This window comes from Falsiroseomonas sp. CW058 (assembly GCF_050563535.1).
In the GTDB taxonomy this organism is placed as follows: domain Bacteria; phylum Pseudomonadota; class Alphaproteobacteria; order Acetobacterales; family Acetobacteraceae; genus Falsiroseomonas.
On record NZ_JBNXUO010000014.1, the window covers coordinates 1 to 55,049 of the forward strand.

Genomic DNA, 55,049 nt, shown 5'->3' on the forward strand with positions numbered 1-55,049 from the left:
GCGCGCCAGCGTCGCCCAGCGGCGCCAGCGCGGCAGCTGCACCAGGTTGTCGGCGCCGATGACGAAGACGAAGCGCGCGCGCGGGAAGCGCCGGCGCAGCGCCGCCAGCGTCGCCACCGTCTGGCGGGTGCCGAGCGCGGCCTCGATGTCCGTCGCGACGATCCGGCGCCCATCCGCGATCGCCCGCGCCGAGGCGAGGCGCGCGGCCAGCGGCGCCATGCCCGCGCGCGGCTTCAGCGGGTTGCCGGGCGAGACCAGCAGCCAGACCTCGTCCAGCCGCAGCGCGCGCCGCACCGCCTCCGCGACGTGACGGTGGCCGTCATGGGCGGGGTTGAAGCTGCCGCCGAGCAGCCCGATCCGCCGCCGCCGCCGGTCGCCACGCGGGTTGATCGTCACCGGATGCGCACGCTCACGCTGACCGGGCCGGCCGCCAGCCCTTCATAGGTGGCGGTGTAGGTGCGGCCGGCCTGCACCGGCAGCGCCGGCGAGAAGCCGCCGAGGGAGACGTATTCCCCCCCGCGCAGCCGCCGCCCCTGTTCCTTCAGGTCCCGCACCAGCCAGGCCAGCGCCGCCAGCGGATGGCCGAGCAGGACGGAACCCGGGGCGCGGGCCAGTTCGCGCGTGTCATCCGCCAGCACCACCGTCATCGCGGCCAGGCGGCGGGCGAAATCCGGCGTCGCCTCGGCGGGGATCTCCTCCCCCAGCACGCCGTGGCGCGCGCCGACATTGATCGAGACCAGCAACGGCCCGGACCAGGGCGCATCCGCGCCATAGGTCAGGTCCGGCAGTTCGATGAAGGGGATCACCGCGTCGATGTGGCGCAGCAGCGCGACGGGGTCGTCGCCGGCCTCGTTCACGCCCTCGTCGCGGATGCGGACCAGCAGGTCGCTCTCCACCGCGGGGGAGATGCCGAAGCCCGCCGGCAGTTCCGCGCCGGAGCGGTCGCGCAGCGTGCCGTGGAAGATCGCGCCTGCCACCGGATGCGCCACCCCGAAGCGCTGCTGCTCGGCCGGGTTGGTCAGCCCGATCTTCCAGCCCACCTGGTCGCCATAGGGCTGCGCCAGCACCGCAACCAGCCTCTCCCGCGCGCAGAGGGCATCGGCCATGGACAGGCCCGCGGGCGGTGCCGGTGGCGGGCGGCGGTCGAGGATGGCGGCGGCGAGGCGCGCGACCTCCGGCACGGAGGGGCAGGCCGCCAGGGCGGATGCCGCCGGCAGCAGGGCCGCCCCGAAGGCGGCGCCGAGGATGGCGGTCTGGCGGCGCATGTTCCGTCTCTCCCTTCCCGGTGGCATCCTACATCCTGATCCGGTTTCGTGGATCACGCTCCAGCGTTTTCCGGGCGGGCTGCCGCCGTCAGCCGCGGCGGCCGGCCCAGGCGGCGCCGAAGGCCGCCGCGGACAGGGCAAGGCCCGCGCCGAACACCGCCGCATGGCTCTCCCCCGTCGCCGCGAACAGCCCGGCCAGGGCGAAGCCGATGCCGGCCTGCGCCACCGCATAGCCCGCGGTCGCCCGCACCCAGACCACGCCTGCCTGCGCGCCCGCCACTTCCCGCGCGGCGGCGAGCGTGACGGCGGTGGCGCCGATGCCGGCGAAGCCGCCGAGCGGCGCGGCGAGGAACAGCGCCGGCCACCAGGGCGACAACGCCAGGGTGAGCGCGGCGACCTGCGCCGCCATCCACCAGGGCAGCGCCCGCCGCCCGCCGATTCGCCCCGCGATCCGCCCGCCGAGCAGCGTGCCCGCGACGGCGCCCGCGCCGAAGCCCATCCAGGCCAGCGCCCCCGCCTCGATCGGCAGTCCGCGCCCGCGCACCGCGAGATCCGCCAGGTAGACCATCGGCGCCACCATCCCCGCGCCCGACAGGCCATAGGCCAGCAGCAGCCGGCCCGCGCGCGGCACCGCCTGCGCCGCCGTCGCGGCGGGCAGGGCGGGCGGGTCGGGCCAGGCGGGGCGGGCGAGCAGCCAGACCAGCCCGACCCCGGCCGCGAGGCCGAGCCACGCGGCCGGCAGCCCGCCGCGCAGCAGCGGCGGCACCAGCAGCCCCGCCAGGATGATCCCGCCCCCAGCGCCGGCCATCACGATCCCGCCTGCGAGCCCGCGCTGCGCCGGCGCGACGCTGGCCTGCACCGCAGGGCCGGCCAGGGCCATCAGGAACCCGCCCGCGACGCCCGCCAGCCCGCGCCACAGCGTGAACCAGGCCAGCCCCGCATCGAGCGCGCAAGCGGCGAAGGCCACCAGCGCCAGGCCCATCCCGAGGTCGAGCACCCGCGGCACGCCGAGCCGCCCTGCCAGCCCGCGGCCGGCCAGCACGCCCAGCAGGTAGCCGGTGAAGTTGGCCGCCCCCAGCAGCCCCGCCCCGCCGCCATCCACCCAGCCCGCGCCGACCATCGCGGGGAACAGCGGCACATAGGCGAAGCGCGCAAGGCCGACGCCGGCGCAGATCGCGCCCGCGCCGGCCCAGGCGGGGGTCAGGCCGTCATGCGAAGGGCGGCGCGGGGTCACGCCGCCCAGTGTCACGCCTCGGCACGGGGCTGTGTAGCCCCCGCGCCGGTCAGCCCGCGCGCGGCAGCGGTCAGCCCGCGCGCGGCAACTGCAGCGCGCGCGCCATCGCTAGGTGCTGCTCGAGCATGGGCAGCTTGCTCCGCGCGAAGGCGCGCAGCGGCGTCACCTGCGGCTCGGCGTTGGCGAAGGTGCGGAACAGCACGATCGCCTCCTCGTGCGCGTCGATCTGCTGGTCGACATAGGTGCGGTTCAGCAGGTCGCCTTCCGCCGCGCGCAGCGCGTTCAGCAGCGCGACATGCCGCGCATCGAGCGCGGGCGGGTTGCGCTCCGCCGCCTCGGGGATGCTGCGCAGCTCGTTGGTGTTCATCGTGTGGTGCTCGATCATCCGCTGCGCGAATTCGCGGATCTGCGGGTGCTGGCTGCCGATCAGCAGGATGCGGCTGGATTCGATCTCGAACAGGTCGCTGCGTGCGGCCTGGTCGATGAAATTGGCGGCGCCGCTGCCGCCGAGGATGTTCAGCAGCTCCGTCTGCGCGACGGCGGCGGAGGCGGGGACGGCGAAGGCGGTGACCAGCAGGGCACGGCGAAGCATGGCGGCATCTCCCGGGGGGTGGAGGGTTCGTCCCCGGAAACGGCCGGCTTGCGCCGGGGTTTCAGCCGCGGCCGAACAAGCGGCGCGTGCCGCGGCGGAATCCCTCGCCGAAGCCGCGCGAGCGTTCCACCATCCGCGCCTCCATGGATTCCACCCGCGTCACCGCGCCCGGCCAGCGGCTCTCCACCCAGCCCATGCCGCGATGCGCCCAGAGATACTGGTGGCGCAGCACGAACAACCCGAGCGCGAGGAACAGGAAGCCCTGCAGGAAGGGCAGGACCATGCCGACAAGGCCGAGCGTCATCAGCGACCAGCCGGCGACCTTGCGGGAAAGCGAGGGGCGGAACTCCATCATGCCGCGCAGATGGCCCGCCAACCCCCGCGCTGCAACCGCCTTCAGCGATACCAGTCTTCAGCGATACCAGTCGGCCCGCGTCGGCGGCAGGCCCGAGGGGCCGCGTGCGCGGCGCGTCGCCAGCGTCTGGAAGATGCCGACCGTGCCGCGTTCGAAAGCGAGCGCGCAGCCGGCGAGGTACAGCAGCCAGATCTCCGTCCTGGCATGGCCCACTTCCCGCACGGCGGCGTCCCGCTGCGCGTGCAGCCGTTCCGTCCAGGCCCGGCAGGTGCGGCCGTAATGCTCCCGCAGGCCTTCGCAGTCATGGATCTCGAAGCCGTTGCGCTCCATCGAGTCATGCGTGCCGCCGAGGTGGTCGAGCTCGCCGCCCGGAAAGATGTATTTCACCAGCGCCTCGAACTCCGGGCGCTTGCGGCGGAACTCGCGCTCGTTGCGCTTCATCGGGCGCGCGATGGCGTGGTGCAGGTAGGCGCCGCGCGGCCGCAGCCGGTCCCGGATGCCCCTGAAGTAGCCCTCGCGGTTGTCGAGGCCCACGGCCTCGTACATGCCGACGGAGGCGATCCTGTCGAAGGGCGGCGCGTCGAGTTCCCGGAAATCCTTCAGCAGGATCGTCACCCGGTCCTCGAGCCCGAGGCGCTTCACCTTCTCGGTCGCGTAGGCGAACTGCTCCTCGGCCAGGGTCACGCCGGTGGCGTGAACGCCGTAGTTGCGCGCGGCATGGATCACCAGCCCGCCCCAGCCGCAGCCGACATCGAGCATCCGTTCCCCGGGCTGCAGGCGGAGCTTGCGGCAGACGAGGTCGAGCTTGGCGACCTGCGCCTCCTCCAGCGTCGTCCCCGCCTCCGGCCAGTAGGCGCAGGTGTAGACCATCTCGGGGTCGAGGAAGAGCGCGTAGAAGGCGTTGGACAGGTCGTAGTGGAACTTCATCAGCGCCTTGTCGTCGCGCCCCTTGCCGTATTCCGCGGCATCCTCGGGGCCCGCGAAGGCGTGGTTCCCGGCGGCGCCGGCCGGGCCGAACAGGAAGGGCAGCAGCGTGCGCGCGGCCAGCCCCTTGTCGATCTTCCGCAGCAGCCCCCGCCGCCCGCCTTCCGCCCGCGCCGCGAGGTCGAGCAGCGTGCCGCCCTCGATGCCGATGCCGCCGGAGGCGAAGCCCTCGATCAGCGTCGCCAGCCGCGGCCGCCGCACCAGCCGCGTCAGCACGCCCGGGGAGCGGATGGCCACCGCGAGGTCGTTGCGCGCGCCCGCGCCGAGCGGCACCTCCGACCCGTCCCAGAGCCGCAGCACCAGGTCGGCGTCGAGGTGCTGCGCGACGTGCTGCGCAAGGCGCCGGACGGAAGCGGCACGGCTGTCGGTCATCGGCGGGACCCCGTGGAGGAGATGCGGTGGGGCGGCTGGGCCGGCGCGTGGACCACCGGTCATGCCGCCGCGCGCCGGCGCGCGGCGCCTAGATGTGCAGCGGCCGGCCATCCACCGCGAGCGCGGCTTCCTTCACCGCCTCGTTCAGCGAGGGATGCGCGTGGCAGGTCCGCGCCACGTCCTCGGCGCTCGCGCCGAATTCCATGGCGATCGCGATCTCGGCGATCAGCGTGCCGGCATCGGGCCCGATGATGTGCGCGCCGAGCAGGCGGTCCGTCTCCTTGTCGGCGAGGATCTTCACGAAGCCGTCCATGTCGCCCATCGCGCGGGCGCGGCCATTCGCAGTGAAGGGGAACTTGCCGACCTTGTAGGCGACGCCGCGCTGCTTCAGCTGTTCCTCGGTCTCGCCGATCGCGGCGACCTCGGGCCAGGTGTACACGACGCCCGGGACCGTGTTGTAGTCGAGATGCGCGTGCTGGCCGGCCAGGATCTCGGCCACCGCCACGCCTTCCTCCTCGGCCTTGTGGGCCAGCATCGGGCCTGCGATGGCGTCGCCGATGGCGAAGATGCCGGGGATGTTCGTGGCGAAGCGGCCATCCACCTTCACGCGCCCGCGCTCATCCGTCGCGACGCCGACGGCGTCGAGGCCGAGCCCCTCGGTGAAGGCGCGCCGGCCGATGGCGACGAGCACGACATCGGCCTTGATCTCCTCCGCCGCGCCGCCGGCCGCGGGCTCCACCGTCAGCGTCACGCCATCCGCTTCGCGGCGCGCGCCGGTCACCTTGGTCTTGAGCCTGAAGCGGAAGCCCTGCTTGCCCAGCACGCGCTCGAAGGTCCTGGCGATCTCGTTGTCCATGCCGGGGACGAGGCGGTCGAGATACTCCACCACCGTCACCTCCGCGCCGAGGCGGCGCCACACGGAGCCCAACTCCAGCCCGATCACGCCGCCGCCGATGACGACGAGGTGCCCCGGCACCCGGTCCAGCTCCAGCGCGCCGGTGGAGCTGACCACCACCTTCTCGTCCACCTCGACGCCCGGCAACGGGATGCTCTCGCTGCCCGAGGCGATGACGATGTGCTTCGCGTCATAGGCCGTGCCCGCGACCTCGACCTTGCCGGGCGCGACGATCCGGCCCTCGCCCTTCAGCCAGGTGACCTTGTTCTTCCTGAACAGGAACTCGATGCCCTTGACGTTGGCGGCCACCACCTCGGCCTTGCGGGCCTGCATCTTCGCGAGGTCGAGCGAGACCTGCCCGACATTGACGCCGTGGTCGGCCAGCTTGTGCATCGCCTCCTCGAAATGCTCCGAGGATTGCAGCAGCGCCTTCGACGGGATGCAGCCGACGTTCAGGCAGGTGCCGCCGAGCGTCGCGCGCTTCTCCACGCAGGCCACCTTCATGCCGAGCTGCGCCGCGCGGATCGCGCAGACATAGCCGCCCGGGCCTGCGCCGATGACGATGACGTCGAAGCTGTCGGACATGATCTCTTTCCTGCAACGGGCCGGGGCCGGGCGGCAAACTGCCGCGCGCGGCAGCCCCGCGCAAGCCGCCGCCCCGCCGCCCTCAGGCCTTCACGAACCTCGCCGCGAAGAAGCCGTCGAGCCCGCCGCGGTCGGCCCACATGTCGGGCCGCGTGCGCAGCGTGCCGCCTTCGGTCACCGCCTCCGGCAGGCCGGGCAGCTCCTCCGGCCGGATCGGGTCGGGCGTCAGCCCCAGCTCCGCCGCGCGGGCCAGATGGGCCTCCCCCTCCTCCGGCTGGAGCGAGCAGGTGGCCAGCACCAGCCGCCCGCCGGGACGCAGCAGGGCCGCGGCATGTGCCAGCAGCCGGGCCTGCACGGCCGCCATCTGCGCCACGTCCTGCGCGCGCTTCAGGTGGGGGATGTCGGGGTGGCGGCGGACGATGCCGGTCGCGCTGCAGGGCGCATCGAGCAGCGCGGCGTCGAACCCCGCCTCGGCCGGCTGCCAGCCGCCGGCATCGGCCTCCACCGTCTCCGCCGCGAGGCCGAGCCGCGCCAGGTTCTCGGTCAGCCGCGCCAGGCGCTTCGGGTCGCGCTCCACCGCGATGACGCGCGCGCCGGAGGCGGCGAGCTGCGCGGTCTTGCCGCCCGGCGCGGCGCAAAGGTCGACGATCCTCTCCCCCGGCCGGGCATCCAGCAGCCGCGCGGGCAGGGCGGCCGCGGCGTCCTGCACCCAGAAGCGCCCCTCCGCCAGGCCCGGCAGGTCGGCGACGCGCGTGCCGGGCGGCAGGCGCGCGCTGCCGGTCGGCAGCAGCTCCGCCCCCTCGGGCGCGGTGGCGCCGGGCAGCAGGGTGAGGTCGAGCGGCGCGGGGCGGTTGTTGGCGCGGACGATGTCGCGCACCGCCGGCCCATAGGCGGCATGCCAGGCGGCCCAGAGCCAGGCGGGCGTGTCCAGCCGCTCGGCGTCGAGGCCCTCCAGCGCCGCCGGGCCCTCGGTCGCGACCCGGCGCAGCACGGCATTGACCAGCCCCGCGAAGGGGCGCGGCACCACGCCGACCGTCGCGGCCACCGCCGCATGGGCGGGGGTGCCGAGCAGCAGCAGCTCCGCCGCGCCCATCCGCAGCGCGGCCCGCACCGCGGCCGGCGGTTCGCGCCGCAGGAAGGGCTCCAGCACGGCGTCGAGGCTGCCCGACCGGCGCAGCACCGTGGCCGCGATGCGGTGCGCCGCCGAACGGTCCCGCGGCTCGAGCGTGGGGGGCAGCGCGTCGAGCGCCTCCTCCAGCGGGCGGCGGCGTTCGAGGACGGCCGCGAGGAGGGCGAGCGAGGCCTGGCGCGCCGGTGCGCCCGCCACCGGGCGCAGGCCGCCGCCCGGGCGGCTGGTCCCGCCACGGCCGCCGCGCTCGCCGCGTCTATCTGGTGCTGTGTCCGACATGGGTGCGGCTTTATGGTCCCCCGTTGCGGCGCGTGCTAGGGGCGCCGGCGATGCCCCAAGCGCACGACCTCCTCGATCGGCTTCCGGACACGCGCCGCCCTTCGCTATGGCTCGCGATTCTGTGTCTTCTGCTGTGGCTGCCGGGCTTCTTCACCATCCCGCCCGGCGACCGGGACGAAAGCCGCTTCGCCCAGGCCACGCGGCAGATGGTGGAGACGGGCGACTATGTCCGCATCCGCTTCGGCGAGGTGGAGCGGAACAAGAAGCCGGCCGGCATCCACTGGCTGCAGTCCGGCGCCGTGCATGCGCTGGAAGCCGTGGGCATCCCCGCCCGCGCCGGGATCTGGGCCTATCGCATCCCCTCCCTCGCGGGGGCGCTGCTGGCGGTGCTGGCGACCTTCCATGCCGGACGGATGCTGGTGGGGCGGCGGGCCGCCTTCCTGGGCGCGGCGATGCTGGCGGGCTGCTTCGTGCTGGCGATCGAGACCCACATCGCCAAGACCGACGCTGTGCTGCTGGCGACCGTGGTCGTGGCGATGGGGCTGATGGGCCGAGCCTACCTGGCGCCCGCCACCTTCACCGCCCGGCAGGCAGCCTGGTTCTGGCTGGTGCTGGGCGGGTCGGTGCTCATCAAGGGGCCGATCGGGCCGGCGGTGCCGTTGCTGGCGGGGCTGACGCTGGCGGCGGCCGACCGGGCCTGGCGCAACGGCGCGCCCTGGCTGCGCGCGCTGCGCCCGGCCTGGGGGGTGCCGCTGATGCTGGCGGCGGCCGCGCCCTGGTTCGTCGCAGTCAGCATCGCCACGGAAGGGCGCTTCATCACCGATGCGCTGGGCGGCGACATGCTGGGCAAGGTCGGCGGCGCGGACGAGAACCACTGGGGGCCGCCGGGCTACTACCTGGCGACCTTCGGGCTGTCGGCCTTCCCGGCCGCCTTCCTGGTGCTGCGGGCGCTGCCCGGCGCCTGGGCGGACCGGCTGCAGCCCTCCACGCGCTTCCTGCTCGCCTGGGCGGTGCCGGTCTGGCTGCTGTTCGAGGCGGTGACGACGAAGCTGCCGCACTACTCGCTGCCGGCCTTCCCGGCGCTGATGCTGCTGGCCGCGGCCTGGGCGCTGGACCCGCTGCGCCGCGCCCCGCCGCGCTGGCTGGCCGTGCTGTCCTCCGCCGGGCTGACGGCGGCGGCGCTGGGCCTGGCGGCGGCGGCGGCGGCGCTGCCGGTGCTGGCGGACCACCGGCTGTCGCCCGTCGCGCTGCTGGCGCTGCCGGCGGCGGCGCTGCTGGTCTGGGCCACCCTGCGCGAGATGCGGCGCGGGCAGCCGGCGCGGGCCGCGCTGGCGGCGGTGCTGCTGGCGGTGCCGCTGAACTGGGTGGTGCTGGAAGGCGTGCTGCCGCGCCTGACGGCGCCCTGGATCTCGCCGCGGCTGGAGGCGCTGGTGCGCCAGGCCGACCCGGCGATCACGGATGAGAGATTCGGCATCGCCGGCTACCACGAGCCTTCCCTGATGTTCGCGCTCGGGGCCGAGATCCGGCTGCTGCGGGACGGGGCGGAGGCGGCGCGCTTCCTGGCCGGCGGCCCGGGGCGGCTGGTGGCGGTGGCGGACCGGCAGGAACGGGGCTTCCGCGAGGAGGCCGCGGCCCTCGGCCTCGCGCCGCGCGACCATGGGATGGTGGAGGGCTTCAACTATTCCCGCGGGCGCCGGGTGGCGATCGCGGTCTACGGGGCCGGCGGATGACGCGGCGCCTTGCCGCGGCCCCGCGACGGCCGGGATGAACGACACACCGGCGCGCCGGGCGCCTGAAGGACGGGAACGATGATCGAATGGGTGACGGGCGTGGTCGCCGCGGGCGGCTGGCCGGGCGTGCTGGCGCTGATGTTCCTGGAAAACCTGTTCCCGCCCATCCCGTCCGAGGTGATCATGCCGCTGGCCGGCTTCGCGGCGGCGCGGGGCCAGATGTCGCTGGTGCTGGCGATCGTGGCGGGCATCGCGGGCACGCTGCTGGGCAATGCGGTGTGGTTCGAAGTGTCGCGCGCCATCGGGGCCGCGCGCATCAAGCCTCTCTTCGCGCGCTACGGCCGCTGGTTCGCGGTGGACGACAAGGACTTCGAGAAGGCGGAGGCGACGCTGCGGAAGCACGGCCCGGTGGCGCTGTTCTTCGGGCGGCTGCTGCCGGGCATCCGCACCGTCATCTCGATCCCCGCCGGGCTGATCCGCATCCCGCGCCACGTCTTCTACCTGTGGACCGCCCTCGGCAGCACCGTCTGGACCTGCTTCCTGGCGCTGGCCGGCTACTGGATGGAGGACCACTACGACCGCGTGGCGGGCTGGCTGGAGCCGCTGTCCTATGTCGTGCTCGCCGGCATCGTCGGCACCTATGCCTGGCACATCTGGAGGACGCGGGTGCGGAAGGCCTGACGCCGGCGGTTCAGCGGCGCCGCGCCCGCACGGGCACCGGCGCCAGCACCGGCACGCCGGTGCCGCGGCGCGGGTGGCGGGGGCGGTCGTCTGCGCTGGCCAGCAGCATCGTCGCGGCGCCGATCTGCACGCCGCCGAAGGTGAGGCCGGCGAAGAACCACAGCACCACCGCGGGCCACCAGTGCCCGGCGCCTTCCAGCAGCAGCCGGCGCGCATCGCCGGGGTCCGCCGCCAGCAGCGCGCCGACCAGCAGCGCCGACAGCACGAAGCCGACCGCGCCGTTCCTCAGCAGGAAGCGCACAGGCTCCGGCAGGCGGCGCCACGGCGCGACGAATGGGGGCATCCTTCTGTTCCTTCCCGGCAGCAGGCCATCCACCGGGGCCGCGCGGCGGGCGGGAACGGCCCTTCCGTCCCGATCCGGCATCGCGGCCCGACCTCGCTGCATCAACGAGGCCGGGTGCGGCTGGCTGCACGGCGGCGGCGAAAAAACCGCCGGCCCGCGGTCAGCCCCAGGGGTTGCGGCGGCCGCTCCAGGGCCCCGGCTGCGCCGCGCCGCCCGCCGACCACGGCCCGCCCCGGTGCGCCGGGGCGACCTGCCGGGGCGCCGCGATGCCCCCTGGCGGCCCCATCCGCGCGGCCAGGTCTTCCAGCGCGGCGATGCGGTTCGCGGTGGCGGGATGGGTCGAGAACAGCCCGTCCATCCGCAGCCCCGACAGCGGGTTGACGATGAACATGTGCGCGGTCGCCGGATTGGCCTCCGCCGCCTGGTTCACGCGGCCCTGCTTGTACTGCTCCAGCCGCGCGAGGGCGGAGGCGAGGCCGAGCGGATCGCCCGCGATCTCCGCGCCCGCGCGGTCGGCCTCGTATTCTCGGCCGCGGCTGATGGCGAACTGCACGATCATCGCGGCGACCGGCGCCAGCACCACCAGCAGGATCGCGCCGATCGGGCCGAAGGGGCTCTGCCGCCCGCTGGAATCGCGCCCGCCGAACAGGAAGCCGAACTGCGCCAGCATGCCGATGGCGCCCGCGATCGTCGCCGTCATGGTCATGATCAGCGTGTCGCGGTTGCGGATATGCGCCAGCTCATGCGCGATGACGCCCGCCACCTCCCGCTCCTCCATCATGTCGAGCAGGCCGGTGTTGACCGCAACCGCCGCGCGGTCCGGGCTGCGGCCGGTGGCGAAGGCGTTGGGCTGGTCCTCATGGATGACGTAGAGCGCGGGGGTGGGGATGCCGGCGCGCGCGGCCAGCGCCGCCGTCAACTCATAGAGGCGCGGCGCGTCGGCCGGCCCGATCGGCTGGGCGTTGTGCATGCCGAGCACGACGCGGTCGCTGTTCCACCAGGCGAACAGGTTGGTGCCGCAGGCCAGCAGGAAGGCCAGCACCATGCCCTGCCGCCCGCCGATGACGAAGCCGACGCCGACGAACAGCGCCGTCAGCCCGGCCAGCAACACCGCCGTGCGCAGATACCCGCCCATGCCGCTTCTTCGCCCCTTCCCGCGCCGGACCCTGCGACAACCGCCCGGGACGCCCTACATGTGGCGCATGACCGACGCGAACAACCCGGGCGGTTCCGCCCTTCCCGGCGGCCTGCTGGCGCAGCAGCTGCCGATCCCCCCCGCCAACCCGCCCGGCGCCCCGCCCGGCATCCCGGTGCCGGAGCCCGACCCGGCGCCGATCCAGCCGCCGCCCGACAACGACATGCCCCTGCCCGGCGACCCCCCGCCGCCCCCCGTCGGCGACCCGCCCGCCGAGGCGCCGATGCGCCTGAAGGAACTCGGCGGCCCCGCCGGGCCCGAGCCGACGCGCTATGGCGACTGGGAGAGGAAGGGGCGCGTCAGCGACTTCTGAAGGGGGTAGGCGCCGCGGCGGCGCACAAGGCGGGCGGAGGGTCGGCGCGTGGCCGCCGAAGCTGATGAGGCCGGGCGCTCAGGCGAGGCGCCTGGCCATGTGGACCCGGCGCAGCCCTCTCTCCCCCGCCCTGTGCGTCTCCCGGTAGCCCATGCGGGAATAGAGCCCGATGTTCCCGGTCATGGCCTCGTTCGTGTAGAGCCTGATCGAGGTGTAGCCCGCGTCGCCCGCAGTTCGCCCCGCGAATTCCAGCATCCTGCGGCCCAGGCCCGATCCCTGTGCGGCCGGGGCGACGGCCACGTTGTCCAGCAGCATCGCATCGTCCTGCGGGATGAGCACGAGGACGCCCTGCACGACGCCGTCGCGCTCCACCACATGCACGCGGCCTTCGTCGATCAGGGCGCCTTGGTCGTCGAGCATCGGCCCCGGTTCCCGCCCGATGCGGGGCACGTCGGGGGCGTAGGCGGCCCGGACGATCTCCTCGACCGCCTGCAGGTCGCGTCGGGTCGCTGGCCGGGGGGCGTGCTGCATGGCGCCATGCTGCCGCAACCGGCGGGTGGAGTGAATGTCGGCCAGGGGTGGCCGACGTCGGGATGCCCGTGGCGGCGCCCCTACTGCGCCGGCTCGCCCTGCACCGGCTTGCCGCCGATGGCGCGCAGCAGCGTCGTGATGTCGCGCGCGGCACCCTCCACCGCCTCGGTGTCGGTGCCCTTGGCCACCAGCGCGACCCCGCCGCCGCCCATGCGGTAGTAGGGGTAGCTGCCGATGTCGAGGTCGGGCCAGCGCGCCTGGATCGCGGCCAGCCCTTCCGCGATGCGGCCCTCCATCACGCCGTCGGCGTGGACGGTGCGGGACGCCACCGGCGGGCCGCCATGGAGCGAGGGCGCCAGCGCCTCGAACATCGCCTGCATGATGCGCGGCACGCCCGCCATCACATGCACGTTGCCGATGGTGAAGCCCGGCGCGATGGAGATGGCGTTGTCGATCAGCGCCGCGCCGCGCGGCATGGTGGCCATGCGCTGGCGCGCGGCGTTGAACTCGCCGGGCTTGTAGTGCCGCTCGAGCCGCGCCCAGGCCTCGGGCTGCGGCTCCCACGGCACGCCGAAGGCGGCGGCGACGCATTCGCTGGTGATGTCGTCATGCGTCGGGCCGATGCCGCCCGTGGTGAAGACGTGGTCGAAGCGCGCGCGCACCTCGTTCAGCGTCGCGACGATGGTCTCCCGCAGGTCGGGGATGACGCGCGCCTCCCGCAGGGGGATGCCGATCTCGCCCAGGCGGGTCGCCAGGAAGCGGATGTTGGCGTCCTGCGTCCGGCCCGAGAGCACCTCGTTGCCGATGACCAGCAGGCAGGCGATGGGGGAGCGTTCGGTCATGCGGGGTCGTCCACGACGGGGAAGGGGGCGGAGCGTGCCCGGGACATGCGGGAGCCGCTACAGGAAATCCCGCAGCAGCGCGACCAGCGGCCGGTCGGCCGGCGGCATCGGGTAGTCCGCCAGCTTCTGCGGTCGCACCCAGGCCAGCGCCTGGCCTTCCACCGGCGTCACCGGCCCACCCCAGCGCCGGCAGAGATAGAGCGGCATCAGCAGGTGGAACGCCTCGTAGGGGTGGGAGGCGAAGGCGAAGGGGGCGAGGCAGCTTTCCGCCACGTCGATCGCCAGCTCCTCCTTCAGCTCGCGGATCAGCGCGGCTTCCGGCGTCTCGCCGGGGTTCACCTTGCCGCCCGGGAATTCCCACAGCCCCGCCAGGGGCTTGCCTTCCGGCCGGCGGGCCAGCAGCACGCGGCCGTCGGGGTCGATCAGCGCGCAGGCGGCGACCAGCAGCATCCGCCGGCCCGGCGGCCCTTCCGCGGCGGCCGGCGCGGCGGGGGCGGCATCGGCCACCAGGTCGGCGCGCGTCATCTCCGCGAGCCGCACCGGCATGGCCCGCCCGCGCGACAGGAAGTCGCGCTCGCCCTCGCCGATGTCGCGGAAGCCGATGCGCCGCAGCACGGCCTGGCTGCGCGCATTCTCCACCAGCGCGGAGGCGACGAGCTTCGTCACGTCGAGATTCGCCAGCGCCCAGCGCGCCAGCCGCCCCGCCGCCTCGGGCGCGACGCCATGCCCCCAGAAGCGCCGCCCGACCCAGTAGCCGAGTTCGGCCTGCTTCGTCGCGGGGTCGAGCGTGAGGCCGACGCAGCCGACCAGCACCTCGCGCTCATCCGGCGTGCCGGCCTGTTCCAGCCCGGTGATGGCCAGGTGCCAGGCCCGCCCCTCAGCCAGCTCGACGCGGGTGGAGGCGATCCATTCGTCGGCGAGTTCGCGGGGGTAGGGAAAGGGGACACGAGCCAGCGTCTTCGCCACCTCCCAGTCATTCACCAGCCGGTGCAGTTCCGCCGCATCCTCGGCCCGCAGGGGCCGCAGCGTCAGGCGTTCGGTGCGGAGCGGCTGGAAGGGCGGCGGGGCGAGGGGATCGACCTCCACCCCTTCCCCCGCGCGGTCAGCGGCGGGCATGGGTGCGGCACCTGCTGTCCCGGCCGGCGCCGTCCCGCGCCATGCCCGCATGATGAGACGAAAGGGCCAAGCTCCGCTGCTCCGTTCGTGCCGCGCCGCCCCGCCCGCGATCGGCCCCCGTCCTGCGAACCGGGGGGCGGGCAGGGCGGCGGGCGCGGATCGCCGGGCCGGGGAAGGCCGGGCCGGTGTCGCCCCCGGTCACGGGGCGGGGACGGTCTAGGCGATTCGGTCCGTGCCGGTAATCCCCGGCTGGCGAAGTGCTGACCCGCGGCGGGCGAGACGGACCGGGGCCGCGCCCCGCGCCGCCATGCCGCGCGCCGGGCAGGCGCCCCGGCCGGGATCAGGACCGGTAGCTGCCGTTGATGTCGATGTAGCCATGCGTGAGGTCGCAGGTCCAGGCGGTGGCCTTGCCGCGGCCGAGGCCGAGATCGACCTCCACATGCACCTCCCGCCCCTTCATGTGGGCGACCACCGGGCCTTCGTCGTAGCCGTCCACCACGCCGCCTTCCCGCGCCATCCAGGTGCCGCCGACGGCGACCGAGAGCAGGTCGCGGTCCGCCGGTTCCCCCGCCTTGCCGACGGCCATGACGATGCGGCCCCAGTTCGCGTCCTCCCCCGCGATCGCGGTCTTCACCAGGGGGGAGTTGGCGATCGACATGGCGACGCGGTGCGCCGACCTGGCGGAGACGGCGCCGGTGACGTCGATGCGGATGAGCTTCTGCGCCCCTTCCCCGTCGCGCGCGACCATCAGGGCCAGGTCCATCAGCACCTCGTGCACCGCGCGGGTGAAGTCCCGCAGCATCGGGCCGCCTTCGGCCGGCACGCGGGGGTGCTTCGCGCTGCCGGTCGCGAACAGCAGCACGGTGTCGCTGGTCGAGGTGTCGGAATCGACGGTGACGCAGTTGAAGGACCGGTCGGTGCCCTTGGCCAGGATCTTCTGCAGCGCGCCCGCCGGGATCTTCGCGTCGGTCGCCAGGAAGCACAGCATCGTCGCCATGTCGGGCGCGATCATGCCGCTGCCCTTGGCGATGCCGCTGACCGTCACCGTCGTGTCGCCGATGCGCGCGGTGCGGGTGGCGCCCTTGGGGAAGGTGTCGGTCGTCATGATGGCGCGGGCCGCGCCTTCCCAGCCGTCATCCGCCAGCGCGCCGAACAGGCCGGGCAGGGCGGCGGTCAGCTTCTCGGTCGGCAGGCGTTCGCCGATGACGCCGGTGGAGGCGAGGAAGACCTCGCCGGGCTTGCAGCCCGCAAGCTCCGCCATGGCCTTCGCGGTCTGCGCGCAGGTCTCGCGCCCCGCCTTGCCGGTGAAGACGTTGGAATTGCCGGCGGTGACCACCAGCGCGCGGGCGCGGCCGCCCTTCAGCGCGCCCCGGCACCAGTCCACCGGCGCGCCGGGGCACTTGTTCCTGGTGAACACCCCCGCCACCGTGGTGCCGGCCGGGAAGACCATCATCGTCACGTCCTCCCGCGCCTTGTAGCGGATGCCCGCCTGCGCGGAGCCGAGCCGCACGCCCGCCACCGGCGGCAGCGCCGGCAGCGGCAGCGCGAGCGGGGAGACGGGAAGGTCCTTGCCAGCCATGGGGATCCGGTCCGGTTGTCAGCGATGGGGGCCGCGGCGATGCGCGGATGGGCGGGGCGGGGTCAGCGGCGCGGCCCCGCCGGCGCGGCCGCCGGCGGGGCCGCGCCGTCGAGCAGCGAGGGCGGGCGCGGGGCGCTGCCGTCGAGGTTGAAGCGTTCCACGCGCGCGCCGGCGCGGATGCGTTCCACCGTCGCGTTCACCCCCTCCTCGAAGGCGGTCTGGCGCAGGCCCTCGCGCGCTTCCTCGAAGGAGGGCGGGGCGACGGCGCGGCGCTCCTCCACGCGGATGACGTGCCAGCCGAACTGGGTGCGGACCGGGTTCTGGCTGATCTCGCCCGGGCGCATCGCGAAGGCGGCCTCGGCGAATTCGGGGATCATGTCGCCGCGCTTGAAGAAGCCGAGGTCGCCCCCCTCGCGCGAGCCGGGGCCGGTGGAGCGGCGGCGCGCCACCTCGGCGAAGTCGGCGCCGGGGCGCCGCGCCTCGGCCAGCGCGGCGCGGGCCTCCTGTTCGCTCGGCACCAGGATGTGGCGGGCGCGGATCTCCTCCTCCGCCGGGCGGGTGGCGGCCTCGCGCTGGAAGCGGGCGCGCAGCGCCTCCTCGGTCAGCATCGGCGCGATCTCGCGCGTGATGAGGGCCTGCTGCAGCGCCTCCTCCTCCGCGCGGCGGATGCGGGCGGCCACCTCGGCGTCGCGGTCGAGGCCCTGGGCGCGGGCGGCGGCGACGATCGCCTTCTGGGTGATCATCTGGTCGAGCAGCAGGGGGAACAGCATCTGCGGCGGCATCCCGCGCAGTTCCTCCGGCAGGCGCGCCGCCTCGGCCTGGAGGTCGGCGAGGCGGATCTCGATCCCCTCCACCCGCGCGACCACGGGGTTCCCGGCCGCCGGCGTGGCAGGGGCGGTCTCGGCGGGCGGCGCGGAGGCGGGGGCCTGGGCGAGCGCGAGGCCGGCCGGCAGCAGCAGGGCGGCAAGCAGCAGGGCCGGACGGCGCATGGGGGCATCCTTCGACGAAGGCGCGGAACATGGCCGAAGGGGACGGGGGCGACAAGGCACCGGGCCCCGGCCGGCAGGCTCGCGTTGACGGGGCGGGGCGGCCCGCCTATCTACCGCCTGCCGCGCCGCCGCCGGCACGGGCCTCCTCCTGGCCGGCCGCGCCCCCGTTCCCCGGGCCCGCGCCACCCGTCCTCCGGGCGGGCCTCCGGCGCCGCGTCGGCCGGAGAAGACCACAGCAGATGTTCCAACGCCTCGTCCGCGCCTTCCTCGGCACCTCGAACGACCGCGCTCTCAAGCGATACCGCGCGCGCGTGCCCGCGATCAACGCGCTGGAGCCGGCGCTGGCCGCGCTGTCGGACGATGCGCTGCGCGCCCGCACCGATGAGTTCCGCAGCCAGGTGGCGGCGGGCAAGAGCCTCGACGACATCCTGCCCGACGCCTTCGCCACCGTGCGCGAGGCGGCGCGCCGCGTGCTCGGCATGCGGCATTTCGATGTGCAGATGATCGGCGGCATGGTCCTGCACGACGGCCGCATCGCCGAGATGAAGACCGGCGAGGGCAAGACGCTGGTCGCCACCCTGCCGGTCTACCTGAACGCGCTGTCGGGCAGGGGCGTGCATGTCGTCACCGTGAACGACTACCTGGCGAAGCGCGACGCGGAATGGATGGGGCGGATCTACCGCTTCCTCGGCCTGACCACCGGCGTGATCGTCCACGGCCTGACGGACGAGGAACGCCGCGCCGCCTATGCCGCCGACGTCACCTACGGCACCAACAACGAGTTCGGCTTCGACTACCTGCGCGACAACATGAAGTACCGCCTGGACGAGATGGTCCAGCGCGACTTCAACTTCGCGATCGTCGACGAGGTCGACAGCATCCTGGTGGACGAGGCGCGCACGCCGCTCATCATCTCCGGCCCGACCGACGACACGTCGGAGCTGTACAACCGCGTCAACGCGGTGATGGCGGAGCTGGTGAAGGACAAGGCGCTCTACGAGAAGGACGAGAAGTTCAAGACCGTCCACCTGGTGGAAGCCGGCACCGAGCGGCTGGAGGAGATGCTGCGCGAGGCCGGGCTGCTCGAGGAGGGCGGCCTCTACGACATCCAGAACGTCACCCTGGTCCACCACGCGCAGCAGTCGCTGCGCGCGCATGTGCTGTTCACGCGGGACGTGGACTACATCGTCAAGAAGGTCACCGAATACGGCGTGACCCAGGACAAGGTCATCATCATCGACGAGTTCACCGGCCGCATGATGGAAGGCCGCCGCTATTCCGACGGCCTGCACCAGGCGCTGGAGGCGAAGGAAGGCGTGCCGGTCCAGCCGGAGAACCAGACGCTCGCCTCCATCACCTTCCAGAACTACTTCCGCCTTTACCCCAAGCTGGCCGGCATGACCGGCACGGCCGCGACCGAGGCCGACGAGTTCGCCGAGATCTACAAGCTGGAAGTGGTCGAGATCCCGACCAACGTGCCGGTCGCGCGCATCGATTCCGACGACGAGGTCTACAAGACCGCGCGCGAGAAATACGACGCGGTGATCGCGCTGATCGACGAGGCGCGGCAGAAGGGCCAGCCCGTGCTGGTCGGCACCACCAGCATCGAGAAGTCGGAACTGATCGCCGGCCTGCTGAAGGCGCGGAAGATCCCCCACCAGGTGCTGAACGCCCGCTACCACGAGCAGGAGGCCGGCATCATCGCCCAGGCCGGCCGCCCCGGCGCGGTGACCATTGCCACCAACATGGCCGGGCGCGGCACGGACATCCAGCTCGGCGGCAACGCCGACATGATCGCGCGCGCCGAGATCGGCAACGCCGACAGCCCCGAATACGACGCGGCCCTTGCCCGCCACCGGGCCGAGGTCGAGACGGTGCGCCCGAAGGTGAAGGAGGCCGGCGGCCTGCTGGTCATCGGCACCGAGCGGCACGAGAGCCGGCGCATCGACAACCAGCTGCGCGGCCGGTCCGGCCGCCAGGGCGACCCGGGCGCGAGCCGCTTCTTCCTGTCCCTCGAGGACGACCTGATGCGCATCTTCGGGTCCGACCGCATGGGCGGGATGCTGGAGAAGCTCGGCCTGAAGGAAGGGGAGGCGATCGTCCACCCCTGGATCAACAAGGCGCTGGAGAAGGCGCAGAAGAAGGTCGAGGCGCGGAACTTCGACACGCGCAAGAACCTGCTGAAATACGACGACGTCATGAACAACCAGCGCCGCGAGGTCTATGCGCAGCGCAAGGCGTTCATGACCGCCGACGACGTCGCCGAGACGGTGGCCGAGATGCGGCGCGAGACCATCGGCGGCATGATCGACAAGGCGATCCCCGAGAACGCCTACCCCGAGCAGTGGGACCTGGCCGGGCTGCAGGAGAAGGTGCTGACCACCCTCGGCCTCGACCTGCCCGTCGCCGACTGGGCGCGGGAGGAGGGGATCGACGAGACGCAGGTGCGCGAGCGGCTGGAGAAGGCGGCGGAGGAGGCCTATGCGGCGCGCGTCGCCAATATCGGCCCCGACCTGATGCGCATGGTGGAGAAGAGCCTGCTGCTGCAGATCTTCGACGCGCAGTGGAAGGAACACCTCCTTGCCCTCGACCACCTGCGCCAGGGCATCGGGCTGCGCGCCTATGGCCAGCGCGACCCGCTGAACGAGTACAAGAGCGAGGCCTTCAACCTGTTCAACGCCATGCTCGCCGAATTGCGGGAGCGGGTGACGAGCGTGCTGATGCGCATCGATGTCCGCCCCGACGCCCCGCCGCCGATGCCGGAGCCGGTGCGCGTGACCGACATGCGGCACGACGCGCCGGCTTCCGAGCTGGAATACGCCGATGCCGGCCCGCCGCCCGAATACGGCTCCGCCACCCAGGCGGCACGCCAGCCGCTGGTGGCGTCCGAGGTCGATCCCAACGACATGACCACCTGGGACCGCACCCCCCGCAACGCACCCTGCCCCTGCGGGTCGGGGAAGAAGTACAAGCACTGCCACGGGCGGGGGTAGGTCGCGCGGCCTGGCAGGGGCGGGCGGCACCGCCGCCAGCCTCATGTGATACTCCATAGCGGCCGCAGCCTGCCGTGATCGTCGTCTTTCGCCCCCCGATCCAGGCGGGGGAAGGGGGTGATGAGGTCGGGCATTGCGCGGGCGGCCCATCGCTGCGCGACCCATCCGCCCCCTGCCGTTCCGGCCGGGTCATGGACAAGGGACGCGCCGGTTTCGTAATGTTTCCTCGCTGCGCCGGCTGCCGCCCCGGCACGTCCGCGCAGGGGGAACCCCGATGCCGCCGCTGCGCCCGATCGCCATCACCATGCTGGCTGCACTGGTCCTCTGGCCAGCCGGTTCAGCGGCCCAGGGTCCCAGCTTCACTGCGCCCGCGCATCCAACGCGGTAGAGCGCACGATCTGCGCCGATCCCAGGCTGTCGCGCCTCGATGCGGAACTGGCCGCCGCTTTCGCCGCCGCGCTCGGCCAGGCGGCGGACGCCGGAGCGGTGCGGGCCGCGCAGCGGGACTGGCTGCGCCAGCGCAACGCCTGCACGACGGTCGACTGCGTCGCCAATGCCTTCGCCCAGCGCATCGCGCAGCTGCGGGACGGCGGCCGCGGCGCGCGGCCCTGGTTCGGCGTCAACATCCGCGACGTCCCCGCCGACGCCACCCGCCCGCCCGGCCTTCCGCCCGAGGTCGGCGGCGCGCTGGTGACGGCCGCGGCGCCAGGCGGCCCCGCCGCCGCGGCCGGCATCCAGCCCGGCGACGTGGTGCTGCGAATCGCCGAGCAGGAGGTGCGGGAGGCAGTCGCGCTTCCCCGCATCGTCAGCGGGCTGCAGCCCGGCAGCACCGTACCCGTGGTGGTGTGGCGCGGCGCCCGGGCGCAGACGCTCCATGTGGCGGTGGGCGAGGCACCGGCGCAGCAGCAGGCCGCGCCGGCCCAGGCGGCGCCTCCCGCGCCCGGTCTCGACCACCAGCGCGCCGCCTCGGCGGCCGAGGCGCAGCGGCGCGAGGCGGAACGCCGCGAAGCCGATTCCCGCGCCGCCGAGGCCCGGCGCCTGGCCGAGATCGAGAGGCTGCGCCGCGACGCGGAGTTCCGCGCCGCGTCCGAACGGCAGCGCCTGGACCAGCTTGTGGGCGGCGGCTGGCTGGTGGGCGAGGTGGTCTGCACCCAGCCCGTGAATCGCGAGGAGGAACGCCGGATGCGGCTGCGCGCCGAGCTGTCGCTTGGCGGCGGCGCGGGCGAGCGCGACCGGACCGCGACGCTGCGCCTGGCCGAACGGCTGGTGAATTCCGAAGACCTAGCCCGTTTCGCGGCGGTCGAGCTGCGCGGCACCGTCGCCGGCGGCGGCGACGCGCGCGACGTCGTACTGTGGCCGACGGGCTGGGCGATGGACCGCGATCCCCGGATCGACATGGCCATCGGCAGCTCCCCGCAGGCGGTCGCGCCGCGCGGCACGCTTCATCTGTCCGGCCTGCCGGAGTTCCGCGGGACGCTGTTCGCGGGCGCGCTGCCCAACGGCTTCACCTGCGCCGCCACGACGCTGCGGCAGGAAGCGGGCATCACGCGGTGGGAGAGCCAGCACGGGCAGGTGGAGCGCGGCATCGCCACCCTCCTCCAGGCCCTGCCGGACCTGCGCGGCGGGGGCGACGACGACCTGGTTCTCTACGCCCGGCGCATGGGTGGCGCGCATGCGCGGATGCGGCTGGACGGGACGGTGGCCTTCCCCGGCGGGGCGTCCAATCTCTGCCTGCTCGCGCCCTTCGCACCGGACGCGCCGTTCCGGGATTGGGTGCAGCAGCAGGCCGGGGCCGTGACCTCGACCCGGCCCTCCCTGTCCTGCGCCGACGATGCGTTCGACCTCCTCGGCCTGCGGCGGCACGCGCTCTGGGCGCTGTCGCCCGGCAACCTCGCCTGGCTGGCGCAATGGGCTGGTGGTCTGGAACGCGTCGCGGTGCTGACGCAGGCCGACCACGCGCAGTCCGTCGCCCGTGAACGCGCCGCGCAGGCGCAGCACGAGGCCGAGCTCCGCGACGCCGAGGCCCGACGCCTGGCGGCGGAGCGCGAGGCGGCGGGTCGCCTCGCCGCGCGACGGGCGGAGGCAGCGCGGCGGATCGTCGCGGCGGGGGAGGAGCCGACGCTCTTCGTCATCCACACCGGCCGTCCCACCCGCGACGCCTGCGTGCTGGGCGCGACGGAAACGCAGGCGGCGACGCGCGGCGCCATCGCCACCGGACTCGCGCGCGACGAGGCGGCGCGCGGGGCGGAGGCGATGGCGGCGCAGATCCAGTCCGCCCGCCGCCTGCCCGATGCGGAGGCGATCTTCGCCGAGGTACAGTCTGGGCGCTGCGCCTTCCTGCTCGGCACTGCACGGGAGCTGGCGCCCCTTGTCACCGCGCTGCCGCGCCTCGGGCGGGACAGCCTGCAGGTGCTGGGCCTGGCCGTGGAGGCGGAGGCTGCGGCGCGGATCGCGGAGGCTGAGGCGGAACGCGACCGCGCCCGGCGCGAGGCCGAGGCCCGCGCCGCGCGTGAGCGGCAGGAAGCGGAGGCGGCGGCGGAAGCGCGGCGGCGCAGGGCGCTGGTCGAGGCTGCCGGCACCTATGAACTGCGGCCGACCGACGGCACCGGGCGCCCCGTGGCCCCGGCGCTCTACAGGGTGCATGACGGCAGGCTCTACATCCCGATCGAGGCTGCGGGCGGAGGATCGCCGGCGGACCGGGCCCGCGCTGTCCGGCTGTCCGGTAGCCCGCGCGCATGGCTGACCCAGGGTTCCATCCAGCTCGCACCGGGTGTGACCCGCCTCGAAGACGGCACCACCGTGACCACTGACGCCATCGCCATCGATGGCTACGACATCTGCACGCGAAGCGTTGCGGACACCTTCGCACGGCCCGTCAACAACAGCGTCTGGGTCAACACCACCGTGGTCTGCTTCAGCCCCCACCGACGCGAGATGTTCCTGGAGGCGGAGCTGCTGATCTGGCTGGACCAGGACGGGCTGCGCCTGTTCCGTGATCAGTGCGAGCCGGGCGCCGCGCGCCGCCAGGGCTACTGCATTGCCCGCGGGCTGAGCGGCCTCGACCGCGGCGCGCGGCCGGCGCAGTGGCGCGGGCCGCGCGTCCCGGACGGGTCCTGACGCCTGCGCCGCTACATCATGTTCGCCGTCACCCCGCCATCCACGAAGATGAGCTGGCCCGAGACAAAGTCGCTCGCCCCCGAGGCGAGGAACACCGCCGTCCCCGCGATCTCCTCCGGCTGCGCGTAGCGGCCGGCGGGGCAGCGGCGCTTCACGGTGGCCAGCCATTCCGGGTTGTCCAGCAGCGCCTTGTTCATGTCGGTGTCGAACCAGCCGGGCCCGATCGCGTTGCACTGCACGTTGTGCGGGCCGAGTTCGACCGCCAGCGCGCGGATGAACATCTTCAGCCCGCCCTTCGCCGCGGAATAAGGCGTGATCGTCCCGCGCCCCAGCTCCGACGCCAGCGACCCGATGGCGATGACCTTGCCGCGCCGGCGTTCCTTCATCCCCGGCACCACCAGCTTCGACAGGCGGAACAGCGCGGTCAGGTGGGTGTCGAGCACGCTCGCCCAGCCCTCCTCGGTCAGCGTCTCGACCGGGCCGCGATACTGGTTGCCGGCATTGTGCAGCAGGATGTCGATGGGGCCGAGCGCGGGGACCACGCGTTCCATCGCGGCGAGGTCGCGGACATCGAAGGCGGCGGTGCGGCAGGCCAGCCCCTCGGCCCGCAGCGCATCCGCCTGCGCCTCCAGCGTCGCCTGGTCGCGCCCGTTCAGGATCACTTCCGCCCCCGCCCGCGCAAGCCCGCGCGCCATCGCGGCCCCGAGCCCGCGCGAGGCGCCGGTGACGAGCGCGACGCGCCCGGTCAGGTCGAACAGGGCGGCGTGCTGGGGTGACGGCATGGGGCGGCTCCTCCCTTGGGTGCGTCGGGAGCGTAGCGGCTGCGGCGCGCGCGCGAAGCCCTCAGCGGGGCGCCTGGTCCAGCATGGAGCCGTGGACCCACCCCCAGGGTTCGCCCTCGCCCACCTGGTACCAGCCGCCCGGTGCCTGGCCGAACACCGTCAGGCTCGACCCTCGCGGCACCACGCGCAGCACCTCCCCCCCGCCGGATGGCGAGGAGCGGATGTTGACCGGCGTGCGCTGGCTGGTGGTGGCGCTGCCCTGGGCGGGCCCGGCCGCGGCCATCGGCGGGGCGGAGCCGGCCGGCAGCGGCGCCGCCCCGGATGCGGCCGCGGCGGGGCCGGGCCGCGGGGCGGACGGCTCCTCGCCCGCCAGCGGCAGGCCGGTGGGGACCGGCGGCAGCGGCCGCTGCGTCGCGCGCGCATTCGGCGGGCCGCCGCCGTCGAAGCAGCGATCCACCATCTCGACATAGACCCGCGTCGCCTCGGTGGTGGAGGCGGCGAGGTGCAGGTCGGTGCGCGCCGGCCGGTCGCCCTCGAAGGCGACCACGGCGACATAGGGAATGAAGGGGTCCTCGCCGCGGCCGGTCGGGTTGATCTGACCGCAGACCGCGAGCGTGTCGGCCAGCGCCTGGCGGTGCACCTGGCGGGCGCGCAGCGTCATCGGGCCTTCGGCGCGCAGCCGCGCCCGCAGCCGCTCCTCCGCCGCGCGGAGCGCCGCCGCCTCGCGCCCCGCGGCGGGCGCCGCGGCACCTTCGCGGGCAGGCGGGGCTTCCTCCTTGCAGGCGGCCAGGAGCAGCAGGGATGCAGCCAGCCATGCCCGATGCGCCATCGCCCGGCTCCCTTCGCAACCTAGAGCCTGTTACGAACTGAGGCGAGGGTTGTGGGTTTGCGGGCATGGCCCGCAAATCCTGTCCTTCTGACGTCTCTGACGAGGAATGGGCGCTGGTTGCGCCCTACCCGACGCTGTTGCCGGAGACAGCGGGGCAGCGCGAGCACCCGATGCGCGAGGTGTTCAATGCGCTCCGCTGGATCGTGCGCGCCGGGGCGCCCTGGCGGCTGCTGCCGAACGACCTCCCACCCTGGCACGCGGTCTACGACCAGACCCGGCGCTGGCTGGCCGCGGGCTGCTTCGAGCGCCTGGCGCACGACCTCCGCGCCCTGCTGCGCGCGGCAGGCGGGCGTGAGCCCGCCCCCTCGGCCGCCATCCTCGACAGCCGCACGCTCCGCTCTACGTCCGAGAGCGGGCACCGCGCGGGCTACGACGGGGCCAAGCGCAAGCGGGGCAGCAAGGTCCACGCGGCAGTGGACACCCTCATGCCCCATCGCGTCGCACTGGCCCATGGTCCGTAACAGGCTCTTAGATGAGGCAGAGCGCCTGCAATTCCCGGCGCAGCGCGGGCGGCAGCGCCTCGAGCCCGGTCGCCGCCGCGCCGCCGCGCGGCACGTCGGGCGGGGCGGCCGCGGGGTCCAGGTAGCGCCAGCCCTGGAAGGGCTTCTGCGGCCGCGGCTCCACCAGCACAAGCTCGGGGTCGAGCACGAGCCCGGCACAGGTCGTGCCGTCATCCCAGCTGTCCTCCCGCACGTCCAGCAGCCGCTGGCGCACGCGGACGAAGCCGCCGATCACCCAGTAGAGCGACCCCCCCTCCAGCAGCTCCGCGCCGCGCTTCGGCATCATGCGCGTCTGGTGGCGCAGCGGCGGGTCGGTCCTGACGCGGCGGGCCTGCCATTCGGCAAGCTCCGCCACTTCCTTCACGCCGACGCAGAGCTTGATGAGGTGGAGCATGGGGCGCCGAGCCATGTGGCATCCGGCGGAGTCCGCGCAAGCCCCGTTCGCGCCGCGCCACGAAGCGTGACCGCGGCCTGGCGACGCTGCGAGGTGCTGAGAAGGATTGGCGGACCCGATACGATTCGAACGTACGACCTTTGCCTTCGGAGGGCAACGCTCTATCCAGCTGAGCTACGGGTCCGTCGCCTCCTCCTTAGCCAAATCCCACGGCCAGCGAAAGCCCCATGCTCGCGACGTTTCCACCGGTGGGCGGGGCGGGCTAACCTTGCGGGCCCGCAGCCCGGACAGGCCCGATGACCGACGCTCCCCCGATCCCCGGCAGCAACGAAGCGGAAGCGATGCTGCGCGGGCTCTATGCGGAGATGGCGCCGCAGCACCTGTTTCCCCTGTGGGAAGTGCTGCACGCGCTGGTGACGCCGACCCCCTCCTCCACCGTGCGGCCGCATCTGTGGCACTATGATGCGGCGCGCGCCCACCTGCTGCGGGCGGGAGACCTCATCACGGCGGAGAAGGCCGAGCGCCGGGTGCTGATCCTGGAGAATCCGGGCCTGCCCGGCTCCTCCTCCGTCACCACCAGCCTCTATGCGGGCCTCCAGCTCATCCTCCCTGGCGAGGTCGCGCCCTGCCACCGGCACACGCAATGCGCGCTGCGTTTCGTGATGGAGGGCGACGGCGCCTTCACCGCGCTCGACGGGGAGAAGGCGGTGATGCGCCCCTTCGACCTGGTGCTGACGCCGAACTGGCAATGGCACGACCACGGCAATGCCAGCGCGGCGCCGATGATCTGGCTCGACGGGCTGGACATCCCGACAGTGCGCCACTTCGCAGCGTCCTTCGCCGAACGCCTGCCCGACGGCGCCATGGCCCACCCCGAGACGGCGCCCGCGGGCGACACCGCGCTGCGCTACGGGCGCAACCTGCGTCCCTTCCGCGGCAGCGGCGCGGACCGGCGGCCGGCGGCGCTGCCGCTGTTCCACTACCCCTATGCCGAATGGCGCGAGAGCCTGGCCGCCCTGGCGCGGCAGGGCAACCCGGACCCGCATCTGGGCCATGCGCTCGAATTCGTGAACCCGGCCGATGGCGGGTCGGTGATGCCGACCATCGCTGCCCATGTGCGGCTGCTGCCCGCCGGCTTCGCCACCCGCCCGCGCCGGGCGACGGACGCCGCCGTCCTCGTCGTGGTGGAGGGGCGCGGCACCGCGCGGGTCGATGGGCAGGCCTTCGACCTTGCGCATCGCGACCTGCTGGTCGTGCCGTCCTGGGCGGCCCTGACGATCGCGGCGGAGAGCGATCTCGTCCTGTTCGGCTATTCGGACGCCGCGGCGCAGCGCCGGCTCGGCCTGTTCCGCGAGGCGCTGGGATAGCCGTCGCCACCCATGCAACGGTCGGCGCAACCGCTTCCCGCCGGCCCGCGTTCCCCGCTGTCACAGCCCGAGGGGGAATGCAGAGATGACCAGCAAGCCCGGCACGATGTCGCCCGACAGCAAGACCGACGAGGCGGTGAAGGAAACCTTCCCCGCCAGCGATCCGGTCGCCACCACCGGCACCCGGGGCAACCGCGCCGTCGCGCCCGGGGAGATGATGCAGGACGCCCCGCCCATCCCCGATGCGGTGACCCTGCGCCGCCACTTCCCGGATGCCGAGGCGGCGAAGCTCGCCCTGGAATCGCTGGTACGCGACGGCCCTGTCGATCCCCGCCATGCCGAGATCGCCAGTGGCAGCCCTTCCGAGCTGCGCCTGAAGGTTGCCGCCAATGACGAAGGGCGCATCCGGAAGTTGCTGGACACAGCCTGACACCCGGCTGCCGGGAAGCCGGATCGCGAATTTCGTTGCGGTTTATGGGCTTTCTGTCCTAGGGTCCGCCTCCCAGCGTGGAGGAGGCCCGCCATGGCACCTGTCGGCACCGGATCCGCCCCCCCGCCCCGACAGGCCGCGCCGGCCTTCCTCCTGCCCCTGCTGCTGCCCGCTTCCGCCTTCGCCCAGGACGGGCAGCTGTCGAAGGATGCGGGCGGACAGCTGCTGGCCGGCGCGGTGGTGGTCGGTGTCATGCTGGTCTTCCTCGTCGGCGCCTGGTTCCTGCTGCGCCGCCTGGCGGCGGAGATGCCGGCGAAACTCGACGCGGAAGGCGGCAGCGGCGCCACCCTCGCGGGGCGGCTTCTCGACCTGCCGCTCGGCGTGCCGGAGGGCTCGATCCGCGCGCTGCTCTCGGTCTTCATCATCGTCTTCGGCTTCCTCATGCTGGCCTTCGCGGGCCCGCTCGGCCTCCGCGCGGGGGAGGCGCTGACCGGCTTCATCGGCGCCGTCATCTCCTTCTACTTCGCCTCCCGCTCCAACGAGCGTTCGGCCCAGACCGCGGAAGCCGCGAAGCAGGCGGCGGACCAGGCGACCGCGGCGGTGTCGCGGGCGAGCGACGCGGTGAACAGCGCCGCCGCCGCCGCCACCCAGGCCGGCGCCGCGGCGACCAGCGCGGCGGCCTCGGCCGCGGCCGGCGGCGCCGTGGCCGGCGTCACGCCCGAACAGCAGGCGCGGCTCGCCCTGCTGCGCGACGCGCAGGGGCGGCTGCAATCGCTTCGTTCCCTCATCGCGGTGGCGGGCAGCCTCGGCGTCGGGACCGGCGCCGTGGCCGGCGCCGACCGCGCGCTGGAACGCGTGGACGGGCTGCTCGCGCGCATCGCCCCCGTGCTCGGCGGGCAGGCCAATGCCGAAACAATGGGGCGGCTGGCCGAAGAGGCCGGCACCGCGATCCGCGACCTCGGCGCGCTCGGCCCGGTGGGGACGGCGGTGGCGGATGCGATGGCCACCATCGGTCGCGTCGCGGCCGGCAGCGCGCCCATCGCCGGCGCGCTCGGCGGGCTGTTCGGCGGCGGCGCGGTGGCGGGGCCCGCGGGGCTGGTCGCCGCGGTCGTGGTGGGCGGCCTGCAACTGGTGAAGGAGAAGGAGAGGTTCGACCGCTGGAAGGCGGCGATGCTCGATACGCCGCTCGACCTCGGCCTGCTGCCGCCGGTGATGGAATCCGGCCTCGCCGCCGCCGCGCTGCTGCGCGCGCCGCTGCTGGCCGGGCGGCTTGCGCCGGGCGGCACGGTGGAGCCCGCGCTCGCACTCGGCGTATGGGACGTCGCGGGGGCGCCGGCCGGGCAGGTGCCCGCCCCCGCGCGCGACGTCGCGGCCCGCATCCTGGCCGGCGCGGAGGGCGAGGGCGCGGCCGCGCTGCGCGCCGCCTTCGCGGGGAATGCGGAGGCGCTGGCCGACGCCATCGAGGACCTGCGCGCCGCGATGACCGGCGCGGCCGCGCTGCACGGCCTCGGCCTGCCCGGCATCACCGTGGCCGGCGTGCAGGTCTCCACCCCGGCGCTGGCCGGGGCCGTGCGCGCCGCGCGGCAGGACAGCCGCGTCGCGGCCGAGCTGGAGCGGATGGTCTACCTCGTCGAGGCGCTGGGCAAGGCGGACCCGGCGATGCTGGCGGAGATCACGGCGCGGATCGCCGCGTCGGATTTCCTGCAGGCCGCGGAAGCGGAAGCGGCGGGGAAGGCGCGGGAGGCGGACCAGGCCTCCACGCCCGGCGAGGGGGGCTGAGCGATGCGGCGCGCGCTGCTGCTGCTTCCCTTGCTGATGGCCTTGCTGATGGCCGCCTGCGACACCCCCGCGCGTGAGGCGGTCCGGCTGGCCGGCGAGGTCCGGCGCATGCCGCCCGGCACCAGCACCGCCATGGCCGATCTCCCCTTCGCCTGCGAGGCGCGGGACCGCAGCTGCGTCACGCTCTGGCTGCATCGCGGCGCCGCCTGCGCCGAACTCGCCGAAGCCCCCGTCACGCCGGAGGCGATGCGGCCGGAGCGGCGGGACTGCGCGGTGGCCGCCCTGCGCCGCGCCGGGGCGCTGATGCCCGCCGACGCCACCGCGGACGAGCGGCAGGAAGCCGCGATCCGCCTGGCCGATGCGCTGGAACGCCGGCGCGACCGCGCGAGCGGCGAGGCCCGCCGCGCCGACAACGAGGCCATCCTCGCCGCCGTCGCGCCGCTGCGCGCGCCCCCGGCGGGCGCGGCGCCCTATGCCGACCACTACGCCGCCGGCGTCGCGCTGAACCGCGTGCAGGCCGGCGACCTGCCGGAGGAGGCGCGCTGCGCGGCACTGGCCGAGGCGCGCGCCGGGGCGGCGCGGGCGACGGAAGTGGCCGGCCTGCCGCCCCTCGGCGACCGCATCGCGCAGCGCCGCGCGGCGGTCGCCGCCCAGCTCTCCCTCAGCCCGAGGTGCGCGTGATGTCCGATGTCCTGGCCCCCGCCGCCCCGGCGCTGACGCGCAGCTGGTGGTTCACCCAGCCGATGATGCGCGGGGAGGAGGTCTGGCTCGCCCAGCGCCTGCTGAACGAACGCGCGGGCGCCGGCCTGAAGCCGGACGGGCTGTTCGGCGCCGCGACGCGCGACGCGGTGAAGGCCTTCCAGCGGCGCCGCGGCCTGGTGGAGGACGGCGTGCTCGGCCCCGTCACCTGGGCGGCGCTGTCGGGGGAGGCGCGGCCGGCTGCGGCGCTGCGCACCGGCATCGAGTCCGTGCTGGACGCCGCCGCCCTCGCCGCGCTGACGCGCCCGCACAGCCGCTATCCCGACGGTATCCCCTGGCGGCTGACGCGCGACGGGATCGAGCTGGGCGGCGCGCCGCTTGCCGCGACGGAGGCGGAGGCGGCGGTCGCGCGCCGCGTCCTCGCGCAGTATGCCGATGCCATCGTCACCGCCTCCGCCCGCTTCCCCGTGCCAGCGGAGCTGGTGGTGGCGACGATCTGCACCGAAAGCTCCGGCAACCCGCGCGCCAGGCGCTTCGAGCCGGGCTGCGACCTGGACGACCCCAGCCGCACGCCGCGGCGCGTCAGCGTCGGCCTGATGCAGACCCTGCTCTCCACCGCGCGAGAGGCGCTGTGCGACGAGGGCGTGACACTGGCGGCGCTGGAGAATCCCAGCACCTCGATCCGCGCCGGCATGGCCTATATGTGGAAGCAGGCCGGCAACACGCGCTTCGACCCGCCGCTGGTGGCCTGCGCCTACAATGCCGGGTCGGTCCGCTACGAGGGCTCGGCCGCGAACCACTGGCGGATGTGCCAGTATCCCATCGGCACGTCGAAGCATGCCGACCGCTTCTGCCGCTTCTTCGGCGCCGCGATGGCGGCGGTGCGCGCCACCGGCGCCGGGACGGCCGTGCCGGCCCCGGGTACCAGTTTCGTCGGCCTGCTGGGCTGAAGCGCCTGGTGGATGGGGCCTGAGGGTGCGACGATGGCCGGGTGGTCATGCGCGTGGGACGGCGCGCGCATGACGTCGTTCGTGCAGGATGCGCCCCATGTCCGGATTCACCCTGCGACCCGCGACGCGGGCCGACTTGCCGCGAATCCATGAGGTGCGGCACGGGACGGCGGAGAATCGCCTGACCGATCCGTCGCTGGTCACGGATGCGGAAATCGCCTGGTATCTCGACTCCGCGATCTTCCTCGTTTCCGAGGACGACGGGGGGGTGCAGGGATTCACCTGCGCCGATCACCTGACCGGCTATGTCTGGGCCTTGTTCGTCATCGATGGCGCGCAGGGGCGGGGGCACGGCACCGCCCTGCTGGCCGCCGCGATGGACCTGCTGAGGAAGCAGGGGCATCGGCAGGCGTTCCTGTCGACGGATGGCGCTACGAAGGCGGCGGCCTTCTATCGCGCGAAGGGCTGGCACCCGACCGGGATCAACATGAAGGGCGAGACGGTCTTCAGGTACTGGCTGTAGGCCCGCACCCCGCCCGCATCACCCCGCCACGGGCACGCCCTTGCTCGTCGAATACTCGAAATGCAGCGCCTCGCCCGGGAAGACGCGGGGGTGGATGGCGTGGGCGGCCATCGCGGCTTCGCTGAAGCCCTGCAGGATCAGCTTCAGCTTGCCCGGATAGGTCGCGATGTCGCCGATCGCGTGGATGCCGGGGATGTTCGTCTCGCAGGTCGCGGGCGCCACCTGCACATGGCTGCGCTCCAGCCCCAGCCCCCATTCGGCGATCGGGCCGAGTTCCATCGACAGGCCGTAGAAGGGCAGCAGGTTGTCGGCAGGCACCACCCGCGTCTCCCCCTTCAGGGTGGAGAGGACGACGCCGGTGAGCTGTCCGCCCGCGCCCTCCAGCCCGTGCAGCTGGTAGGGGATCGCCATCTCCACCTCGCCGCGTTCGGCCGCGGCCTTCAGCTGGGCCGCGCTTTCGGGCGCGCAGCGGAACTTGTCGCGCCGGTGCACAACCGTGACCTTCGCCGCGATCTGCTTGAGGCTCAGCGCCCAGTCCACCGCGCTGTCGCCGCCGCCGGCGATGACCACGCGCCGGCCGCGGAAATCCTCCCTCCGCGCGACGAGGTAGCGCACCGCGCCGGTCGCCTCGTAGGCGGCAAGCCCTTCCAGCGGCGGGCGGTTCGGGCCGAAGGCGCCGGCGCCGGCCGCCAGGATCACCGCCTTGCAGCGGATGGTGTCGCCCTCGCTCGTGCCGAGCTCGAAGCCGCCGCGGGCCTGCGCCAGGTGTTCCACGCGGCGGCCGAGCATCATCAGCGGCGTGAAGGGCGCGGCCTGCTTCTCCAGCGCGGCGACGAGGTCGGCGCCCGCGATCTCGGGATGGGCGGGGATGTCGAAGATCGGCTTCTCCGGATACAGCGCGCTGCACTGCCCGCCGATCTCGGACAGCGCATCGACCACCACCGTCTTCATCCGCAGCATGCCGCATTCGAAGACGGCGAAGAGCCCCACGGGCCCTGCGCCGATGATCGCCACATCGGTCTCGACCACAGCCGCCATCGCGCATCCGCCCCCGGGGAAAAAGCCGCCTCCCTTAGACGATGGCCGGCGCGGGATCAAACTGCGAACGTGCGGCTTGTGCCGGCGGCGGCCGCGGGGGCAGATTGCGCCGCCCCGCCCGACCGGACCCGCGACCGAAGCCCCGATGGACAACCCCGTCACCCTCCTCCTGCCCGATGCCGGGGCGACCGCCGCGCTGGCCGCGCGGGTGGCGGCGCGCGCGCGGGCGGGCGATGCGGTGCTGCTGGAAGGCCCGCTCGGCGCCGGGAAAAGCTTCTTCGCCCGCGCCTTCCTGCGCGCCGCCGCCGGCGACCCGGCGCTGGAAGTGCCATCCCCCACCTTCACCCTCGTGCAGGGCTACGACCTGCCTTCCGGCCCGGCGCACCATTTCGACCTCTGGCGGCTCGACGGCCCCGCGGCGCTGGCCGAACTCGGCTGGGAGGAGGCGCGGGAGGGGATCGTGCTGGTGGAATGGCCCGACCGGCTCGGCCATCTGCGCCCGGCCGATGCGCTGACCGTCGCCCTCGCCCCCGGCGGGGCGGAGGAAGCGCGGCGGGCGACGCTGTCCGGCTGGCCCGCGCGGCTTGCGGCGGTGCTGGCATGAGGGCGTCCGCGACCGACTTCCTGGCGGCGCAGGGCTGGGCCGCCGCGCGGGTGGAGCCGCTGCCGGCCGATGCCTCCTTCCGGCGCTACGCCCGGCTGCATGGCGGGCCGCGCCCGGCGCTGCTGATGGACGCACCCCCCCCGCAGGAGGATGTGCGCCCCTTCCTGCATGTCGCCGCGCACCTGTCCAGCATCGGGCTTTCCGCGCCCGAGGTGTTCGCCGCGGATGCGGCGGCGGGCTTCGTCCTGCTCGAGGATCTCGGCGCCCGCACCGTCGCGCAGGCGCTCGATGTCGGGGAGGACCCGCTTCCCCACTACCTCGCCGCCGCCCATGTGCTGGCCGCCCTGCACGAGGCGCCGCCGCCCGGCGGCCTGCCCCGATGGGACGCGGCGCGCATGGCGGAGACGGCGGGCGCGACCTTCCTGGACTGGTGGTGGCCCGAGGCCTTCGGCGCGCCGCCCGCCGCCGCCGTCGCCCGGTCCTTCCGCGCGGCGATGGACGCCATGCTCGCCCCCTTCGCCGCGCAGGGCTTCGTCCATCGCGACTTCTTCCCGGCCAACCTGATGCCGCTGCCCGGCCGCGCGCCGCCGCGCGGGGTCGGCATCCTGGACTTCCAGGACGCGGCGCTCGGCCATCCCGCCTACGACCTCGTCTCGCTGGTCGAGGATGCGCGGCGCGACGTGGCCCCCGCGGTCCGGGACGCCGCCGTCGCGCATTACCTCGCGCATCGCCCGGGGCTGGACGCGGCGGCCTTCCGCGCCGCGATGGCGGCGATGGCGGCGCAGCGCCACCTGCGCGTCGCCGCGCTGTGGACGCGGCTGGCGCGGCGCGACGGGAAGCCGGGCTACCTGCGCCACGGCCCGCGCTGCTGGGCGCTGCTCGACGCCGCGCTCGGCCATCCCGCCGCGGCGCCGCTGCGCGCCTTCCTCGATGCGCATGTGCCGCCCGCCATGCGATGCAACCCCGCCAGCCTCCGGGAGACGGCATGATCGTGCTGACCCATGCCATGGTGCTCGCCGCCGGTCTCGGCACGCGGATGCGGCCGCTGACGGACGACCGGCCGAAGCCGCTGCTGGACCTCGCCGGCAGCAGCCTGCTGCACCACGCGCTGGACCGGCTGCGCGACGCCGGGATCGGCGACGTCGTGGTCAACGCGCACTGGCATCCCGACCAGGTCGCCGCCGCCGTCGCCGCGCATGACCTCCCCGCCACCGTGCTGCGGGAGGAGGTGCTGCTGGAGACGGGCGGCGGCGTCGCCGCCGCGCTGCCGCATCTCGGCGACGGGCCCTTCGCCGTGGTCAACGGCGATGCCTTCTGGCTCGACGGCCCGACGGGGGCGCTGCGGCGCATGGCCGCCGCCTTCGACCCGGACCGGATGGACGCGCTGCTGCTGCTGGTGCGGACCAGCCAGGTGGATGGCGAGGTCGGGCGCGGGGACTTCCTGCTGGACCCGCTCGGCCGCGCGCGGCGCCCGAAGGAAAGAGAGATCGCGCCCTACCTGTTCGGCGGCGTGCAGATCCTCTCCCCCGCGCTGTTCGCCGATGCGCCGGCGGGGCCCTTCAGCCTCAACCGCGTCTATGACCGCGCGATCGAGGCGGGGCGGCTCTACGGCCTGGTGCATGACGGCGCCTGGTTCCACCTCTCCACCCCGCGCGACCTCGACCGGGCGGAGACGATGCTGCGCGCGGGCATGCTGACGGTGCTGTTCTGAGCGCCATGCGCCTCTACGACATCCCCGCGCATCTCCCCTTCCTCGACTGCCTCGCGGCGGGCGTGCTGGAGGGGATGCGCGACCGGCCGCCGGAGGCGCTGGCGCGCGCCACCATCCTGCTGCCGACGCGCCGTTCCGCCCGCGCCCTGCGCGACGCCTTCCTGCGCGAGGCCGGCCACGCCGCGCTGCTGCTGCCGCGGATGCGCGCGCTGGCGGGGCTGTCGACCGAGGATGCGGACGAGCTTGCGCTGCCCTCCCTGCTCGACCTGCCGCCGGCGGTGCCCGCACTCACCCGCCAGGCGGTGCTGACCGGCTATGTCATGCGCCAGCCGCGCCGCTTCGGCGGCCCCGCCACGCCGGAACAGGCCTGGCAGCTGGCCGGCGAACTCGGCCGCCTGTTCGACGAGGTGGCGCTGGAGGAGACCGACCCCGCCCTTCTCGCCAGCGGCGACCCGCTGACCTTCGCCGAGGCCTGGCTTGCGCGGCTGGAGACGCTGGTGCCGGAGGAGCAGGCGACGCACTGGCAGATCACCGTCGCCTTCCTGCGCGGCGTCGCGCAGCAATGGGTGGGCTGGCTGACGGAGCAGGGGCTTCTCGACATCGGGCTGCGCCGCGTGCTGGCGCTGCGCGCCCAGGCGCGCGCCTGGCAGGACGACCCGCCGGCGGACCCGGTGATCGCGGCGGGCATCGGCGTCGGCGGCACCATCCCCGCGGCGGTGGAGCTGCTGAAGGTGGTCGCCGCGCTGCCGCAGGGCTGCGTCGTGCTGCACGGGCTCGACCGCCGCGCGCTGGGGCGCGTCTGGGCGGCGGTGAAGGACGCGCCGACGCATCCCCTGTCGTCCCAGGCGCGGCTGCTGGAGGCGATGGAGGCGGACAACACCCGCATCCTCCGCTGGCCGGGCTGCGCCGCCGTGGCCACCCATCCGGTGCCCGAGGCCCGCGCCGCCCTGCTGGAGATGGCGCTGCGCCCGCCCGAGGGCATGGAGCCCTGGAGCCGGCCGGAGCCCGAGACCTGGCGCGCCGGCCTGCCCGGCCTGCAGCTCCTCGCCGCGCCCGACGGGCAGGCGGAAGCCGCCGCCGTCGCGCTGCTGCTGCGCGAGGCGCTGGAGCGGCCGGGCGCGCGCGCCGCGCTCGTCACGCCCGACCGCGACCTGGCGCGGCGCGTCTCGGCCGAGCTGACGCGGCACGGCATCCTCGCCGACGACAGCGCGGGCGAGGGGCTCGGCACCACGCCCGCCGGCGCCTTCCTGCGCCTGGTCGCGCGCATGGTGGCGGAGGATTTCGCGCCGGTGCCGACGCTCGCCGCGCTGAAGCATCCGCTCTGCGCCGCGGGGATGGAGCGCGACGCCTGGCTCGCCGCCATCCGGCTGCTGGAACGCCGCGCGCTGCGCGGGCCGCGGCCCATGGGCGGGCTCGGCGGCCTGCGCCGCGCCGCCATCGCCGGCCTGCGGGAGGAGGCGCTGGCGCGCGTGCTCCTCGCCCTCGATGCGCTGGACGCCGCGCTCGGCGACTTCGCCGCGCTGTCGGGCGCCCGCCCGCCGGCCGACCTGCTGGATGCGCACATGGCGGCGGCCGAGGCGCTGGCCGCGACGCCGGCCCGCCCCGGCGGGCTCCGGCTCTATGCCGGGGAGGAGGGGGAGGTGCTGGCCAACCACCTGGCCGACCTGGCGCCGGCCATGGCGCGGCTGCCGCCGCTCGACGCCCGCGCCTGGCCCGCGATGTTCGACGCGGCGCTGGAAGGGGTCGCCGCGCGCACGCGCCGCACCGCGCGCGGGCGCGACCTGGCGGCGCATCCGCGGGTCGAGATCCTCGGCCTGCTGGAAGCGCGGCTGCTGTCCTTCGACCGCGTCGTGCTCGGCGCGCTGGACGAGACGGTGTGGCCGCTCGCCACCGATCCCGGCCCGTGGATGAGCCGGCCGATGCGCGCCCAGTTCGGCCTGCCGGAGCCGGAGGCGCGGATCGGGCGCGTCTGCATGGACTTCCTGCTCTCGGCCTGCGCGGCGCCGGACGCCATCCTCTCCCGCGCCGCGCGGCGGGGCGGCGCGCCGACCGTGCCGGCGCGCTGGCTCACCCGGATCGAGACCTTCCTGTCCGGCCAGGCGCTGGCCCTGCCGCGCAGCGAGGCCGCGCGCTGGGCCGCGGCGCTGGACCAGCCCGCCGCCCCGCCGCAGCCGGTCCAGCGCCCGGCGCCCGTGCCGCCGCGGCACATGCGCCCCGACGCGATCAGCGTGACGGAGGTGCCGGAACTGCTGGCCGACCCCTACGCCTTCTACGCGAAGCGCATCCTGCGGCTGCGCGCGCTCGACCCGCTCGATGCCGATGTCGGCGCGCTCGACTACGGGCAGATCGTGCATGGCGCGCTGGCCGCCTTCGTCAACCGCATCGGCGCGGCGCCCGGCGGCTGGCCGGGCGGGGAGGAGGCGGGGGCGATCTGGGCCGAGGCGGCGGAAGCCGCGCTCGCCGCGCAGGGGCCGCGCCCGGCGCTGGCGGCCTTCTGGCGCCCGCGGCTCGCCCGCATCGGCGCCTTCGTCATCGCCGAGGAGGCGAAGCTGCGGGAAGGCGGGCACATCGCCGCCTCCTTCACCGAACGCAAGGGCGAATGGGTGCTGAAGCGCCCGCGCGGCGAGGTGGTGCTGAAGGCGCGCGCCGACCGCATCGACCGCCTCGGCGATGGCAGCCTGATGGTGCTGGACTACAAGACCGGCAGCGTGCCGAACGAGGCGGCGCTGCTGGACGGCACCGCGCCGCAGCTGCCGCTCGAAGCCGCCATGGCGCTGCGCGGCGCCTTCGAGGGCGTGCCCGTGGCGCCGGTGCGCGCGCTGACCTATTGGCGCCTGACCGGCGGGCAGGAGCCGGGCGAGGTGAAGCCGATGATGGCCGAGGCCGAGGACGTGGAGCGCGTGGCGGAGGACTCGCTCGACCGGCTCGGCCGGCTGGTGGACCGATTCCTGCTGGGCGACGCCGCCTTCCCCGCCCGCCCGCATCCCGCCCGCGCGCCGAAGGGCGGCGACTTCGACCACCTCGCCCGCATCGCCGAATGGGCGCATGCCGAGGACGACGCGGAATGAACCTGCCGCTTTCCCCCCGCCAGGAAGCGGAATTCGAGCAGGGGCGCGCCTCGGACCCCGCCATCTCCGCCTGGGTGGGCGCCTCGGCGGGGTCGGGCAAGACGAAGGTGCTGACCGACCGCGTGCTGCGGCTGCTGCTTGCGCCCGGCACGCGGGCCAACGCCATCCTCTGCCTCACCTTCACCAAGGCCGCCGCGGCGGAGATGGCGACGCGGCTGGCGCGGGAGCTCGGCCGCTGGGCGGTGGAGCCGGAGGCGAAGCTGGCCGAACGGCTCTCCGCCCTGCTCGGCCGCGCGCCGGAACGGGAGGACATCGCGGCGGCGCGCGGGCTGTTCGCGCGCGTGCTGGAACTGCCGGGCGGGATGCGGATCAGCACCATCCACGCCTTCTGCCAGTCCCTGCTGCGCGCCTTCCCGCTGGAAGCCGGCCTCGCGCCGCAATTCGGCGTGGTGGAGGACAGCGACGCCGCCGCCCTGCTGGCCGATGCGCGGGAGGAGGTGCTGGCCGGCCCGCTCACCCCGCGCGACGCGCTGGAATCGCTGGCCAGCCTGGTGCCACCCGACGCCTTCGCGAAGCTCGTCGCCGCGCTCACGCAGGACCGCGAGAAGCTCGGCGCCGCGCTGCGCGCGACGGCGAGCCTGGACGGGCTCTGCGGCGCCATCGCGCGGCATCTCGGCCTGCCCGACGGCGCGCATGAGGGCGCGCTGGTGGCCGAGGCGGCGGAAGCGGTGGTGCACGAGGCGGAGATCGCCGCCCGCCTCCTGGAAGCCAGCCGCAACGCCAACGACAAGGCGCGCGGCACCGCCATCCTCCGCTGGCTGGAACTGCACCCCGCGCTGCGCGCCGCGCGGTGGGAGCAGTGGGCCGACATCTTCCTGACGAAGGAAGGCACGCCCCGCGCGCGGCTCGGCACCAAGGACATCGGCCCGCGCCAGTCCGAATGCCTGGGCATCCTCCTGCGGGAGGCGGAGCGCGTCGCCGCGGTGGAGGGCAGCCGCCGGGCCACGCGGCTGCTGGCCGCGACGCGCGCGCTGCTCGGCCTCGGCGCGCCGGTGCTGGCGGGCTACCAGGCGCGCAAGCAGGCACGCGGGCTGATGGACTACGACGACCTGATCCTCGCCGCGCAGCGCGTGCTGGAGGATCCGGGCAGCGCCTGGGTGCTCTACAAGCTCGATGGCGGGCTCGACCACGTCCTGCTGGACGAGGCGCAGGACAGCAACAAGGCGCAATGGGGCATCGCCGCCGCGCTGACGGAGGAATTCTTCGCGGGACAGGGCGTCGAGCGCCGGCGCGAGGGCGCGGCGCCGCGCACGGTCTTCGCGGTGGGCGACATCAAGCAGTCCATCTACGGCTTCCAGGGCGCGGACGCCGCGGGCTTCGGGCGCTGGAAGCGGCATTTCGCCACCGGCTGCGCGGCGCTGGGGGCGGAATTGCGGGACGTGCAGCTGAAGGTGTCCTTCCGCTCCACCGCGCCGGTCCTCGCCCTGGTCGATTCCGTCTTCGCCGCGGGCGCGGCGCGCGCGGGCGTGGTGGACGGCACGGACGAATTGCTGCACCGCCCGGACCGCGTGGGCCATGCCGGCTGCGTCGAGATCTGGCCGATGCTGGAAGGCATCCCCGCCGAGCCGCCGCCCGCCTGGGAGGTGCCGGAGACACCGGAGCGCGCCGCCGGCGCCGATGCCCAGCTGGCGGAAGCGATCGCCGCGCGCATCGCCCACTGGCTCGACAGCGGGGAGATGCTGCCCTCGCGCGGGAGGCCGATGCGCGCGGGCGACATCCTGATCCTGGTCCGCAAGCGCACCGGCGGGCTGGTGCCGCGGCTGGTGCGCGCGCTGAAGGAACGCAAGGTCGCGGTCGGCGGCGCCGACCGCATCCGGCTCGCCGAGCAGATCGCGGTGCAGGACCTCCTCGCGCTCGCCGACGTGCTGCTGCTGCCCGAGGACGACCTGCAACTGGCCGCGGTGCTGAAATCCCCGCTCGTCGGGCTGGGGGAGGAGGCGCTGCTGGCGCTGGCGCATGACCGCCCCGGCAGCCTGTGGTCGCGCCTGGCGCAGGAACGCGGGCGCGACACGCCGGAAGGCCGCGCGGCGGACTGGATCGCGGCGCTGATGGGCCGCGCCGACCTGGTGACGCCGCATGCGCTGCTGGCCGAGGTGCTGGGCGAGCATGGCGGGCGGGCGAAGCTGCTGGCGCGGCTCGGCCCCGATGCGGCGGACCCGCTGGACGAGATGCTGAACGCCGCGCTCGATCACGAGAGGCGCAACCCGCCGAGCCTGCAGGCCTTCGTGCAGTGGCTGCGGCGCGGCGGCGCGGAGGTGAAGCGCGAGCAGGAAGGCGCATCCGACTCCGTCCGCATCATGACGGTGCACGGCGCCAAGGGATTGCAGGCGCCGGTGGTGATCCTGCCCGACACCGTCGGCACCGGGCGCGACGACCGGTCCGTCCGCTGGCACGAACGCGACGGCGCGCCGCCGCTGCCCTTCTGGGCCCCCAACAAGGACCACCACGCGCCCGCCTTCTCCGAGTTGCTGGAGGAGGAGAAGCGCCGGCGCGCGGAGGAGGAGCACCGCCTGCTCTACGTGGCGCTGACCCGCGCCGAGGACCGGCTGCTGGTCTGCGGCTGGCAGCGCAAGCGCCCGACGAAGCGCGACTGGCCCGAGGGCTGCTGGTACGACCTGGTGCATGAGGGGTTCGGCCGGCTCGGCGCCGCGCGGCATGATTTCGACCATGTCGGCTTCGGCGCCCCGCCCGATTGCGCCTTCGCCACCGCGTCCCTGCTGCGGCACGAATGCCGGCAGGACGCCCCGCCCCGCCCCGACGGCCGCGATGCCCCGCCGCCGGCCGCGGCCGACGTGCCGGGCTGGGCGCACCGCCCCGCGCCCGCCGAGGCGGCGGAGGACGGGCTCACCCCCTCCGCCATCCCCGCCGAGGACGAGACGCCGGCCGCCGCCCCGCATGGCGGCGCCGACCCCGGCGGGCGGCGCTTCCGCCGCGGGCGGATCGTCCATGCCCTGTTGCAGCACCTGCCTGACCGCGCGCCGGACGGGCGGGAGGCGGCGGCGCGCGCCTTCCTCGCCCGCCCCGGCCACGGCCTGACGGAAGCCGAGCAGGCGGAGACGCTGGCCGAGGTGCTGGCCCTGCTGGCCGAGCCCGCCATCGCCGCCGCCTTCGGCCCGGGCAGCCTGGCGGAAGCGCCCATCGCCGGGCGCATCGGCAGCCGCCTGGTCAGCGGGCAGGTGGACCGCCTGGTGGTGACGCCCGGCCGCGTGACCGTGCTGGACTACAAGACCAACCGCCCCCCGCCGCAGAGCCTCGACGGCGTGCCGGCGATCTACCTGCGGCAGATGGCGGCCTACCGCGCCGTGCTGCGGCTGGCCTTCCCGGGGCGGGAGGTGGATTGCGCGCTGGTCTGGACCTATGGGGCACGACTGATGCCGCTGCCGCCGGAGCTGCTCGACCTCCATGCGCCGGCTGCATGACAGGCGGCGCCGCCCCCCGGAACTTGCTTGCTTGACCCGGCCCGGACCCGCCACGATCTTGCCATCCATCGCCGGGGCCCCCGCCCCGGCCGGATGGAGTCCCCCCGAAGATGAGCGAACTGACCAAGGCCGTCACCGATGACAGCTTCAAGCAGGACGTGCTGGAGGCGCCCGGCCCGGTGCTCGTGGATTTCTGGGCGGAGTGGTGCGGCCCCTGCCGGATGGTGGCGCCGATCCTCGACGAGATCGCCAAGGAGTACCAGGGCAGGCTGACCGTCGCGAAGGTGAACATCGACGACAACCCGATGACGCCGAACGACTACGCGGTGCGCGGCATCCCGACGATGATCCTGTTCAAGGACGGCAAGCCGGTGGACACCAAGGTCGGCGCCCTGCCGCGCAGCGCCATGAAGGACTGGGTGGCGTCCAAGGTCGGGTAAGCCCGGCGTGACCGGCGCGGCGCTGGAAGGCCGCGCCGCGCCCACCATCTGCGGCCCATGCGCCGCATCCTGACCGCCCTCCTCGCCCTGGCCCTCCCCACCCTCGCCGCCGCGCAGGAGGGCGAGGTGGTGCGGAGCGAGGCGGCGAGTTTCCGCCTGACCACCTTCGCCACCGGGCTCGAACGTCCCTGGGGCGCGGCGCTGCTGCCGGATGGGCGGCTGCTGGTCACCGAAAGGCCCGGCCGCCTGCGGGTGGTGGGCCGGGACGGCGCCGTCTCCGCCCCCCTCGGCGGCGTGCCGGAGGTGGAGGCGCGCGGCCAGGGCGGGCTGCTCGATGTCGCCCTCGCGCCCGATTTCGACCGCAGCCGGGAGGTCTATCTGTGCCAGGCCATGCTGGTGCAGGGCGGCGCGCTGACGCGGCTGGTGCGGGCGCGGCTCTCGCCCGACGCGGCGGCGCTGGAAGGCACGACGCCGCTGCTGGACGCGACGCCGCCGCAGGCCTCGGGCCGCAACCACTATGGCTGCCGCATCGCCTTCGGGCGGGACGGCGCGCTCTACCTCTCGACCGGCGACCGCTACGAGGTGAAGGAACGCGCGCAGCGCCTGGACGACCTGGCGGGCAAGGTGCTGCGCCTGTCGCGCGACGGGCGGGCGCTGGCGGACAACCCCTTCGTGGGCCGCGGGGGCGCGCGGCCCGAGATCTTCAGCTACGGCCACCGCAACCCGCAGGGCCTCGCGCTCAACCCCTGGACCGGCACCCTGTGGGAGGCCGAGTTCGGCGCCCGCGGCGGGGACGAGGTGAACCTGCTGCACCCCGGGCGCAACTATGGCTGGCCGGTGGTCAGCCATGGCGTGGACTACGACCGCAGCCCGATCGGCACCGGGCGGGCCACCGCGCCGGGGATCGAGGACCCGATCCACCACTGGACGCCCTCGGTCAGCCCCTCCGGCATCGCCTTCTATGACGGGGAGGCCTTCCCGGGCTGGCGGGGCAGCCTGTTTCTCGCGGCCCTGAACCCGCCCGGCCTGGTGCGGCTGACGACGGAGGGCGACCGCGTGACGGGCGAGGAACGGCTGCTGTTCGACCGCCGCATCCGCATGCGCGACGTGATCGTCGCCGCCGACGGCGCGCTGCTGGTGCTGACCGACGAGTCCCGCGGCCGCATCCTGCGCCTCGCGCCGCCCTGAGCGCCGCCGCCCTCCTCCGGGCCGGGGGAGGGCGGCGGCGCCGGGCCGTCAGCCGACGGCCAGCAGCTCCACCTCGAAGATCAGCATCGCGTTGGGCGGGATGACGCTGCCCGCGCCGCGCGCGCCATAGCCCAGCTCCGGCGGGATGGTCAGGCGGCGCTTGCCGCCCACCTTCATCCCGAGCACGCCCTTGTCCCAGCCCTGGATCACCTGGCCGGCGCCGAGGCGGAAGCGGAAGGGCTCGCCGCGGTCGAGCGAGCTGTCGAACTTCTTCCCCTTCTTGTCCGGCGCGTTCGGGTCGAACAGCCAGCCGGTGTAGTGGACCGTGACCGGGCCCGGGACGGCTTCCGCGCCCTCGCCCACCGTGATGTCCGTCATGCCTGCATCTCCCGCATGCTGTCCCGCCGCGCATCAAGCATGGCCGGCGGCGCGCCGCCACCCCGCGGGGGCGGCGCTCAGCGCATCCAGGGGCTGCGCTGCTGCGCGGGCGGGGGAAGCTGGAGGTAGAGGTCCGGCAGCGGCATGGCGGGCGGCGCGCCGGCGCCGGGCAGCGCCTCGCCGCAGGCGGGGCGCATCACGCCGCAATCCCAGCGATAGCCATCCTGCACGCCGGTCAGGCTGCCGCCGCGCTCGAACCGGCAGAGGCAGAGCTTGCCGGACATGCAGGCCACCGCCCCGGCCCAGCCGGCGCCGCAGACGGGCATCTGCTGCGCCGCCGCGGGGCGCGCGCCCGCCAGCAGGAGCAGCATCAGGAAGGGCAGGGCGCGCCGCATGGCGCCAGGATGGCGGGAGGGATGTGAACCCGGCGTTACCCCGCGCCCATCGCCTCCAGCACCAGCCCCTCGGTCAGGATCTGGGGCAGCACCGCGGGCTCCGCCGCGCCGGGAGCCCAGTAGAGATACAGCGGCACGCCTTCCCGCCCATGCTCGCGCAGCAGCGCGCCGATGGCGGCATCGCCCCGCGTCCAGTCGGCCTTGAGATAGGCGACGCCGCGTGCCGCGAAGGCATCCCGCACCGCCCCGCCGCGCAGCGCGACGCGTTCGTTGACCTGGCAGGTGATGCACCAGGCGGCGGTGGCGTTGACGAAGACCGGCCGCCCCTCGGCCCGCAGCGCCTCGACCCGGGCGGCCGACCAGGGCTCGGCCCCCGGATCGGCCGCCGCGGCCGCGGCCGGCGCGGCGGCAAGGCGCGGCAGCAGCGCGAGCGTGGCGGCCATCGCCGCCGCCACCGCCAGCCGGCCGGCCCATGCGCCCCGCCCCGTCCCGGCCCGCTGCGCGAGGCCGAGCGCCCAGAGCCCGGCCGAGAGGATCACCCCGCCGGCCAGCACCCACAGCACGCCGTCCGCGCCCGCCTGCTGCGCCAGCACCCAGACCAGCCAGGCGGCGGCCGCCAGCATCGGGAAGGCGAGGCCCTGGCGCAGCCATTCCATCCACGGCCCCGGCCGCGGCAGCGCGCGCGCCAGCCCGGGGGCGAAGCCGAGCAGCGCATAGGGCGCCGCGAGCCCGAGCCCGAGGGCGAGGAACACGCCCATCGTCATCGCCGGCGGCATCGCCATCGCGGCGCCCAGCGCGGCGGCCATGAAGGGCGCCGTGCAGGGCGTGGCCAGCAGCACCGCCAGCGCCCCGGTGGCGAAGGCGCCGGCATGGCCGCCGCGCGCCGCCACCGACTGCCCCGCGCCGACCGGCCGGCCGATGGCGAAGACGCCGGCGAGGTTCAGCGCGACGGCCAGCATCACCCAGGCCATGACGGCCACGAAGGCGGGTTCGGTGAACTGGAAGCCCCAGCCCGCCGTGCCGCCGGCCTGCCGCAGCCCGATCAGCGCGCCGCCGATGACGGCGAAGCTGGCCAGCACGCCGGCGGTGTAGCTGGCCGCATGCAGCCGGACGGCGCGCCGCGCCTCGCCCGACAGCCGGGCCAGCGCCATCGCCTTCATCGCCAGCACCGGGAAGACGCAGGGCATCAGGTTCAGCAGCAGCCCGCCCGCCAGGGCCAGGGCCACCGCCCGCCAGAAGGGAAGGGGGGCGGCGCGTTCCGCCGGGCCCGCCACGGCGGCCGAGACGTCGAAGGCCGCGCGCTGCCCGCCGCCGTCGCGCAGCACCACCGTGCCGTCCAGCGCCGCCGGCGCGGCGCCCGGCGCCAGCGCCAGGGCGAGCGTCAACGACCCCTCGCGCAGGGTCATCGGCTGCGGCGCCGTGTTGTCCAGCAGGCCGGGCGCGGCGGGGAAGAAGAAGGCGTCCCGCACGGTCGCGGCGCCGATCCCGGGGCCGGAGACGGTCAGGCTGGCCCGGCCGCCGCCCGCCCCGGCGCGGGCGGTCCAGGGCGCCGGCCGCGGCAGCCGCGCCTCCGTCGCCTCGAACAGCGACGTGGTGATGGGGGAGGGGATGGCGCGATCGGCGACCGGCAGGGTGAGGGCGAAGCGCCCCTCCTCCGGGATGCAGACCTGTTCGCAGACAAGCCAGGTCGCCTCCGCCTCGATGCGGAAGGTGTCGCCGGGCGACAGGCCGGGCGGCACCTGCACCGGGACCGGCAGCAGCACCTCGCCCTTGTAGCCGAAATTGACCAGCGGGCCGTAGGGGATGCGGTCCGGCGCGGGCCAGGCGATGGCGCCGGAGGTGGCGCCGGCGGGCAGCGCCAGCGTCACCTCGGGCGGCGCGCCGGCATCCCCGGCGTTCCGCCAGTAGGTGTGCCACCCGGGCGCGAGCCGCAGCCGCAGGCCGAGGCGGAAGGCCTCGCCCGGCGCCACCGCCGCCACATCGGCCGCCAGCGACGCGGTGGCGCGGGGCGACGACTGCGGCGGGCTTTCCACCCCGAGGGCGGCGGCGGGCAGCAGGCCGAGCAGCAGGGCCAGGAGGCGGAGCATGGCCATCATCTAGCACGGAATGCGCGGGCCGCATCGCGCGCCCGCGCCCGCGCCATCACGTCGCGCGGGGGCCGCGCGCTATTCGGCCGCCTGCAGCCGCGCGGGCAGGCGGAAGGTCACGTCCTCGACGATGCCGGGCAGGGCGGCGACGTCGCTCGCGCCCAGCGCCTTCAGCGTCTCCACCACCTCCGCCACGATGCGTTCGGGGGCGGAGGCGCCGGCGGTCACGCCGACATTGCGCGCGCCCGCCACCATGGCGGCGGTCAGGCCCCCCGCATCGGCGATGAGGAAGGCGCGCGCGCCGCATTCCTCGGCGATCTCGCGCAGGCGGTTCGAGTTGCTGCTGTTCGCCGCGCCCACCACCAGCACCACGTCGCATTCGCGCGCCAGTTCGCGCACCGCCGTCTGGCGGTTCTGCGTGGCGTAGCAGATGTCCCGCGTGCCGGGGCCGACGGCATCGGCGAAGCGGGCGCGGATCGCCGCGATCACCTCGCGCGTGTCGTCGACCGACAGCGTGGTCTGGGTGATGTAGGCGACCCGGCGGTCCGGCGCGACCGGCAGGGCCGCGACATCCGCCGCGGTCGCCACCAGATGCAACTCCCCGTCGATCTGGCCGAGCGTGCCTTCCACCTCCGGATGGCCCGCATGGCCGATCAGGATGACGGCGCGGCCGTCCTTCGCGTAGCGCCGGCCCTCGACATGGACCTTGGTGACCAGCGGGCAGGTGGCGTCCAGCACGTCGAGCCCGCGGAGCGTCGCGTCCATCTCCACCGCGCGGGCGACGCCATGGGCGGAGAAGACGGTCACCGCGCCGCCCGGCACCTCGTCCAGTTCGTTGACGAAGACGGCGCCCTTGGCGCGCAGGTCCTCGACCACATGGCGGTTGTGGACGATCTCGTGGCGGACATAGACGGGCGCGCCGTGCCGGGCGAGGGCACGTTCCACGATCTCGATCGCGCGCACGACGCCGGCGCAGAAGCCGCGCGGCTCGGCCAGCAGGATGCGCATGCCTTGTCCCTGGATGTTCCGACCGTGGCGTCAGATGGGGGCACGGCGCGGAAGGTGAAGGGTTTGTCAGACGGAGTGTCGAGCCGGCCCGCCCGGGTGTCAAGCGGACTTGACGCCCCTGCGCCGCCGCCCTTCGTCCCGCATGCGGCTTGGTGCAGCGGGGAACCGGACGCGGCGCCCACTCCCGCCCGGTGGCGGGGCAGGATACAAGCCGTGCGACCCTTCCGCCGCAACCGCCGGGATGTCCCGATGCCCGACCCGACGCGCCTCCTCGAGCCCGTCTCCAGCATGCTCGACAGCCTCGGCATCGCCTTCGCGGCCTTCGACGCGCATGACTGCACGCTGCTCTGGAACGGCACCTTCCTGCGCCTGTTCCCCGAGCATGACGGCCATGTCCATGTCGGCGAACACTACAGCCGCAACCTGCGCCGCTTCTATGCCTGCCGGCTCGACCCCGCGGAGATGGAGCACATCGACCGCCACGTCGCCGACGGCGTGGCGCGCCACCAGCGCCAGGCCTGGCCCTTCGAGTTCCAGCACCGCGGGCAGTGGATGCGCGTCGCCTCCCTGCCGGTGGAGGGCGTGGGGCGGCTGCGGATCTGGACGCCGACCGCAGCCCCGCGTGACCCCGGGGCTGTGGCGCGGCGCCTGGCCGATGGCGGCCGCGACGCGCTGGTGACGTCGATCGACCACATCGTCGACGGGCTGATGATGCGCGACGCCGCGGGGCGCATCACCATGGTCAACCGCCGCTTCGCCGCGCTCTACCGCCTGTCCGGCGAGGCGGAGGCGATCGGGCGGACCTTCGCCGAGGTGCTGCGCGACGCCTGGGCCGGGCTGCCGCAGGGCCATGCCGCGCTGCCCGCCCTGGCCGACAGCCTGCATTTCGCCGGCGCCCCGTTCGAGCTGTCGCTGCCCGGCGATGCCCGCGTGCGCGTCAGCGAGCATCGCGGCGCCGATGGCGGCACGGTCAGCATCCATGTCGACATCTCCGACCTGCACCGGCTGCAGCGCGCCACGTCGGAGGCGCAGGAGCGGGCCGAGGCGCTGGCCGCGTCGCTGCGCGAGCAGATCGAGGAACGCGAACGCGCCGAGGCGGCGCTGCGCCAGGCGCAGCGGATCGAGGTGGTGGGCCAGCTCACCGCGGGGGTCGCGCACGACTTCAACAACCTGTTCAGCGTCATGCTGACCAACCTCGAATTGCTGGAGCGGATGGGAGAGGGCCCGGCGCGGCGCGGCAGGCTGTCCTCGCTGCGGCATGCGGTGGAGCGCGGGGCGGCGCTGACCGACCGGCTGCTGGCCTTCGCGCGCCGCCAGCCGCTGCTGCCGCGGGCGGTGGCGCTGGGCGAGGTGGCGCGGGGGATGCTGCCGCTGATCGACGCCGCCTGCCCCGACGGCATCGAGCCGCGGCTCGACATCCCGCCCGACCTGCCGGCGGCGCTGGTGGACCCGACGCAGCTCGAACTCGCGATCCTCAACCTGGCGATCAACGCGCGGGACGCGATGCCGGATGGCGGGGAGCTGCGCGTCACCGCCCGGGTCGAGACGCTGGACGAGAGCGCGGACCCGGAAGCGCCGGCGGCCGGCACCTATGTCTCGCTCGGCGTCGCCGACACCGGGACCGGCATGTCGGAGGAAGTGCGCGCGCGGGCGATCGAGCCCTTCTTCACCACCAAGCCGCCCGGCCGGGGCTCGGGCCTCGGGCTCAGCCAGGTCTACGGGCTGGCGCGGCAGTCCGGCGGCACGCTGCGGATCGACACCGCGCCGGGCCGCGGCAGCACGGTGCGGATCCTGCTGCCGCTGGCGGAGGCGGCCCCGGCCGCGCCCGCCCCCTCCGCGCCGCCCAGGGCCGCGGCGGCGCAGGTGCGGGTGCTGCTGGTGGACGACGATCCGGACGTGCTCGACGGCATGGCCGACGCGCTGCGGATGATGGAATTCCAGGTCACCGCCGTCCCGGGCGGGGCGGAGGCGGTGCGGGCGCTGGAAGCGGGGCTCGACATCGACGTCCTGGTGACCGATGTGCGGATGCCGCGCATGACCGGGCCGGACCTGGCGCGCTGGGCCTGGCAGCGCCTGCCGGGGCTGCCGGTGCTGTTCGTCAGCGGCTATGCCGCGCCGGAGGCGCTGGCCGGCTTGCGGCAGCGGTTCCGGCTGCTGCGCAAGCCCTGCGCCAGCGCGGAGGTGGAGGCGGCGATCCACCAGCTGCTCTGCCGCGAGATCGCCTGAGGCGCGGCCGGCCGGCCTGCGGGCCGGCCGGGACGCAGGCCTGGGTCAGGCCGCGTCCTCGCGCCGGTCGCGGGCCTTCACATAGGCCAGCGCCGCATGTTCCCCGCAATAGGGCTTGCCGGTCATCGCATCGCCCGAGCAGAAGCGGAAGCCGGAGGTGCCGGGCTCCCCGATCGGCCAGCAGCAGGACCGCGCGGCGCCGAGGCGCGGGAAGGGCCGCACCACCGCCGGCGTCGCCGCGATGGGGGAGGCGGGCGCGGCGGGGCCTGCGGCGGCCACGGCGGGCAGGGTCAGGCGCGGCGCCACGGCGGCAGGGCGCAGCGGCTTCTGCGCGGCGGGCTTCGCATCGGCCGGCGCGTCGCGCCGGATCGGGCTGGGCCGGGCCGGCAGGTTCAGGCGGTGGGCCTTGCCCACCACCGCGTTCTTCGACACGCCCATGCGGCGGCCGATCTCGGCCGTCGAATGCCCTTCAGCCCACAGCGCGCGCAGCCTTTCGATGGCTTCCGGCGTCCAGTCCATGCGCAGTCTCCCCGGTGCCCCAACACTAGATACGGTAGGCCAACGCGGGTGCCGCGCACAAGTTGTGGTTGCCTGAACGGAATCGAAAAGCTGTGGATAGAGTGCCGCGGCGGGCGCGACGTTCAGAAAAACAGGCCCTTCCTTAACATGCCGTGAACGCCCTTCTCGCCGTTCACCGTCTGGGTCACCCGGAAGTCCACGGCGAGGGAACAGAGCTGGTACGCATCCGCCGCGCTGACATTCATCCGCGCGGCGATGAAGGCGATCATCTCCCGCAGGGCCTGCTTCATCGCGAGGTCGAGATCCTCGTTCATGCCCATCGAGATGTAGTGGGTCGCGGTCTCCGCCCGCGGCTGGCGCAGCATCGGGTCCCGCGCGCCGCCGCCCTTCTCGACGCTCAGTCGGAAATGCCCGGTCAGGCACATCTCGAGCGCGTTGATGCAGACCTCGCCGTCGCCCTGCACGCCGTGGCCGTCGCCGGCGGAGAACATGGCGCCTTCCACATGCACGGGCAGCCACAGCGTCGCGCCCGCGCCGATCTCCTTGTTGTCGAGGTTGCCGCCATGCGCCCGCGGTTCCTTGGTGGAGATGCGGCCCCATTCGGCCGGCGGCGCCACGCCCATCACGCCGAAGAAGGGGCTGAGCGGGATGGTGACCCCCGGGCCCACCGGCACGGTGCAGGTCATCGCGTCGCGGTCCACCGGGATGTGCAGCATCCGCGCGAAGGGGAAGTCCTCGGGCAGCGTGCCGACCAGCGGGCGGAAGCCGCAGAAGCCCCAGTCGGCGCCGAGGTCGATCCGCTCGATCTCGACGCGCAGCGCATCCCCCGGCTCGGCGCCCGCCACCGCGACGGGGCCGGTGAGGAGATGCGGGCCGAGGCGCGGCGGGCCCGCGGCGTGCAGCGCGGCCAGCGCGGGCGGCACCTTCAGCCCCGTCTCCGGCCCTGGCAGCACCTCCGGCGCGCCGGAGACGCATTCCAGCACCACCAGGTCGCCGCTGCCCACCGTCAGGACCGGCGGGAAGGACGCGTCGAAGGCGCCCCAGCGGATGGTCTCGGGCGTCGCGGCGACGCGGTGGGTGGCGGGCATGGCACGGTCCTCGCGGGAAGGGTCGCCGCACACAAGCCCGCGCCCGGCGCAGGGTCAATCCGGCCCCATGCCGCCGGGCGGGTCAGCCGCCGCGCAGGCTGGCGCGCAGGCGGCGCTGGTCGTCGGGGCAGATGCGGCCGAGCCGCCGGTATTCCTCCGCGCTGTCGATCGCGGCGTGGCCTGCCTCCCGCGCGGCGCGCAGGCGTTCCAGCACCGGCTCCACCGTCCGCGCCAGATCGTCTTGCAGGGCGATGGCGGCTTGCCCGGCATCGGCGGCCCGCACCTCGGCGCGCCCGGTCCAGGCGCGGGCGGTGGCGCGCAGCTCCTCCGACGCGTCGCGCAGCGTGCGGCGGTTCACCTCGGCGTGGCGGCGCTCATGAGCCAGCACCTCCCGCGCGAGGCAGCCGTCCCGCGGCAGTTCCCGCGCGAGGCGGATGGTGTGCTCGGCATGGACGAGGCTGAGCCGCACCTCGGAGGGCAGGCCGCAGACCGGGCCGCCGGCGGGGCCCTGGCTGCGGACCGTGATCTCGCTTCGCCACTCCACCCGCGACAGGGTGAGGCCGAGGTGGTGGAGCTGGCCCGGCCCTTCCGGCCCGCCGCCGCCGGCCTGCACCCGCAGCTGCGCGGCGGGAAGGGGCGGCAGCAGCCGCGGCTCCGGGTCCTGCAGCGTGACGCGCAGCGCCGGCGCCCCGCGCGGCGGGCAGGCCGGGCCGGTGACCGGCTGCGGCGGGGGCAGGGCCGGCGCCTCCTGCGCCGCGGCGACGGCGGGCGGCAGCAGCAGCAGGCCGAGGAGCGCGGCCCTCAGAGCCATCCCTTCCGCTTGAAATAGAGGATCGGCAGCAGCGCGGAGACGACCATCAGCACCAGCGCCATCGGATAGCCCCACACCGCCTTCAGCTCCGGCATGAACTCGAAGTTCATGCCGTAGATGCTGGCGATCAGGGTCGGCGGCATCAGCGCCACCGAGGCGACGGTGAAGGTCTTGATGATGGCGTTCTGCTCCACGTTCAGGATGCCCAGCACGGCATCGAGCAGGAAGTTCGCCTTGTTGTTGAGAAAGCCCGCGTGATCGACGAGGGAGCGCACGTCCCGCACCAGGGTCTTGATCAGCACCTGGTTCTCCTTCCGCACCGCCGTCGCCTTCTCCGCCCCCACGAAGGTCAGGATGCGCGTCAGGCCGAGCAGGGTCTCCGAGGCGCGGGTCGTCACCTCCCCCACCTGGCCGAGCGTGATCAGCGCCTCGCGCAGGTCGCGGTCGCGGACGGTGGCCTTCACCTTCGCCCGCGCGCTGCGGAAGGCGGCGGCGGAGGCACGGTCCATGTCGCTGCCGACGCGTTCCAGTATGTCCGCCAGGCGGTCCACGATCTGCTCGAACAGGTGCAGCATCACCCCGTCCGGCGTCGCCACCAGCCCCGGGCTGCGCTGGCAGCGCACGGCGAAGACGCTGAAGGCCTTCGGCGTCTGGTACCGCACGGTGATCAGCGCGGCGTTGCCAAGCACGAAGGTGATGGGGGTGGAGCCGTATTCGCCCCCCTCCACGCCGTAGAGGAAGTTGGCGGTGAGGAACAGCACGTCGTCCTCGCGGTAGAGCCGCGAGGAGCTTTCGATCTCCTCCATTTCCTCGCGCGTCGGAACCTCGAGCCGCAGCGCCGACTGCACGGCGCGCTCCTCCTCCGCTGTCGGGTTCAGCAGGTCGATCCAGACGGCGCGGCGCAGTTCCTCCGCGGGCAGCAGGCCATCGCGGACGGAGACGCGGCCTTCGGCGGGGACGTAGGAGGTGAGCATGGCGCGGTCTCCCGCCGGCGGTGGGGCCGGGTGTAGCCCCGTCCGCGCCGGGCTGTCACCCCACCGGCTGCGGCAGCCCGAAGCCCCGCGCGACGGCGGGGAAGTCCGCCGCCTGCGGGTGGCGCCCGCAGGGGATGGTGCCGTCCGCGGCCCGCACCAGCTGGCAGGTGGCGAGCCCGGCGGCCGCCGCCGCGTCCAGCTCCTCCGCGACGTCGGACAGGAACAGGACCGCGCCCGGCGCGGCGCCCAGTTCGCCGGCGATGCGCCCATAGGATGCGGCGTCCCGCTTGCCGCCCATCCGGGTGTCGAAGAAGCCGCCGAACAGCCCCAGCAGGTCGCCCGCCACGGAATGCCCGAACAGCAGCCGCTGCGCCGCGACCGAGCCCGAGGAATAGACCGCGAGCCCGATCCCCCCCGCATGCCAGGCGCGCAGGCAGCCCGGCACGTCGGGCCAGAGATGGCCGCGGATGCGCCCATCCTCGAACCCCGCGCGCCAGATCAGGCCCTGGAGCGACTTCAGCGGCGTCGCCTTCGCATCCTCCGCCATCCAGCGCCGCAGCGTCGCGCGCGGGTCGGGGCCCGGCACCTCGGCCAGGATGGCGGCGACCTCCGGCTCCGCGCCATGCGCGTCGAGGAAGCCGTCCAGCGCCGCCTCTGCGAAGGGGAACAGCGTCTCCTTCACGAAGGCGATGGCGCTGGTCGTGCCCTCGATGTCGGTGAGGACGACGCGGATCGCCCCCGCCGTCACGCCGTGGCGGCCGGGAAACGCGCCGCCATGTCGGTGCCGGTGTAGTGCGGCGTCCAGCCGGAGGTGTCGGTGAAGACGCGCACCACCGCGAAGGACGGGCTCTCCCCCGCGTCGAACCAGTGCCGCGAATTCGCCGGCACGCTGATCAGGTCGCCCGGGCCGCAATGCGCGTCGAACACCTTGCCGTCCAGGTGCAGCACGAAGTTGCCCGTGCCGGCGTGGAAGAAGCGCACCTCGTCTTCCGTATGCGTGTGCTCGGAGAGGAACTTGGCGCGCATCGCGTCCTTCATCGGGTGGTCCGGCGTCAGCTTGATGACGTCGGCCGTGCCCGCGCCGGTCGAGGCGAGGAAGGCGTCGAGATGCGGGCGGTAGGCGGCGAGGATGGCATCCGCATCGGCGTCGTCCGGCAGGTCGGCCCGCGGCCAGCGTTCGAAGCGGACGCCGACGGCCCCCAGCTCGGCGGCCATCCGCTCCGGGTCCTCGGTCACCATCAGCTGCGCGTTGGACGCGGCGTCCCAGACGGTCAGGCGGCTCATCGCATCCTCCTGTGTTCGAGCTCGCAGGCGAGCATGAATTCCAGCGCCTCCATGCGCGCCAGCGCGGCGTCCATGTCGCGGGCCCAGACATAGGAACCATGGCCGCGGATCAAGTAGCCCGGCGGTATGGGTGACATGCGGTCCCAGGCGGCGTCGAGCCCGCGCTGCATCCGCGCGATGTCCTGGTCGTTCGGCACCACCGGCAGCGCCACCGCGGCGTCATGCGTCGGCCCGCCGGGGAAGGCCTTCAGCAGCTCGTACCCCGCCAGCACCAGGCTTTCCCCCGCCAGGCGCGACAGGGCGGTGCCGGGCACCGAATGGCCGTGCAGCACGGCGCCGGCATCGGGGAAGCGGCGGTAGATGCCGCAATGCAGCAGCGTCTCGGCCGAGCTGCGCCGCCCCGGCTCCTCCGCCACGCCGTCGAGGTCCACCACCATGACGTCGCCGGCCGCCAGGAACCCCTTGTGCCGGCCCGAGACGGTGACGGCGAGGCGCCGCGCATCCAGCCGGACGGAGATGTTGCCCGCCGTGGCCGGCACCCAGCCGAGCCTGTCGAGCCGCCGCCCCGCCGCGACGATCGCCTCCGCGGCCGCGGGCGGGACGCTCATGCCGGGCGCTCCGCCGGATGCGCCCGGCGCTGCCGCAGCAGCAGCAGGAGGCCGAGGGAGAGGCCCGCCAGGTCCGTCCAGCCCTCGGGAATCATCAGCATCAGCCCCGCGGCCCCGGCCGCGAGGCGCAGCGGCAGCGGGAGCGGGCCGTTCAGCATCCACCCCTCGGTGGAACAGGCCAGCAGCCAGACGCCGAGCGAGGCGGTGACGAAGACCTGCAGGACCAGCGCGAGGTCGCCCTGCGCCAGCAGCGCCGGCGACAGCCAGAACATGAAGGGCACGATGAAGGTGGCCAGCCCGAGCTTCACGGCGATGACGCTGGTGCGCCACATGTCGGCGCCGGCCATCGACGCCGCGGCGAAGGACGCCAGCGCCACGGGGGGCGTGATGGCCGACAGGATCGCGAAGTAGAAGATGAACATGTGCGCCACCAGCGGGTCCACGCCGATGCGGATCAGCCCCGGCGCGACCACCGCCGCCGCGATCGCATAGGCCGCCGTGGTCGGCACCCCCATGCCGAGGATGATCGCCACCACCATGGTGAACACCATCGCGAGGAAGGTGGAGGTCCCGGCGATGTCGAGCAGCATGGTCGCGAAGCGCCCGCCGATGCCGGTCAGCCCGATCACGCCCGCCACGATGCCCGCCGCCGCGCAGACCGCGATGAGCTGCATCACCTCCTTCGCGGAGCCGGACAGCGCGGCCTCGATC

49 protein-coding genes, 1 tRNA gene and 2 pseudogenes (1 of these 52 running past the window's edge) are annotated in these 55,049 nt (G+C 74.6%); 20 read left to right on the top strand and 32 right to left on the bottom strand.

All coding sequences use genetic code 11. The annotated features are described in order from the left end of the window. The 8 genes and pseudogenes from ACK8OX_RS12830 to ACK8OX_RS12865 all read right to left on the bottom strand — a co-directional run. A pseudogene (locus ACK8OX_RS12830) lies at positions 1-396 on the bottom strand (nicotinate-nucleotide adenylyltransferase); the annotation flags it as partial. After that, a complete protein-coding gene (locus tag ACK8OX_RS12835; RefSeq protein ID WP_430664513.1) occupies positions 393-1,265 on the bottom strand; it encodes a 2-keto-4-pentenoate hydratase in 873 nt (290 codons plus the stop codon). The pseudogene ACK8OX_RS12830 and the gene ACK8OX_RS12835, both read right to left, overlap by 4 nt. A gap of 88 nt (positions 1,266-1,353) precedes the next feature. Continuing rightward, positions 1,354-2,499 (bottom strand): YbfB/YjiJ family MFS transporter, encoded by a 1,146-nt coding sequence (locus tag ACK8OX_RS12840; RefSeq protein WP_430664515.1) that lies wholly within the window; start codon positions 2,497-2,499, stop codon positions 1,354-1,356. Positions 2,500-2,569: 70 nt separating this feature from the next. Next, complete coding sequence (locus tag ACK8OX_RS12845; RefSeq protein ID WP_430664516.1) at positions 2,570-3,091, bottom strand: DUF4142 domain-containing protein; 522 nt, start codon at positions 3,089-3,091, stop codon at positions 2,570-2,572. Between the two features lie 61 nt (positions 3,092-3,152). Then, a complete protein-coding gene (locus ACK8OX_RS12850; RefSeq protein WP_430664517.1) occupies positions 3,153-3,446 on the bottom strand; it encodes a PGPGW domain-containing protein in 294 nt (97 codons plus the stop codon). A gap of 57 nt (positions 3,447-3,503) precedes the next feature. Continuing rightward, a complete protein-coding gene (locus ACK8OX_RS12855) occupies positions 3,504-4,802 on the bottom strand; it encodes a class I SAM-dependent methyltransferase (RefSeq protein WP_430664518.1) in 1,299 nt (432 codons plus the stop codon). An 88-nt stretch (positions 4,803-4,890) separates the two neighbouring features. Further along, positions 4,891-6,336: a dihydrolipoyl dehydrogenase gene (lpdA, locus tag ACK8OX_RS12860; protein WP_430664629.1), complete on the bottom strand. Its 1,446-nt coding sequence runs from the start codon at positions 6,334-6,336 to the stop codon at positions 4,891-4,893. 28 nt (positions 6,337-6,364) lie between these two features. After that, a complete protein-coding gene (locus ACK8OX_RS12865) occupies positions 6,365-7,690 on the bottom strand; it encodes an RsmB/NOP family class I SAM-dependent RNA methyltransferase (RefSeq protein WP_430664519.1) in 1,326 nt (441 codons plus the stop codon). A gap of 50 nt (positions 7,691-7,740) precedes the next feature. Here ACK8OX_RS12865 and ACK8OX_RS12870 point away from each other — a divergent pair, with 50 nt between their 5' ends. Both ACK8OX_RS12870 and ACK8OX_RS12875 read left to right on the top strand, forming a co-directional pair. Beyond that, positions 7,741-9,420: an ArnT family glycosyltransferase gene (locus ACK8OX_RS12870; RefSeq protein WP_430664520.1), complete on the top strand. Its 1,680-nt coding sequence runs from the start codon at positions 7,741-7,743 to the stop codon at positions 9,418-9,420. 78 nt (positions 9,421-9,498) lie between these two features. Beyond that, positions 9,499-10,101: a DedA family protein gene (locus ACK8OX_RS12875; RefSeq protein ID WP_430664521.1), complete on the top strand. Its 603-nt coding sequence runs from the start codon at positions 9,499-9,501 to the stop codon at positions 10,099-10,101. Between the two features lie 10 nt (positions 10,102-10,111). Here ACK8OX_RS12875 and ACK8OX_RS12880 read toward each other — a convergent pair whose 3' ends face one another. Both ACK8OX_RS12880 and htpX read right to left on the bottom strand, forming a co-directional pair. Next, positions 10,112-10,444: a hypothetical protein gene (locus tag ACK8OX_RS12880; protein WP_430664522.1), complete on the bottom strand. Its 333-nt coding sequence runs from the start codon at positions 10,442-10,444 to the stop codon at positions 10,112-10,114. A gap of 160 nt (positions 10,445-10,604) precedes the next feature. Beyond that, positions 10,605-11,579, bottom strand: coding sequence for a zinc metalloprotease HtpX (gene htpX / locus ACK8OX_RS12885; protein WP_430664523.1), 975 nt, complete (start codon positions 11,577-11,579; stop codon positions 10,605-10,607). 67 nt (positions 11,580-11,646) lie between these two features. On the opposite strand from htpX, the gene ACK8OX_RS12890 reads away from it, so the two are divergent. After that, positions 11,647-11,952 (top strand): DUF1674 domain-containing protein, encoded by a 306-nt coding sequence (locus tag ACK8OX_RS12890; RefSeq protein ID WP_430664524.1) that lies wholly within the window; start codon positions 11,647-11,649, stop codon positions 11,950-11,952. 78 nt (positions 11,953-12,030) lie between these two features. On the opposite strand, the gene ACK8OX_RS12895 is transcribed toward ACK8OX_RS12890, so the two are convergent. The 5 genes from ACK8OX_RS12895 to ACK8OX_RS12915 all read right to left on the bottom strand — a co-directional run bounded on the left by ACK8OX_RS12895 (position 12,031) and on the right by ACK8OX_RS12915 (position 17,009). Then, the gene (locus ACK8OX_RS12895) at positions 12,031-12,483 is read right to left on the bottom strand and encodes a GNAT family N-acetyltransferase (RefSeq protein ID WP_430664525.1); all 453 of its coding nucleotides are present in this window, start codon (positions 12,481-12,483) and stop codon (positions 12,031-12,033) included. Between the two features lie 80 nt (positions 12,484-12,563). Next, complete coding sequence (locus ACK8OX_RS12900) at positions 12,564-13,325, bottom strand: competence/damage-inducible protein A (RefSeq protein ID WP_430664526.1); 762 nt, start codon at positions 13,323-13,325, stop codon at positions 12,564-12,566. A gap of 57 nt (positions 13,326-13,382) precedes the next feature. Then, entirely contained in the window at positions 13,383-14,441 is a 1,059-nt protein-coding gene (locus tag ACK8OX_RS12905; protein ID WP_430664527.1) for a bifunctional GNAT family N-acetyltransferase/(deoxy)nucleoside triphosphate pyrophosphohydrolase, read from the bottom strand. A 340-nt stretch (positions 14,442-14,781) separates the two neighbouring features. Beyond that, complete coding sequence (gene argJ / locus ACK8OX_RS12910; RefSeq protein ID WP_430664528.1) at positions 14,782-16,020, bottom strand: bifunctional glutamate N-acetyltransferase/amino-acid acetyltransferase ArgJ; 1,239 nt, start codon at positions 16,018-16,020, stop codon at positions 14,782-14,784. A gap of 62 nt (positions 16,021-16,082) precedes the next feature. Continuing rightward, positions 16,083-17,009, bottom strand: coding sequence for a peptidylprolyl isomerase (locus tag ACK8OX_RS12915; protein ID WP_430664529.1), 927 nt, complete (start codon positions 17,007-17,009; stop codon positions 16,083-16,085). A 239-nt stretch (positions 17,010-17,248) separates the two neighbouring features. On the opposite strand from ACK8OX_RS12915, the gene secA reads away from it, so the two are divergent. After that, positions 17,249-20,002 carry a preprotein translocase subunit SecA gene (secA, locus tag ACK8OX_RS12920; RefSeq protein WP_430664530.1) on the top strand — a complete coding sequence of 918 codons (2,754 nt, stop codon included), beginning with the start codon at positions 17,249-17,251 and terminating at the stop codon, positions 20,000-20,002. A gap of 486 nt (positions 20,003-20,488) precedes the next feature. Further along, positions 20,489-23,119 carry a PDZ domain-containing protein gene (locus tag ACK8OX_RS12925; protein ID WP_430664531.1) on the top strand — a complete coding sequence of 877 codons (2,631 nt, stop codon included), beginning with the start codon at positions 20,489-20,491 and terminating at the stop codon, positions 23,117-23,119. Between the two features lie 11 nt (positions 23,120-23,130). On the opposite strand, the gene ACK8OX_RS12930 is transcribed toward ACK8OX_RS12925, so the two are convergent. Together ACK8OX_RS12930 and ACK8OX_RS12935 are read right to left on the bottom strand one after the other, a co-directional pair. Beyond that, positions 23,131-23,901 carry an SDR family oxidoreductase gene (locus ACK8OX_RS12930; protein ID WP_430664532.1) on the bottom strand — a complete coding sequence of 257 codons (771 nt, stop codon included), beginning with the start codon at positions 23,899-23,901 and terminating at the stop codon, positions 23,131-23,133. A 61-nt stretch (positions 23,902-23,962) separates the two neighbouring features. Next, positions 23,963-24,730, bottom strand: coding sequence for an SH3 domain-containing protein (locus tag ACK8OX_RS12935; RefSeq protein WP_430664533.1), 768 nt, complete (start codon positions 24,728-24,730; stop codon positions 23,963-23,965). Positions 24,731-24,795: 65 nt separating this feature from the next. Here ACK8OX_RS12935 and ACK8OX_RS12940 point away from each other — a divergent pair. Further along, positions 24,796-25,236: pseudogene (locus tag ACK8OX_RS12940) on the top strand (transposase); the annotation flags it as partial. A gap of 22 nt (positions 25,237-25,258) precedes the next feature. Here ACK8OX_RS12940 and ACK8OX_RS12945 read toward each other — a convergent pair. After that, on the bottom strand, positions 25,259-25,684 hold the full coding sequence (locus ACK8OX_RS12945; protein WP_430664534.1) for a DUF1489 family protein: 426 nt from the start codon (positions 25,682-25,684) through the stop codon (positions 25,259-25,261). A gap of 107 nt (positions 25,685-25,791) precedes the next feature. Next, positions 25,792-25,868 (bottom strand) — tRNA-Arg (locus ACK8OX_RS12950). A gap of 112 nt (positions 25,869-25,980) precedes the next feature. On the opposite strand from ACK8OX_RS12950, the gene gtdA reads away from it, so the two are divergent. The 6 genes from gtdA to ACK8OX_RS12980 all read left to right on the top strand — a co-directional run bounded on the left by gtdA (position 25,981) and on the right by ACK8OX_RS12980 (position 31,432). Continuing rightward, entirely contained in the window at positions 25,981-27,051 is a 1,071-nt protein-coding gene (gene gtdA, locus ACK8OX_RS12955; protein WP_430664535.1) for a gentisate 1,2-dioxygenase, read from the top strand. 85 nt (positions 27,052-27,136) lie between these two features. Then, positions 27,137-27,481: a hypothetical protein gene (locus ACK8OX_RS12960; protein WP_430664536.1), complete on the top strand. Its 345-nt coding sequence runs from the start codon at positions 27,137-27,139 to the stop codon at positions 27,479-27,481. A gap of 93 nt (positions 27,482-27,574) precedes the next feature. Beyond that, the gene (locus ACK8OX_RS12965; RefSeq protein WP_430664537.1) at positions 27,575-29,260 is read left to right on the top strand and encodes a hypothetical protein; all 1,686 of its coding nucleotides are present in this window, start codon (positions 27,575-27,577) and stop codon (positions 29,258-29,260) included. Between the two features lie 3 nt (positions 29,261-29,263). Beyond that, positions 29,264-29,941, top strand: a complete 678-nt coding sequence (locus ACK8OX_RS12970) for a hypothetical protein (protein ID WP_430664538.1) — start codon at positions 29,264-29,266, stop codon at positions 29,939-29,941. Further along, the gene (locus tag ACK8OX_RS12975) at positions 29,941-30,909 is read left to right on the top strand and encodes a peptidoglycan-binding protein (RefSeq protein ID WP_430664539.1); all 969 of its coding nucleotides are present in this window, start codon (positions 29,941-29,943) and stop codon (positions 30,907-30,909) included. Before ACK8OX_RS12970 ends, ACK8OX_RS12975 begins: the two co-directional genes overlap by 1 nt. A 97-nt stretch (positions 30,910-31,006) precedes the next feature. After that, entirely contained in the window at positions 31,007-31,432 is a 426-nt protein-coding gene (locus ACK8OX_RS12980) for an N-acetyltransferase family protein (protein ID WP_430664540.1), read from the top strand. A gap of 18 nt (positions 31,433-31,450) precedes the next feature. Here ACK8OX_RS12980 and ACK8OX_RS12985 read toward each other — a convergent pair whose 3' ends face one another. After that, complete coding sequence (locus ACK8OX_RS12985) at positions 31,451-32,470, bottom strand: NAD(P)/FAD-dependent oxidoreductase (RefSeq protein WP_430664541.1); 1,020 nt, start codon at positions 32,468-32,470, stop codon at positions 31,451-31,453. Between the two features lie 145 nt (positions 32,471-32,615). Here ACK8OX_RS12985 and tsaE point away from each other — a divergent pair, with 145 nt between their 5' ends. The 7 genes from tsaE (at position 32,616) to ACK8OX_RS13020 (ending at position 42,960) form a co-directional block, all read left to right on the top strand. Continuing rightward, positions 32,616-33,074, top strand: a complete 459-nt coding sequence (gene tsaE, locus ACK8OX_RS12990; RefSeq protein WP_430664542.1) for a tRNA (adenosine(37)-N6)-threonylcarbamoyltransferase complex ATPase subunit type 1 TsaE — start codon at positions 32,616-32,618, stop codon at positions 33,072-33,074. After that, positions 33,071-34,063: an aminoglycoside phosphotransferase family protein gene (locus ACK8OX_RS12995; RefSeq protein ID WP_430664543.1), complete on the top strand. Its 993-nt coding sequence runs from the start codon at positions 33,071-33,073 to the stop codon at positions 34,061-34,063. The genes tsaE and ACK8OX_RS12995 overlap by 4 nt, the downstream gene beginning before the upstream one ends. After that, complete coding sequence (locus ACK8OX_RS13000; protein ID WP_430664544.1) at positions 34,060-34,785, top strand: nucleotidyltransferase family protein; 726 nt, start codon at positions 34,060-34,062, stop codon at positions 34,783-34,785. The genes ACK8OX_RS12995 and ACK8OX_RS13000 overlap by 4 nt, the downstream gene beginning before the upstream one ends. A gap of 5 nt (positions 34,786-34,790) precedes the next feature. Further along, positions 34,791-37,853, top strand: a complete 3,063-nt coding sequence (addB, locus tag ACK8OX_RS13005; protein ID WP_430664546.1) for a double-strand break repair protein AddB — start codon at positions 34,791-34,793, stop codon at positions 37,851-37,853. After that, positions 37,850-41,332 (top strand): double-strand break repair helicase AddA, encoded by a 3,483-nt coding sequence (gene addA, locus ACK8OX_RS13010; RefSeq protein WP_430664547.1) that lies wholly within the window; start codon positions 37,850-37,852, stop codon positions 41,330-41,332. The genes addB and addA overlap by 4 nt, the downstream gene beginning before the upstream one ends. Positions 41,333-41,442: 110 nt before the next feature. Beyond that, positions 41,443-41,772, top strand: a complete 330-nt coding sequence (trxA, locus tag ACK8OX_RS13015; protein WP_430664548.1) for a thioredoxin TrxA — start codon at positions 41,443-41,445, stop codon at positions 41,770-41,772. A 57-nt stretch (positions 41,773-41,829) separates the two neighbouring features. Next, entirely contained in the window at positions 41,830-42,960 is a 1,131-nt protein-coding gene (locus ACK8OX_RS13020) for a PQQ-dependent sugar dehydrogenase (protein WP_430664549.1), read from the top strand. A 48-nt stretch (positions 42,961-43,008) separates the two neighbouring features. On the opposite strand, the gene ACK8OX_RS13025 is transcribed toward ACK8OX_RS13020, so the two are convergent. The 4 genes from ACK8OX_RS13025 to ispH form a co-directional block, all read right to left on the bottom strand. Continuing rightward, positions 43,009-43,338 (bottom strand): FKBP-type peptidyl-prolyl cis-trans isomerase, encoded by a 330-nt coding sequence (locus ACK8OX_RS13025; RefSeq protein ID WP_430664550.1) that lies wholly within the window; start codon positions 43,336-43,338, stop codon positions 43,009-43,011. Between the two features lie 77 nt (positions 43,339-43,415). After that, entirely contained in the window at positions 43,416-43,733 is a 318-nt protein-coding gene (locus ACK8OX_RS13030) for a hypothetical protein (protein ID WP_430664551.1), read from the bottom strand. A 35-nt stretch (positions 43,734-43,768) separates the two neighbouring features. Continuing rightward, a complete protein-coding gene (locus ACK8OX_RS13035) occupies positions 43,769-45,820 on the bottom strand; it encodes a protein-disulfide reductase DsbD family protein (RefSeq protein WP_430664552.1) in 2,052 nt (683 codons plus the stop codon). A gap of 78 nt (positions 45,821-45,898) precedes the next feature. Further along, positions 45,899-46,828 carry a 4-hydroxy-3-methylbut-2-enyl diphosphate reductase gene (gene ispH / locus ACK8OX_RS13040; protein ID WP_430664553.1) on the bottom strand — a complete coding sequence of 310 codons (930 nt, stop codon included), beginning with the start codon at positions 46,826-46,828 and terminating at the stop codon, positions 45,899-45,901. Positions 46,829-47,077: 249 nt separating this feature from the next. Between ispH and ACK8OX_RS13045 the strand changes: the two genes are divergently transcribed. Continuing rightward, the gene (locus ACK8OX_RS13045; protein ID WP_430664554.1) at positions 47,078-49,054 is read left to right on the top strand and encodes an ATP-binding protein; all 1,977 of its coding nucleotides are present in this window, start codon (positions 47,078-47,080) and stop codon (positions 49,052-49,054) included. Positions 49,055-49,099: 45 nt separating this feature from the next. Here ACK8OX_RS13045 and ACK8OX_RS13050 read toward each other — a convergent pair whose 3' ends face one another. The 8 genes from ACK8OX_RS13050 to ACK8OX_RS13085 all read right to left on the bottom strand — a co-directional run. Beyond that, positions 49,100-49,573, bottom strand: coding sequence for a GcrA family cell cycle regulator (locus tag ACK8OX_RS13050; protein WP_430664555.1), 474 nt, complete (start codon positions 49,571-49,573; stop codon positions 49,100-49,102). A 122-nt stretch (positions 49,574-49,695) separates the two neighbouring features. Then, a complete protein-coding gene (locus ACK8OX_RS13055; RefSeq protein ID WP_430664556.1) occupies positions 49,696-50,661 on the bottom strand; it encodes an acetamidase/formamidase family protein in 966 nt (321 codons plus the stop codon). 82 nt (positions 50,662-50,743) lie between these two features. Next, complete coding sequence (locus tag ACK8OX_RS13060; RefSeq protein WP_430664557.1) at positions 50,744-51,472, bottom strand: hypothetical protein; 729 nt, start codon at positions 51,470-51,472, stop codon at positions 50,744-50,746. Further along, a complete protein-coding gene (corA, locus tag ACK8OX_RS13065) occupies positions 51,463-52,446 on the bottom strand; it encodes a magnesium/cobalt transporter CorA (RefSeq protein ID WP_430664558.1) in 984 nt (327 codons plus the stop codon). The genes ACK8OX_RS13060 and corA overlap by 10 nt, the downstream gene beginning before the upstream one ends. Before the next feature lie 55 nt (positions 52,447-52,501). Further along, on the bottom strand, positions 52,502-53,194 hold the full coding sequence (gene mtnC, locus ACK8OX_RS13070; RefSeq protein ID WP_430664559.1) for an acireductone synthase: 693 nt from the start codon (positions 53,192-53,194) through the stop codon (positions 52,502-52,504). Beyond that, a complete protein-coding gene (locus tag ACK8OX_RS13075) occupies positions 53,191-53,730 on the bottom strand; it encodes a 1,2-dihydroxy-3-keto-5-methylthiopentene dioxygenase (protein ID WP_430664560.1) in 540 nt (179 codons plus the stop codon). Before ACK8OX_RS13075 ends, mtnC begins: the two co-directional genes overlap by 4 nt. After that, on the bottom strand, positions 53,727-54,338 hold the full coding sequence (locus tag ACK8OX_RS13080) for a methylthioribulose 1-phosphate dehydratase (RefSeq protein ID WP_430664561.1): 612 nt from the start codon (positions 54,336-54,338) through the stop codon (positions 53,727-53,729). The genes ACK8OX_RS13075 and ACK8OX_RS13080 overlap by 4 nt, the downstream gene beginning before the upstream one ends. Beyond that, on the bottom strand, positions 54,335-55,049 hold the 3' end of the coding sequence (locus ACK8OX_RS13085) for a TRAP transporter permease (RefSeq protein WP_430664562.1). Its footprint extends 1,304 nt past the window's final position; only the last 715 of its 2,019 coding nucleotides appear in the window; the start codon falls outside the window, past its right edge — the gene reads right to left on this strand; the stop codon is at positions 54,335-54,337. The genes ACK8OX_RS13080 and ACK8OX_RS13085 overlap by 4 nt, the downstream gene beginning before the upstream one ends.

What these genes read in the sequence shown, in the direction of transcription:
- ACK8OX_RS12835 (WP_430664513.1), bottom strand. Translation starts at nt 1,265, where the DNA reads ATGCGCCGCCAGACCGCCATCCTCGGCGCCGCCTTCGGGGCGGCCCTG.
- ACK8OX_RS12845 (WP_430664516.1), bottom strand. Translation starts at nt 3,091, where the DNA reads ATGCTTCGCCGTGCCCTGCTGGTCACCGCCTTCGCCGTCCCCGCCTCC.
- ACK8OX_RS12850 (WP_430664517.1), bottom strand. Translation starts at nt 3,446, where the DNA reads ATGATGGAGTTCCGCCCCTCGCTTTCCCGCAAGGTCGCCGGCTGGTCG.
- ACK8OX_RS12855 (WP_430664518.1), bottom strand. Translation starts at nt 4,802, where the DNA reads ATGACCGACAGCCGTGCCGCTTCCGTCCGGCGCCTTGCGCAGCACGTC.
- ACK8OX_RS12865 (WP_430664519.1), bottom strand. Translation starts at nt 7,690, where the DNA reads ATGTCGGACACAGCACCAGATAGACGCGGCGAGCGCGGCGGCCGTGGC.
- ACK8OX_RS12870 (WP_430664520.1), top strand. Translation starts at nt 7,741, where the DNA reads ATGCCCCAAGCGCACGACCTCCTCGATCGGCTTCCGGACACGCGCCGC.
- ACK8OX_RS12875 (WP_430664521.1), top strand. Translation starts at nt 9,499, where the DNA reads ATGATCGAATGGGTGACGGGCGTGGTCGCCGCGGGCGGCTGGCCGGGC.
- ACK8OX_RS12880 (WP_430664522.1), bottom strand. Translation starts at nt 10,444, where the DNA reads ATGCCCCCATTCGTCGCGCCGTGGCGCCGCCTGCCGGAGCCTGTGCGC.
- htpX (WP_430664523.1), bottom strand. Translation starts at nt 11,579, where the DNA reads ATGGGCGGGTATCTGCGCACGGCGGTGTTGCTGGCCGGGCTGACGGCG.
- ACK8OX_RS12890 (WP_430664524.1), top strand. Translation starts at nt 11,647, where the DNA reads ATGACCGACGCGAACAACCCGGGCGGTTCCGCCCTTCCCGGCGGCCTG.
- ACK8OX_RS12895 (WP_430664525.1), bottom strand. Translation starts at nt 12,483, where the DNA reads ATGCAGCACGCCCCCCGGCCAGCGACCCGACGCGACCTGCAGGCGGTC.
- ACK8OX_RS12900 (WP_430664526.1), bottom strand. Translation starts at nt 13,325, where the DNA reads ATGACCGAACGCTCCCCCATCGCCTGCCTGCTGGTCATCGGCAACGAG.
- ACK8OX_RS12905 (WP_430664527.1), bottom strand. Translation starts at nt 14,441, where the DNA reads ATGCCCGCCGCTGACCGCGCGGGGGAAGGGGTGGAGGTCGATCCCCTC.
- argJ (WP_430664528.1), bottom strand. Translation starts at nt 16,020, where the DNA reads ATGGCTGGCAAGGACCTTCCCGTCTCCCCGCTCGCGCTGCCGCTGCCG.
- ACK8OX_RS12915 (WP_430664529.1), bottom strand. Translation starts at nt 17,009, where the DNA reads ATGCGCCGTCCGGCCCTGCTGCTTGCCGCCCTGCTGCTGCCGGCCGGC.
- secA (WP_430664530.1), top strand. Translation starts at nt 17,249, where the DNA reads ATGTTCCAACGCCTCGTCCGCGCCTTCCTCGGCACCTCGAACGACCGC.
- ACK8OX_RS12930 (WP_430664532.1), bottom strand. Translation starts at nt 23,901, where the DNA reads ATGCCGTCACCCCAGCACGCCGCCCTGTTCGACCTGACCGGGCGCGTC.
- ACK8OX_RS12935 (WP_430664533.1), bottom strand. Translation starts at nt 24,730, where the DNA reads ATGGCGCATCGGGCATGGCTGGCTGCATCCCTGCTGCTCCTGGCCGCC.
- ACK8OX_RS12945 (WP_430664534.1), bottom strand. Translation starts at nt 25,684, where the DNA reads ATGCTCCACCTCATCAAGCTCTGCGTCGGCGTGAAGGAAGTGGCGGAG.
- gtdA (WP_430664535.1), top strand. Translation starts at nt 25,981, where the DNA reads ATGACCGACGCTCCCCCGATCCCCGGCAGCAACGAAGCGGAAGCGATG.
- ACK8OX_RS12960 (WP_430664536.1), top strand. Translation starts at nt 27,137, where the DNA reads ATGACCAGCAAGCCCGGCACGATGTCGCCCGACAGCAAGACCGACGAG.
- ACK8OX_RS12965 (WP_430664537.1), top strand. Translation starts at nt 27,575, where the DNA reads ATGGCACCTGTCGGCACCGGATCCGCCCCCCCGCCCCGACAGGCCGCG.
- ACK8OX_RS12970 (WP_430664538.1), top strand. Translation starts at nt 29,264, where the DNA reads ATGCGGCGCGCGCTGCTGCTGCTTCCCTTGCTGATGGCCTTGCTGATG.
- ACK8OX_RS12975 (WP_430664539.1), top strand. Translation starts at nt 29,941, where the DNA reads ATGTCCGATGTCCTGGCCCCCGCCGCCCCGGCGCTGACGCGCAGCTGG.
- ACK8OX_RS12980 (WP_430664540.1), top strand. Translation starts at nt 31,007, where the DNA reads ATGTCCGGATTCACCCTGCGACCCGCGACGCGGGCCGACTTGCCGCGA.
- ACK8OX_RS12985 (WP_430664541.1), bottom strand. Translation starts at nt 32,470, where the DNA reads ATGGCGGCTGTGGTCGAGACCGATGTGGCGATCATCGGCGCAGGGCCC.
- tsaE (WP_430664542.1), top strand. Translation starts at nt 32,616, where the DNA reads ATGGACAACCCCGTCACCCTCCTCCTGCCCGATGCCGGGGCGACCGCC.
- ACK8OX_RS12995 (WP_430664543.1), top strand. Translation starts at nt 33,071, where the DNA reads ATGAGGGCGTCCGCGACCGACTTCCTGGCGGCGCAGGGCTGGGCCGCC.
- ACK8OX_RS13000 (WP_430664544.1), top strand. Translation starts at nt 34,060, where the DNA reads ATGATCGTGCTGACCCATGCCATGGTGCTCGCCGCCGGTCTCGGCACG.
- addB (WP_430664546.1), top strand. Translation starts at nt 34,791, where the DNA reads ATGCGCCTCTACGACATCCCCGCGCATCTCCCCTTCCTCGACTGCCTC.
- addA (WP_430664547.1), top strand. Translation starts at nt 37,850, where the DNA reads ATGAACCTGCCGCTTTCCCCCCGCCAGGAAGCGGAATTCGAGCAGGGG.
- trxA (WP_430664548.1), top strand. Translation starts at nt 41,443, where the DNA reads ATGAGCGAACTGACCAAGGCCGTCACCGATGACAGCTTCAAGCAGGAC.
- ACK8OX_RS13020 (WP_430664549.1), top strand. Translation starts at nt 41,830, where the DNA reads ATGCGCCGCATCCTGACCGCCCTCCTCGCCCTGGCCCTCCCCACCCTC.
- ACK8OX_RS13025 (WP_430664550.1), bottom strand. Translation starts at nt 43,338, where the DNA reads ATGACGGACATCACGGTGGGCGAGGGCGCGGAAGCCGTCCCGGGCCCG.
- ACK8OX_RS13030 (WP_430664551.1), bottom strand. Translation starts at nt 43,733, where the DNA reads ATGCGGCGCGCCCTGCCCTTCCTGATGCTGCTCCTGCTGGCGGGCGCG.
- ACK8OX_RS13035 (WP_430664552.1), bottom strand. Translation starts at nt 45,820, where the DNA reads ATGCTCCGCCTCCTGGCCCTGCTGCTCGGCCTGCTGCCCGCCGCCGCC.
- ispH (WP_430664553.1), bottom strand. Translation starts at nt 46,828, where the DNA reads ATGCGCATCCTGCTGGCCGAGCCGCGCGGCTTCTGCGCCGGCGTCGTG.
- ACK8OX_RS13045 (WP_430664554.1), top strand. Translation starts at nt 47,078, where the DNA reads ATGCCCGACCCGACGCGCCTCCTCGAGCCCGTCTCCAGCATGCTCGAC.
- ACK8OX_RS13050 (WP_430664555.1), bottom strand. Translation starts at nt 49,573, where the DNA reads ATGGACTGGACGCCGGAAGCCATCGAAAGGCTGCGCGCGCTGTGGGCT.
- ACK8OX_RS13055 (WP_430664556.1), bottom strand. Translation starts at nt 50,661, where the DNA reads ATGCCCGCCACCCACCGCGTCGCCGCGACGCCCGAGACCATCCGCTGG.
- ACK8OX_RS13060 (WP_430664557.1), bottom strand. Translation starts at nt 51,472, where the DNA reads ATGGCTCTGAGGGCCGCGCTCCTCGGCCTGCTGCTGCTGCCGCCCGCC.
- corA (WP_430664558.1), bottom strand. Translation starts at nt 52,446, where the DNA reads ATGCTCACCTCCTACGTCCCCGCCGAAGGCCGCGTCTCCGTCCGCGAT.
- ACK8OX_RS13075 (WP_430664560.1), bottom strand. Translation starts at nt 53,730, where the DNA reads ATGAGCCGCCTGACCGTCTGGGACGCCGCGTCCAACGCGCAGCTGATG.
- ACK8OX_RS13080 (WP_430664561.1), bottom strand. Translation starts at nt 54,338, where the DNA reads ATGAGCGTCCCGCCCGCGGCCGCGGAGGCGATCGTCGCGGCGGGGCGG.